Origin of the sequence: Synechococcus sp. 'PEA 65AY6A-5F PE A' (assembly GCF_047462575.1) — a bacterium.
In the GTDB taxonomy this organism is placed as follows: Bacteria; Cyanobacteriota; Cyanobacteriia; order Thermostichales; family Thermostichaceae; genus Thermostichus.
This window is the reverse complement of record NZ_JAOALE010000003.1, coordinates 1-56,893: the sequence shown is the minus strand read 5'-3', so window position 1 is coordinate 56,893 and position 56,893 is coordinate 1. Positions and strand designations below refer to the sequence as shown.

Annotated in this window: 51 protein-coding genes (1 of these 51 cut by a window edge); 26 read left to right on the top strand and 25 right to left on the bottom strand. The window is 61.0% G+C overall.

Annotation, left to right across the window (positions count from 1 at the left end):
- The 3 genes from GG26_RS01825 to GG26_RS01815 all read left to right on the top strand — a co-directional run.
- A protein-coding gene (locus GG26_RS01825; protein ID WP_011430310.1) for a hypothetical protein crosses the window boundary here: on the top strand, positions 1-1,097 show its 3' portion. It extends 421 nt beyond the left edge of the window; the window shows 1,097 of its 1,518 coding nt (coding positions 422-1,518); its start codon lies off the left edge, out of view; the stop codon is at positions 1,095-1,097.
- Positions 1,098-1,138: 41 nt separating this feature from the next.
- Entirely contained in the window at positions 1,139-3,532 is a 2,394-nt protein-coding gene (gene priA / locus GG26_RS01820) for a primosomal protein N' (protein WP_011430311.1), read from the top strand.
- Positions 3,533-3,691: 159 nt separating this feature from the next.
- Positions 3,692-4,798: an isocitrate/isopropylmalate dehydrogenase family protein gene (locus GG26_RS01815; RefSeq protein WP_099812112.1), complete on the top strand. Its 1,107-nt coding sequence runs from the start codon at positions 3,692-3,694 to the stop codon at positions 4,796-4,798.
- A 31-nt stretch (positions 4,799-4,829) separates the two neighbouring features.
- On the opposite strand, the gene GG26_RS01810 is transcribed toward GG26_RS01815, so the two are convergent.
- Complete coding sequence (locus GG26_RS01810; RefSeq protein WP_414388618.1) at positions 4,830-5,756, bottom strand: D-isomer specific 2-hydroxyacid dehydrogenase family protein; 927 nt, start codon at positions 5,754-5,756, stop codon at positions 4,830-4,832.
- 335 nt (positions 5,757-6,091) lie between these two features.
- Between GG26_RS01810 and GG26_RS01805 the strand changes: the two genes are divergently transcribed.
- The 6 genes from GG26_RS01805 (at position 6,092) to queA (ending at position 13,126) form a co-directional block, all read left to right on the top strand.
- Entirely contained in the window at positions 6,092-6,709 is a 618-nt protein-coding gene (locus GG26_RS01805) for an IS607-like element ISSoc2 family transposase (RefSeq protein ID WP_414388616.1), read from the top strand.
- Positions 6,597-7,868: an RNA-guided endonuclease InsQ/TnpB family protein gene (locus GG26_RS01800; RefSeq protein ID WP_414388701.1), complete on the top strand. Its 1,272-nt coding sequence runs from the start codon at positions 6,597-6,599 to the stop codon at positions 7,866-7,868. Before GG26_RS01805 ends, GG26_RS01800 begins: the two co-directional genes overlap by 113 nt.
- Positions 7,869-9,173: a phosphodiester glycosidase family protein gene (locus GG26_RS01795; RefSeq protein ID WP_414388614.1), complete on the top strand. Its 1,305-nt coding sequence runs from the start codon at positions 7,869-7,871 to the stop codon at positions 9,171-9,173.
- A 1,342-nt stretch (positions 9,174-10,515) separates the two neighbouring features.
- Entirely contained in the window at positions 10,516-11,166 is a 651-nt protein-coding gene (locus GG26_RS01790) for a cob(I)yrinic acid a,c-diamide adenosyltransferase (protein ID WP_099812110.1), read from the top strand.
- A gap of 84 nt (positions 11,167-11,250) precedes the next feature.
- Positions 11,251-11,844: a dCTP deaminase gene (gene dcd / locus GG26_RS01785; protein ID WP_011430319.1), complete on the top strand. Its 594-nt coding sequence runs from the start codon at positions 11,251-11,253 to the stop codon at positions 11,842-11,844.
- 91 nt (positions 11,845-11,935) lie between these two features.
- Positions 11,936-13,126 carry a tRNA preQ1(34) S-adenosylmethionine ribosyltransferase-isomerase QueA gene (queA, locus tag GG26_RS01780; RefSeq protein ID WP_099835927.1) on the top strand — a complete coding sequence of 397 codons (1,191 nt, stop codon included), beginning with the start codon at positions 11,936-11,938 and terminating at the stop codon, positions 13,124-13,126.
- Here queA and GG26_RS01775 read toward each other — a convergent pair.
- Both GG26_RS01775 and GG26_RS01770 read right to left on the bottom strand, forming a co-directional pair.
- Entirely contained in the window at positions 13,123-13,899 is a 777-nt protein-coding gene (locus GG26_RS01775) for an HAD family hydrolase (protein WP_011430321.1), read from the bottom strand. The genes queA and GG26_RS01775 overlap by 4 nt on opposite strands.
- Before the next feature lie 28 nt (positions 13,900-13,927).
- Positions 13,928-14,923 (bottom strand): aldo/keto reductase, encoded by a 996-nt coding sequence (locus tag GG26_RS01770; protein WP_099834886.1) that lies wholly within the window; start codon positions 14,921-14,923, stop codon positions 13,928-13,930.
- Positions 14,924-15,106: 183 nt separating this feature from the next.
- Between GG26_RS01770 and GG26_RS01765 the strand changes: the two genes are divergently transcribed.
- The 7 genes from GG26_RS01765 to GG26_RS01735 all read left to right on the top strand — a co-directional run bounded on the left by GG26_RS01765 (position 15,107) and on the right by GG26_RS01735 (position 21,812).
- A complete protein-coding gene (locus GG26_RS01765) occupies positions 15,107-15,619 on the top strand; it encodes a hypothetical protein (protein ID WP_414388611.1) in 513 nt (170 codons plus the stop codon).
- 51 nt (positions 15,620-15,670) lie between these two features.
- Positions 15,671-17,305 (top strand): CTP synthase, encoded by a 1,635-nt coding sequence (locus GG26_RS01760; protein ID WP_414388609.1) that lies wholly within the window; start codon positions 15,671-15,673, stop codon positions 17,303-17,305.
- Between the two features lie 41 nt (positions 17,306-17,346).
- Positions 17,347-17,514, top strand: a complete 168-nt coding sequence (locus tag GG26_RS01755; RefSeq protein ID WP_071813515.1) for a DUF2256 domain-containing protein — start codon at positions 17,347-17,349, stop codon at positions 17,512-17,514.
- A 42-nt stretch (positions 17,515-17,556) separates the two neighbouring features.
- A complete protein-coding gene (locus GG26_RS01750; protein WP_011430326.1) occupies positions 17,557-18,033 on the top strand; it encodes a phosphate-starvation-inducible PsiE family protein in 477 nt (158 codons plus the stop codon).
- A 220-nt stretch (positions 18,034-18,253) separates the two neighbouring features.
- Positions 18,254-18,733 carry a peptidylprolyl isomerase gene (locus GG26_RS01745; protein WP_011430327.1) on the top strand — a complete coding sequence of 160 codons (480 nt, stop codon included), beginning with the start codon at positions 18,254-18,256 and terminating at the stop codon, positions 18,731-18,733.
- A 110-nt stretch (positions 18,734-18,843) separates the two neighbouring features.
- The gene (gene gvpJ / locus GG26_RS01740) at positions 18,844-20,115 is read left to right on the top strand and encodes a gas vesicle protein GvpJ (RefSeq protein ID WP_228375199.1); all 1,272 of its coding nucleotides are present in this window, start codon (positions 18,844-18,846) and stop codon (positions 20,113-20,115) included.
- A 119-nt stretch (positions 20,116-20,234) separates the two neighbouring features.
- Complete coding sequence (locus GG26_RS01735; protein WP_414388606.1) at positions 20,235-21,812, top strand: NAD(P)H-quinone oxidoreductase subunit N; 1,578 nt, start codon at positions 20,235-20,237, stop codon at positions 21,810-21,812.
- 166 nt (positions 21,813-21,978) lie between these two features.
- Here the strand turns inward: GG26_RS01735 and GG26_RS01730 are convergent, their stop codons facing one another.
- The 6 genes from GG26_RS01730 to GG26_RS01705 form a co-directional block, all read right to left on the bottom strand.
- Entirely contained in the window at positions 21,979-22,548 is a 570-nt protein-coding gene (locus GG26_RS01730) for a photosystem I assembly protein Ycf4 (protein ID WP_099812104.1), read from the bottom strand.
- Positions 22,549-22,768: 220 nt separating this feature from the next.
- A complete protein-coding gene (locus tag GG26_RS01725; protein WP_099883948.1) occupies positions 22,769-23,890 on the bottom strand; it encodes an S-layer homology domain-containing protein in 1,122 nt (373 codons plus the stop codon).
- The gene (locus GG26_RS01720) at positions 23,878-24,192 is read right to left on the bottom strand and encodes a DUF3181 family protein (RefSeq protein WP_011430332.1); all 315 of its coding nucleotides are present in this window, start codon (positions 24,190-24,192) and stop codon (positions 23,878-23,880) included. The genes GG26_RS01725 and GG26_RS01720 overlap by 13 nt, the downstream gene beginning before the upstream one ends.
- A gap of 51 nt (positions 24,193-24,243) precedes the next feature.
- A complete protein-coding gene (locus GG26_RS01715) occupies positions 24,244-24,831 on the bottom strand; it encodes a hypothetical protein (RefSeq protein WP_414388603.1) in 588 nt (195 codons plus the stop codon).
- Between the two features lie 66 nt (positions 24,832-24,897).
- Entirely contained in the window at positions 24,898-25,464 is a 567-nt protein-coding gene (locus GG26_RS01710) for an anti-sigma factor family protein (RefSeq protein WP_071813516.1), read from the bottom strand.
- On the bottom strand, positions 25,461-26,123 hold the full coding sequence (locus GG26_RS01705) for a sigma-70 family RNA polymerase sigma factor (RefSeq protein WP_011430335.1): 663 nt from the start codon (positions 26,121-26,123) through the stop codon (positions 25,461-25,463). The genes GG26_RS01710 and GG26_RS01705 overlap by 4 nt, the downstream gene beginning before the upstream one ends.
- Before the next feature lie 268 nt (positions 26,124-26,391).
- Between GG26_RS01705 and GG26_RS01700 the strand changes: the two genes are divergently transcribed.
- From GG26_RS01700 to GG26_RS01685, 4 genes are all read left to right on the top strand, one after another.
- On the top strand, positions 26,392-27,117 hold the full coding sequence (locus GG26_RS01700) for a Crp/Fnr family transcriptional regulator (RefSeq protein ID WP_099812102.1): 726 nt from the start codon (positions 26,392-26,394) through the stop codon (positions 27,115-27,117).
- Between the two features lie 29 nt (positions 27,118-27,146).
- The gene (locus GG26_RS01695; RefSeq protein WP_011430337.1) at positions 27,147-27,641 is read left to right on the top strand and encodes a DUF427 domain-containing protein; all 495 of its coding nucleotides are present in this window, start codon (positions 27,147-27,149) and stop codon (positions 27,639-27,641) included.
- 65 nt (positions 27,642-27,706) lie between these two features.
- Positions 27,707-29,728 (top strand): SH3 domain-containing protein, encoded by a 2,022-nt coding sequence (locus GG26_RS01690; RefSeq protein WP_414388600.1) that lies wholly within the window; start codon positions 27,707-27,709, stop codon positions 29,726-29,728.
- 63 nt (positions 29,729-29,791) lie between these two features.
- Positions 29,792-30,754, top strand: coding sequence for an energy-coupling factor transporter transmembrane component T family protein (locus GG26_RS01685; protein WP_011430339.1), 963 nt, complete (start codon positions 29,792-29,794; stop codon positions 30,752-30,754).
- On the opposite strand, the gene GG26_RS01680 is transcribed toward GG26_RS01685, so the two are convergent.
- From GG26_RS01680 to GG26_RS01665, 4 genes are all read right to left on the bottom strand, one after another.
- Positions 30,692-33,619, bottom strand: a complete 2,928-nt coding sequence (locus GG26_RS01680) for a GAF domain-containing protein (RefSeq protein ID WP_099812101.1) — start codon at positions 33,617-33,619, stop codon at positions 30,692-30,694. The genes GG26_RS01685 and GG26_RS01680 overlap by 63 nt on opposite strands.
- Positions 33,620-33,775: 156 nt before the next feature.
- Positions 33,776-34,396 carry an NADPH-dependent FMN reductase gene (locus GG26_RS01675; RefSeq protein WP_414388598.1) on the bottom strand — a complete coding sequence of 207 codons (621 nt, stop codon included), beginning with the start codon at positions 34,394-34,396 and terminating at the stop codon, positions 33,776-33,778.
- 53 nt (positions 34,397-34,449) lie between these two features.
- Positions 34,450-36,726 (bottom strand): fused MFS/spermidine synthase, encoded by a 2,277-nt coding sequence (locus GG26_RS01670; RefSeq protein ID WP_414388596.1) that lies wholly within the window; start codon positions 36,724-36,726, stop codon positions 34,450-34,452.
- Between the two features lie 119 nt (positions 36,727-36,845).
- Complete coding sequence (locus tag GG26_RS01665; protein ID WP_228375204.1) at positions 36,846-37,403, bottom strand: hypothetical protein; 558 nt, start codon at positions 37,401-37,403, stop codon at positions 36,846-36,848.
- A 464-nt stretch (positions 37,404-37,867) separates the two neighbouring features.
- On the opposite strand from GG26_RS01665, the gene fba reads away from it, so the two are divergent.
- Positions 37,868-38,947 carry a class II fructose-bisphosphate aldolase gene (gene fba / locus GG26_RS01660; protein WP_011430345.1) on the top strand — a complete coding sequence of 360 codons (1,080 nt, stop codon included), beginning with the start codon at positions 37,868-37,870 and terminating at the stop codon, positions 38,945-38,947.
- 109 nt (positions 38,948-39,056) lie between these two features.
- Here fba and GG26_RS01655 read toward each other — a convergent pair whose 3' ends face one another.
- The 4 genes from GG26_RS01655 to cobM all read right to left on the bottom strand — a co-directional run bounded on the left by GG26_RS01655 (position 39,057) and on the right by cobM (position 41,519).
- Entirely contained in the window at positions 39,057-39,290 is a 234-nt protein-coding gene (locus GG26_RS01655) for a hypothetical protein (RefSeq protein WP_011430346.1), read from the bottom strand.
- 40 nt (positions 39,291-39,330) lie between these two features.
- Entirely contained in the window at positions 39,331-39,537 is a 207-nt protein-coding gene (locus tag GG26_RS01650; protein WP_099834884.1) for a hypothetical protein, read from the bottom strand.
- A 333-nt stretch (positions 39,538-39,870) separates the two neighbouring features.
- Positions 39,871-40,359, bottom strand: coding sequence for a Fe-S cluster assembly sulfur transfer protein SufU (gene sufU / locus GG26_RS01645; protein ID WP_011430348.1), 489 nt, complete (start codon positions 40,357-40,359; stop codon positions 39,871-39,873).
- 365 nt (positions 40,360-40,724) lie between these two features.
- Positions 40,725-41,519, bottom strand: coding sequence for a precorrin-4 C(11)-methyltransferase (cobM, locus tag GG26_RS01640; RefSeq protein ID WP_099835925.1), 795 nt, complete (start codon positions 41,517-41,519; stop codon positions 40,725-40,727).
- A gap of 163 nt (positions 41,520-41,682) precedes the next feature.
- Here cobM and GG26_RS01635 point away from each other — a divergent pair, with 163 nt between their 5' ends.
- Together GG26_RS01635 and GG26_RS01630 are read left to right on the top strand one after the other, a co-directional pair.
- Positions 41,683-42,195 (top strand): MATE family efflux transporter, encoded by a 513-nt coding sequence (locus tag GG26_RS01635; protein WP_414388592.1) that lies wholly within the window; start codon positions 41,683-41,685, stop codon positions 42,193-42,195.
- On the top strand, positions 42,174-43,103 hold the full coding sequence (locus GG26_RS01630) for an MATE family efflux transporter (protein WP_414388590.1): 930 nt from the start codon (positions 42,174-42,176) through the stop codon (positions 43,101-43,103). Before GG26_RS01635 ends, GG26_RS01630 begins: the two co-directional genes overlap by 22 nt.
- Here GG26_RS01630 and ispD read toward each other — a convergent pair.
- From ispD to GG26_RS01605, 5 genes are all read right to left on the bottom strand, one after another.
- Positions 43,100-43,807: a 2-C-methyl-D-erythritol 4-phosphate cytidylyltransferase gene (ispD, locus tag GG26_RS01625; protein ID WP_099813180.1), complete on the bottom strand. Its 708-nt coding sequence runs from the start codon at positions 43,805-43,807 to the stop codon at positions 43,100-43,102. The genes GG26_RS01630 and ispD overlap by 4 nt on opposite strands.
- A gap of 45 nt (positions 43,808-43,852) precedes the next feature.
- Positions 43,853-45,223, bottom strand: coding sequence for an ammonium transporter (locus GG26_RS01620; RefSeq protein WP_240527655.1), 1,371 nt, complete (start codon positions 45,221-45,223; stop codon positions 43,853-43,855).
- Between the two features lie 303 nt (positions 45,224-45,526).
- Positions 45,527-46,933, bottom strand: a complete 1,407-nt coding sequence (locus GG26_RS01615; RefSeq protein ID WP_414388587.1) for an ammonium transporter — start codon at positions 46,931-46,933, stop codon at positions 45,527-45,529.
- Positions 46,934-47,084: 151 nt separating this feature from the next.
- Positions 47,085-47,423: a P-II family nitrogen regulator gene (locus GG26_RS01610; RefSeq protein WP_011430352.1), complete on the bottom strand. Its 339-nt coding sequence runs from the start codon at positions 47,421-47,423 to the stop codon at positions 47,085-47,087.
- 151 nt (positions 47,424-47,574) lie between these two features.
- The gene (locus tag GG26_RS01605; protein ID WP_099883946.1) at positions 47,575-48,990 is read right to left on the bottom strand and encodes an IctB family putative bicarbonate transporter; all 1,416 of its coding nucleotides are present in this window, start codon (positions 48,988-48,990) and stop codon (positions 47,575-47,577) included.
- A gap of 640 nt (positions 48,991-49,630) precedes the next feature.
- Here GG26_RS01605 and holA point away from each other — a divergent pair.
- A complete protein-coding gene (gene holA, locus GG26_RS01600; protein WP_011430355.1) occupies positions 49,631-50,608 on the top strand; it encodes a DNA polymerase III subunit delta in 978 nt (325 codons plus the stop codon).
- Positions 50,609-50,694: 86 nt separating this feature from the next.
- Here holA and GG26_RS01595 read toward each other — a convergent pair whose 3' ends face one another.
- The 3 genes from GG26_RS01595 to GG26_RS01585 all read right to left on the bottom strand — a co-directional run bounded on the left by GG26_RS01595 (position 50,695) and on the right by GG26_RS01585 (position 54,157).
- Complete coding sequence (locus GG26_RS01595) at positions 50,695-51,306, bottom strand: heme-copper oxidase subunit III (protein ID WP_011430356.1); 612 nt, start codon at positions 51,304-51,306, stop codon at positions 50,695-50,697.
- Between the two features lie 116 nt (positions 51,307-51,422).
- Positions 51,423-53,132 (bottom strand): cytochrome c oxidase subunit I, encoded by a 1,710-nt coding sequence (gene ctaD / locus GG26_RS01590; protein WP_414388584.1) that lies wholly within the window; start codon positions 53,130-53,132, stop codon positions 51,423-51,425.
- Positions 53,129-54,157 (bottom strand): cytochrome c oxidase subunit II, encoded by a 1,029-nt coding sequence (locus GG26_RS01585; protein WP_011430358.1) that lies wholly within the window; start codon positions 54,155-54,157, stop codon positions 53,129-53,131. The genes ctaD and GG26_RS01585 overlap by 4 nt, the downstream gene beginning before the upstream one ends.
- A 483-nt stretch (positions 54,158-54,640) precedes the next feature.
- On the opposite strand from GG26_RS01585, the gene GG26_RS01580 reads away from it, so the two are divergent.
- Both GG26_RS01580 and GG26_RS01575 read left to right on the top strand, forming a co-directional pair.
- A complete protein-coding gene (locus GG26_RS01580) occupies positions 54,641-55,639 on the top strand; it encodes a COX15/CtaA family protein (RefSeq protein ID WP_049749751.1) in 999 nt (332 codons plus the stop codon).
- Between the two features lie 52 nt (positions 55,640-55,691).
- On the top strand, positions 55,692-56,687 hold the full coding sequence (locus GG26_RS01575) for a heme o synthase (RefSeq protein ID WP_414388698.1): 996 nt from the start codon (positions 55,692-55,694) through the stop codon (positions 56,685-56,687).
- The last annotated feature ends 206 nt before the right edge of the window (positions 56,688-56,893 follow it).

Below are 56,893 nucleotides of genomic sequence, written 5' to 3'. Positions count from 1 at the left end.
CTTTGGCAGAGCAAAAAGTTCAGCTCTCGGAGCAAGAAGCTCAGCTGGCGGCGCGGCAACGCCTCAACGAGCGGCAGCGCCAAGATATCGAAGCCCTACAGGAGCAGATCGAGCAGCTACGGCTGGCCCATGCTCAGGAGCGCCGTCAGTGGGAACACCGTCAGCAGGAGCTACAGGCTTCTCTGGTGGAAGCTCAAGACCTGGCGGAAAAACGGGTGGAGATGTTGCAGCGTTTCAAGGCAGAGCTTTCGTTGGCCCGCACCCAAATTGCAGAAACTCAGGCGGAGCTGAACAGCCTGCGGGCTCTGTACAACGACCAACGGGCAGCCTGGCAAGAACAGCGGGAACATCTCGAGGCGCGTCTGGCGGGCTATGCCGAGACAGAGGCGGAAGCGGAGCAGCGCTGGCAGGAACAACGGCAGGAATTGGAAGCGGCGCTGGCCGATGCCCAGGCGCAACTGGCCGCTTTGCAAGCTCAGCAAGAGCAATGGCGTCAGGACTCCCGGGAGCAGCAACAGCAGTGGCAAGCCCAGGTCGAAGCGCTGCAAGCTGCCCTCGCCCAAGCGCAGGCGGAAATTGCCCATTGGCAGCAGGAGCACCGCCGTCTGGAGGAACGGTACGCCCAGGCCCAGCAGCGCCTCGGCGATCTGGAGCAGCGGCTCCAAGCAGCTCTGGCCCAGCTTGCCGACCAACCCACCTGGCAATCGCAATTGCGCTCTGCCCAGATCGCCGTCACCCATCTGCAGGAGCAAACAGAGGCCTTGGAGGGGCAGGTGAGGGCCCTGCAGGCGGAACGCGCCGCCCTCGCCGAAGAAAACCGCTCCCTGAGAGAGAAGTACGAGCAGCAGCAGATGCACCTGCTCAGCCTGAAGACGGCTTTGGAGCGCAAGGGAATAGACATCCCGCCTCGCGCTGGTGCAGCGGCTCCCAATGCTGCCGACACGCCAACACGGTCTGAGTCTCTCGCTTCGCTCCAGGCCGCCAAGCCCAAGTCTGCCCTATGGACTCCGTCCCGCTTACGCGAACAGTCCCGGCCTTTGCTGGCTCGCCCTGATAAGCGGGCAGTGGATCTGCCGCGGTTCTTGCCCCGACCGTGAGGGATCCGGTGGCGCAGCCTGCTCCTCCCCGCTGGCTGGAGGTGTGGGTGGATCATCCCCACTTGGGGGGCTGCTTCACCTACCGCGTGCCAGAGGGATGGGAGCCAGAAGCGGGCGATCTCCTCAGCGTTCCCTTTGGCCAACAGGTGGCGGGGGCGGTGGCTCTGGGCTGGCGCTCGGAGTTGCCGACAGGAGTAGATCCCCAGTCGGTGCGAGAGATTGAAGCGGTGGTGGCCAAAGGGATCCTGCCCAAGGATTTCTGGCCTCTGCTGCAGCGGGTAGCCAACTACTACCTCACCCCCCTAGCCCAGGTGGTGCGCACCGTTTTGCCGCCGGGCTTGCTGAGCCGCTCCCAGCGGCGGATCCGCCTGGTTGGATCCCCGCCAGGGGAATGTTCGCCGGCTGCCCAGGCTTTGCTGCGGCTGCTGCGGGAGAAGGGAGGGGAGCTGTCTTGGCGTTACCTCCAGCAGCAGGTGCCTGGCGCCGAGGTCGCTCTGCGGGAGCTGCAGCGGCGGGGTTGGGTGGAAAGCTTCTGGCAGGAGCAGCAGGGGGGCAGGGTGAAAACCCAACAGGCAGCCACCTTGGTGGAGGACTCGCTGGAGGGGCTGAGCTTGCCCCAGCAGAAAGCGCTGCAGATCCTCAAGCAAAAGGGGGGGGAGCTGCTGCTGGTCGAGTGGGAGCGCCTGGCGGGGGTGAGCCGGTCAGTGCTGCAGAGCCTAGCCCGCAAAGGCCGGGTGCACCTCTACGAGCGACCCTTGCTGCGGCTGGGAGAGGCCGAGCGGCCTGTGGAGAAAGATTTGCCCAAGCCTCTGACGCCAGCCCAGGCCGAGGCAGTGGCGGCCATCCAGCAAGCCCTGGGGCGAAACCAACGCTTTCTGCTGCATGGGGTCACCGGCTCCGGCAAGACAGAGGTGTACCTGCAAGTCATTGCCCAGGTGCTGCAGCAGGGGCGGTCAGCCTTGGTGCTGGTGCCGGAGATCGGCCTTACCCCGCAACTGACGGATCGCTTTCGGGCGCGGCTGGGATCCCGCGTGTGGACCTACCACAGCGGCCTCTCAGCCGGCGAGCGCTACGACCTCTGGCGGCAGATGTTGGTTGCTGTCCCCCAGGTGGTGATCGGCACCCGCTCGGCGGTGTTTGCCCCCTTGGCCAACCTGGGCCTCATCGTTCTGGACGAGGAGCACGACGACAGCTTCAAGCAGGATCAGCCCCAGCCCTGCTACCACGCCCGTCAGGTGGCGGAGTGGCGGGCTGAGCTAGCCAACTGTCCCCTAGTTCTGGGCAGCGCCACACCGGCAGTGGAAACCTATGCGGTCCACCTGCAGGATCCGCAGCGCTGGGTTCGTCTCCCTTTGCCGCAGCGCATCCCCCAGGCGGGGATCCCGGCCACCCTGCCCCGGCTGGAGCTGGTGGACATGCGCCAGGAGCTGCAGGCGGGCAACCGCAGCATTCTCAGCCGCCGCCTGCATCAAGCTTTGCACGAGACTTTGAAGAGGGGGGAACAGGCCATCCTCTTTGTCCCCCGGCGGGGGCACAGTACCTTTGTCTTGTGCCGCAGTTGCGGCTTTGTCCTCACCTGCGCCCACTGCGACGTCTCCCTTACCTTTCACCTGGAGGGCGGGCAGGAGCTGCGCTGCCACTACTGCGGCGCCCGCCAACCCCACCCCCAGCACTGTCCTGCCTGCGGCTCGCCCTACCTCAAGCACTTCGGCACCGGCACCCAGAAGGTGGTGGAGGTGCTGCAGCAGCACTGGCCGCAGGTGGCGATTTTGCGCTACGACAGCGACGCCACCCGCCGTAAGGGATCCCACCGGGATTTGCTGGAGCAGTTTCGCAGCGGCAAGGCCCAGGTGCTGGTGGGCACCCAGATGCTCACCAAAGGGCTGGACATCCCCCAGGTGACGCTGGTGGGGGTGGTAGCCGCCGACGGGCTGCTGCACCAGCCTGACTACCGCGCTGGCGAGCGCACCTTTCAACTGCTGACCCAGGTGGCGGGCCGGGCAGGCCGCGGATCCTTGCCAGGCCAGGCCATTATCCAGACCTATTTGCCAGAGCACCCCATCTTGCAAGCGGTGCTGGCCCACAACTACGAGGGCTTTGTCCAGGCCGAGCTGCGCCAACGCCAAGAGGGGGGCTACCCTCCCTACCGGGCGTTGATTTTAATTCGCCTGAGCAGCAGCCGCCTGGAGGCGTTAGAGCGCTACTGCAGCCGCCTAGCTGAGGGCCTGCAAGGGATCCCGGCGGAGGTGTTGGGGCCAGGACCGGCCCGAGTGGAGCGGGTTGCCGGCCGCTACCGCTGGCAGATCCTCCTCAAACAGCTTCCCGATCAGCCCTGGGATCGCGCCCAGATCGATACCCACCTGCGCCGCGCCCTTGGACATATTCCCCAGGGGATTCGCGTCAGCCTCGATGTGGATCCGCTGCGGATCCTCTAGGGGCGGCAGTTTTGCCGCAGCTTGGCGTTGGATGGCCCCAACCTGTTTTATAGTCGTTTAAGCTTCGTTTAAGCTCAGGGATCCCCCACGGGCTCAAAGGCCGGCGCTAGGCGGGATCCCGTCAAGCTGCCAGCGTCAATCCTGGGAGGAGAAGGATTTGTGGCCTATCGTGTAACGTTGATCCCCGGCGATGGCATTGGCCCGGAAGTAACCAGGGCAATGACCACAGTCCTGGAGGCCACCGGGGTGGACTTGGAGTGGATCCGAGTAGAAGCAGGGGTAGAGGTGATTGAGAAATACGGCACGCCTTTGCCACCGCAGGTGTTGGAGTCCATCCGGGAAACCAGAGTGGCCATCAAAGGGCCCATCGGCACCCCTGTAGGCACGGGCTTTCGCTCAGTCAATGTAGCCATCCGCAAAGAGCTGGATCTCTACGCCAACCTGCGCCCGGCCAAGTCCCTCCCCGGCATCAAAAGCCCCTTTCAAGACATTGACCTGGTGGTGGTGCGGGAAAACACCGAGGATCTCTACGCCGGGATCGAGTTCGAGCGAGGCACCCCCGAAGCAGCCCACGCTCGCGAAGAGATGATGCGTCTTTCTGGCAAGTTCATCCGCGAGGGATCTGCCATTGGCATCAAACCCATTTCGGAGTTTGGCAGCCGTCGCATTGTCAAGTTTGCCTTCGAATACGCCCGCCAGAATGGCCGCAAAAAGGTAACGGCCGTTCACAAAGCCAACATCATGAAGTTTACCGACGGCCTGTTTTTGCAGGTGGCACGGGAGGTGGCCCAGGAGTACCCCGACATCGAGTTTGAAGATCTCATTGTCGACAACATGTGCCTGCAACTGATGCAAAAGCCCCAGCTCTACGATGTGCTGGTGCTCACCAATCTTTATGGGGATATTATCTCCGACCTGTGCGCCGGGATGATCGGCGGGCTGGGGGTGGCGCCAGGGGCCAACATCGGCGATGGCATTGCGGTTTTTGAGGCTATCCACGGCTCAGCGCCCAAGTATGCCGGCCAAAATAAGGTCAACCCCTCTGCCCTCATCCTCTCCGGGGCCATGATGTTGCGCTACCTGGGCGAGCGGGAAGCCGCCGCGAGGGTAGAAGCGGCAGTGCAGTCGGTCATTGCCGAAGGCAAATACGTCACCTATGACCTGGCGCAAGGGGAGCCTGTGGGCACCCAGGAGATGGCCGAGGCCATCGCCGCCCGCGTCCAGGAGATGGCTCCTCCCCAGGATCCTATTCCCATCGAGTCCTAGATCCCTGCTTCCCTCGGGAGAGGGTGAGGGCTCAGTAACCTAGAACCGGATCCACCACCCCCAGCAAGGGTTCTCCCAGCCGAAAGCGGCTCACATTTTCCCGCACCCGCTCGGAGAGGGCAGGGACAATCATGGCGTCGGTGATGGCCGTGTGGGGGGTAATTAGGCAATTGGGCAAGCGCCAGAGGGGATGTCCATCGGGCAGCGGTTCTGGATCCGTAACATCCAGGGCGGCACCCCGGATGATCCCCTCCTGCAAGGCGGCCACCAGGTCAGGGGTGACGATATGTTTGCCGCGCGCCACATTGACCAACCAACAGCCGGATCCCATCTGCTCCAGCTCTGGCCAGGCGATGATCCCCTCTGTCTCGGGGGTGAGGGCCAAGGCCAGGATCACCACATCCGCTCCTGCCAGCACTGCCTGCCGCTCCGCCAACGTCACCACCCGGCTGGCTCCCGGCAAGGGATCCGCCCTGCGCCGCACCACCTCAACGGAACACTGGAAGGGCTGCAACAAGCGGATCAGGGCCTGGGCAATGCCCCCCGCCCCGAAGATGACCACGCGGCTGCCCCAGAGGCTGGTGCCGGATCCCGGCTGCCAAGTCTGGGCCAGAGCGCGGTGCTTGAGATCCCGCAGGCCGGCCAAGGTGAGGGCCAGGGCATGCTCGGCCACCGCTTGGGCATAGACCCCCTTGCCGCAGGTCCACACATAGGCGGGATCCAGGATCCCTGCCTGGGCAAAAGGCTCCACGCCCGCCCAGGGCAACTGCACCCAGCGGATCCCCTTTCCTTCGGCAAGACACTGCTTGAGCTTGGGCACGTCAAAGGCATCGGCCCACACCAGAGCCTCCGCTTCCGCCAGCGGCACCAGTTCGCCACCCCCCGCCAGGACTGCCTCTTTTAACCAGGGTCGGAGGTGGCCGGGTTCGACGGCTATGCGTCTGCCTTGGATGCCCATCAGAGCTCTCGAAGATGACTTCCCCTTTGCCAGGATATCGCTGGCAGAAGGGGGTGGGAAAAGCCTCAGAACTGTTAAGGGATCCCAAAGGGAGGATGGGAAGGGATGCCGGAATCGCTAGGTTAGGAGCTGTAGCCTCTGCCTCTTCTTCTCGTCTTCAGCCCATGACCCTTTCTGAGTTTTTGACCTTGGTGCTGCTGCTTTTTCCGGGCATTCTGCTGTCTTTGATTTTGATGGCCACTTTTGCCGCCGGCGGATAGGAGCATGACTCTAGTCAATGATATGCTGGACTATACTGAAAATAATGTACAATATGTTCAGTATGGCTGCTTGGTATGGCTAGGTATGTAAAACCGAGAGAAGCGGCGGATTATTTTGGGGTGTGTCTCCACACCTTGAGGCGATGGGAACAGAAGGGCTGGATCCATGCAGTACGTACACCATCCGGTAGGGCGAGAAGGTATGACCTCGACAGCTACATTGGCCTCCGGCCCGCTGACGCGAACAGAGCACCCAAGAAGGACAAACGAGTCGTTTTGTACGCCCGAGTCAGCAGTCGAGGGCAGAAACCAGACTTGGAGAGACAGATTGCAAGACTGGTTAACCTCTATCCTGGAGCCGAAGTGGTCGGAGAGGTTGGCGGCGGTCTCAACTTCAAAAGACCAAAGTTCCTTGCCTTATTGGAACGAGTTCGTGCAGGAGATGTCGGAACAATTGTGGTCGCTCACCGGGATCGACTCTGCCGGTTTGGATTTGAGTTCGTTGAGTGGTACTGCCGTCAATACGGGTGCGAAATCTTGGTTCTCGATGACGATCACCTTTCTCCCCAACAGGAACTGGTTGAGGATATCCTCACCATCCTGCACTGCTTCAGTAGTCGGCTCTACGGACTCAGAAAATACCGGGCTGCAATCGAGAAAGATACGGATTTATCCGGAGCCAGCGCTGGCTAAAGTTTGGAAGCGGTGGCAAGCGGCGTGCCGGTACTGCTACAACCAAGCGATTGCCTATCAGCGTCAGCATGGTGCCCCAAAAACGGCCAGAAAGCTGCGGGACATCATCCTGCGCTCCGACCTGCCCGGGTGGGTGAAGGACGCCCCCTGCCACATCAAGCAGAACGCGGTCGTCGAGGCGTGGTTGGCGTTCCGCCGAAGCAAAGACGCGAGGTTTCGCAGTGTGCGGGACAGGTCGCATACGCTGCAATTCAACGCCGGCAACTTTCGCAATGGGACGTGGTATCCGAAACTCACCCGAGGTTTGGCGTTCCGTGCATCCGAGGAGATGCCCAGAGAATGGGCACGTGGAACTGAGCTAATGCGGGTGAAAGACAGATGGTATGCCATCTTTCCTGAGCCCGTGAACGAGCAGTGTTCGTTAGCAAAGGGGGTGATCGCACTTGATCCTGGAGTAAGAAGCTTCCTTACAGGGTTTGATGGGGCGGGCTTTGTAGATATCGCCAAGGGAGACTTTGGCAGGATCGTTCGGCTGTGCTACCACCTAGACGATCTGCAATCTAGGCTGAGTAAAGCACCGAGACCCAAGCGTAGGCGAATGCGGCAAGCGGCGTTTCGTCTGCGGGAGAGAATCAGGAACTTGGTGGACGAGTGCCATCGCAAGGTAGCGGCGTTCCTAACGGATACCTACCGATTGATATTCCTCCCCACTTTCGAGTCAGCCAAGATGGTTGCCAAGGCAGGGAGGAAGTTTGGTAGCAAGACAGCAAGGGCGATGCTCACCTGGGCGCACTACCGGTTCAAGCAGCTCCTGAAGTTTCAAGCCAAGAAGAAAAACGTGGTTGTCGTGGAAGTATCGGAAGCGTACACCAGCAAAACCTGTACCAAGTGCGGGCACATCCACACCAAGTTGGGTGGCGCAAAGGTGTTTAGATGCCCAAAGTGCAACCATAGGCTACCACGAGATTGGCAAGGCGCTCTGGGTGTTATGCTCAGAGCTTTGCGGGATACCGCCTTTCTGTTCGGCCTCCGGCCCGCTGACGCGAATGGACTCCGTCCCGCTAACGCGGTCGCGTCAGCATCGCGTAGTGACAACGGAAACGGACAGAATGCTATCGCTTCACCGCTGAGCAGTAATGCTCAGCAGTGTTCAGCGTAAATGTATCAGCTGCCAAGCTTGCTCAAAGCCAAAAACTTGCCCTCTTCCTGCCAGATGCAGTTTCCCAACTTGGCGCCTTGGGTGGTGCCGGCAAGGTGGGTCTCTTGGTCCAAAGCTGTGGCCTGGGCGGGGGCAGCTCTCCTCTTGCTCAGCAACCTACCTGTCCCTGCCCAGACGCTCCTCAACGGGCAGCCTGTGCGGGTAGTAGAGGGGATCCCTTTGTACCAAAGGATGGTTTGGCTGGAGGATCGACGGATCCTGGTTTCCGTCGTGGCAGTTTCCCTAGCCGCCGGCCAGTTGCGCCCCATTTGGGCCGACCCTGCCAGTCTAGTGGGCCTGGGGGAGCTGCCCGCTTTTAGCCGCGAACGGGGAGCGGTGGCTGCTATCAACGGCGGCTTCTTTAACCGCAATACCCGCCAGCCGCTGGGGGCCATTCGCCTGGAAGGCCGCTGGATCTCCAGCCCCATCTTGGGCCGAGGGGCGATTGCCTGGTTTGACGCCGCCAATTCTCCCCCTGGCTTGGAGCCGGTGCGCTTTGCCCGCCTGCGGATGCAAATAGAGCTGCGCAACGACTTGGGGGATCGGATCCCCTTGGTCGGCATCAACAGCGGCTACATCCTGCCCGGGATCGCCCAGTACACCCCTGATTGGGGATCCACCTACACCACCCAGACGGACGACGAAGTTCTCCTCATTGTGCAAGAAGACCGGCTGCAGCAGATCCTGTCGGCAGGCGTGGCCGGCAAAGTGACGGTGCCGATCCCTCCCAAAGGCTACATACTGGCAGCACGAGGGCTAGAGGGCGCTCTAGAAGCCGGCAAGCTGATCCCAGGAGATCGCCTCCGGCTGGACTGGACGGTGGATCCGCTGGAGCTGGAAGCCTACCCCCACATTCTGGGGGCAGGGCCGCTCTTGCTCTTGGACGGCCAGGTGGTCCTGGATGCCGAATTGGAGGGGTTTCAGCCTCTCTTCCGCCGGCAACAGGCTGCCCGCAGCGCCATCTGTCTGCGGCAGGGGCAACCGGACAACAGGGATCTGCTCCTGGTGGCCGCCGGCAATGCCCAGGAAAACCAAGGGCTCACCCTGTTGGAGATGGCGCAGTTGTTGCGGCAGTTGGGCTGTCGCCACGCTTTGAACCTAGATGGAAGCCGCTCTTCCACACTGGTGCTGGGGGAAGAAGCCGTCAATCTGGAGCCAGAGATCGGACTAGCCGACGGCGAGACTGATCCCAATACAACGAGATCTCGGCGGCGCCTACCCCGGGTTCACAATGGCTTGGGTTTTTTCTCCAACCTAAGTCGCTAGCGGCAAACCAAGACAACTCTTCCGGCAGCAGGATACGGTTCTTTTGATGTACGGCTCGAGCGTCGGATCCCCATCTGCTTTCTGGCTACTTTTTAATCAGCTTGACACTCCCTCTGCCTGAAGGCGCAGTCCACAAACGAACTCGTAGAGGCGTTGTCAAGCCACCCCTAGACAGCCCCTTGAGGCAGAGCCCCAAGGTTCTACTTACTTTTCTGAGACTAAAGGAGGCTTCTCAGAGAAGAAAGAGCCTTGCCCCCCTTGCGCCATAGGATCCCGGCAACATCGGTACCCAAGGATCTGGAGCGCGGAGTGACCGGCTTCAAATGGGATCCAACCCCAGCTTTTTCCGGCAACCCTGACGGGAGCCGCTACGGATCCGTTCCTTGTCTGCAGCGATCCTGCTTGCCTACAGAACCCTCATAAAGTTGGCAAAAACCCAATAGAAATTCCCATTCATTTGATCAGGAAACAGCGACGCAATCTATATAGAAATACTGAAGTTTAATTCAACAGAAAAACCATCAAACAACCAACTGTACGAAAAATTGGTCTTGCAATAAGTTTTACATTATTTTCCAATTAACCGCCGATCCTGATAGACCTTATCAAAAGACCATCTTTATGACGGCAGTAAACAATCTGCGTTTATCGACCTAAGAAAGTAGACCTTCTGGCTCTGTGGTCGCAACCTTTCTCAAATGAACTACTTTGGAATGCACACAAGTTCTTCGACTTCCAATCAAGCGGATTAGTCTATAGTCTATGCCGAGCAAGGCTCCTGGGACGCCTCAAGTCTCTTTTCTATTGAGTTGAGCAAGCCGTCGTCATTGGCCTTCTCATGTATTGAGAGTTAATCTTATCTAGAAAAAGTGATCTTTTGCTTGCATCTTTTTGGGGCACATTTTCGTGATTAAGCAAGATGGCTAGACGCTTAAGCTTTTACACCTCGGCGGAAGTTTTATTAAGATCTCATCCAAAAGCTTTTCTTCTCGCCCATCGCCTCCGCCTGGCAAAAAGCTAGGATGGGCAAGGATTATACTTTCTAACACCGTATTCGGGGCGATTTGTGTGTCGACGGGAAACAGAACTGACTCGTTGACGAATAGGCACAGGTGGTGTTTCATGGAATCCGTAGTCAATGTTTTCCACCACTTGTAAGCCTTGCGTCCCATCAGTTGCCGTTTGCCTTGGCAGGCGGTAGTTGCTTGTGGCTCTCCTTCGCGTCTCCGCAACGGTGACGGATAGGGCTTTTGTTCCTCGGCAAAGCCGCCCAGACCAAGGGCCTTGTCCCCTAGCCCCCTCACGAGATAAAACCGTGGTTCGCACTGCCTCACCCAATCCTATGCCCTCCCCCAAGGATGCCGTTCCTGTTGCCCGCATCAAACAGCCTGCAGCCCAGGCCAACCCTGCTGCCGGCGACCGCTTTTTCCAGCGGGACGGAGCCTTTTCTGCCCAGCTGATCCCCCAGGGATCCCTGCAGCTCTACACCCATCCCAGCCGGGGCATGTTCACTCCTGTGATGGCTCAGGCACTGCGCTTGGCCGGCCAGGGGACGCGGGTGTTGATCGTGCAATTTCTCAAGGGCGGGATCAACCAGGGGCCGGAAAATCGTCTTTTGCTGGGCAGCTCGCTGGAGTGGGCCCGCTGTCGTCTGCACCGCTGCATCGATACGCCTCACCTGGAGCCGGAGGAGCGGGTGGCTCTGGACGAGCTGTGGCAATTTACTCAGGAGGCGGTCAGGAGTGGCCGTTATGGCTTGGTGGTGCTAGACGAGTTGGGCCTGGCCATCAAGCTGGGCCTGATCCCGGAGGCGCAGGTGCTGGATTTGATCGATCAGCGCCCAGTCTGGATGGACATGGTGATCACCGGGCCGGAGATGCCGGATTCTCTCCTGGAGCGCGCCGATCTGATCACCCAGCTACGTCCACGGCGGGATCCAGTCCTCGTTCCTCCTTCCCCAGAGGGCGGCCCCCCGCCGAGAATGGATCCCTAGCGGGTCAGCAGCTCGTAGCCTTGCCAGCAGCGACTGCGCTCTCTTCTCCAAACTCTCTGGCCTGTCGGGCAGCCTGTTGCAGCCATGTTAAAAAACGACCGCTGGATCTACGAGCAAGCGCAACGGGGGATGATCGAGCCGTTTTGTCCTGAGCTGGTGCGCCGCGTGGAGTGGAACGGCCAGATGCGGCCCGTCTTGAGCTACGGGCTCTCGTCCTACGGCTACGACATTCGCCTGTCACCGGTGGAGTTCAAGATCTTCCGCCACGTGCCCGGCACGGTGGTGGATCCCAAGCGGTTTAACCCCAAAAACCTGGAACCTGTGGAGCTGCACCACGACGAGATGGGGGACTACTTCATCATCCCCGCCCACTCCTACGGCCTGGGCGTCTCCCTAGAACGGCTGCAAGTCCCGGATAACATCACCGTCATCTGCATTGGCAAGTCCTCCTACGCGCGGGTAGGGCTGATCGCCAACCTCACCCCAGCCGAGGCGGGGTGGCGGGGCTATCTCACCTTGGAGTTCTCCAACGCTTCCAGCGCCGACTGCCGCGTGTATGCCAATGAAGGGGTGGTGCAGCTCCTCTTCTTGGAAGGGGATCCCTGCCAGACCACCTACGCCGACCGCCAGGGCAAGTACCAGGATCAACCCCAGCGGGTGGTGGTGGCCAAGGTCTAGGTGGCACACCCTCCCCCCAATCCCTCCCGGACAAAGCCTCTGGCAACCGGCATCCGTCGGCTATGCTGGAGGCGTGCTGCTGTGTTTGTCCATGAGCCATTCTTTCCTACTGGCTGCTTCTGCTGGCCAAGCCGAACCCGGCCAGCTTCTTCCAGGGAGCGTTGGAGAGCTCAACCCGGATCTCCTAACGGCTAGCTACGACTACTCCCTGCCCCCTGAGCGGATCGCGCAAGCCCCTGTGGAGCCACGGGATCAGGCGCGAATGCTGGTGGTGTACCCAGATAGGCACGAGCACCGCCGCTTCTGCGACCTCCCCGACTACCTGCAGGCCGGGGATCTGCTGGTTCTCAACGACACCAAGGTAATCCCAGCCCGGCTATGGGGGGCTAAGGTTTTGCCGGGAAAGGACGCTTCCGGGGCACGGGTGGAGGTTTTGCTGCTGGAGCCCATCCCGGCCAACACCTCCAAGCAGGAGCAAATCTGGCGGGTCTTGGTTAGGCCAGGCAAACGGGTCAAGGTGGGGGATCAAATCCGGTTTTGGGATCGCCAGGGATCCCCGGCTGAACTGGGGGCCACAGTGCTGGCCGTGGACGCGGAGACGGGTGGCCGGGTGGTGCAGTTGACCTGGGAAGGGGCGGATACCTTTGAGCAGATCCTGGGGCGGGTGGGGCGGATCCCGCTCCCTCCCTATCTGAAAGCTGCCCACGCCCTTGATCCGACAAGCGCGGGAGTCCGACCTGAAGACTATCAAACGGTCTGGGCCAGACACCCGGGCTCGGTGGCCGCCCCCACCGCCGGGCTGCATTTTACCCCCCAGCTCTTGGAGCGGCTGGCCCAAAAGGGGATCCAAACTGCCTACATCACCCTCAACATCGGCCTGGGCACCTTCCGCCCGGTGGAGGCGGAGCGAGTAACCGACCACCGCTTGCACAGCGAGTGGCTCAAGGTGCCAGCGGAAACGGTGGCCACTATTCGCGAAACCCAGGCCCAGGGAAGGCGGGTGATTGCCGTGGGGACAACGGTGGTGCGGGCACTGGAAACGGCAGCCCTCTGCGGCACCCTGCAACCCTGGCAGGGAAAAAGCGACCTCTTTATCTACCCCGGCTACTCCTGGCGGGTGGTGCAGGGGTTGATCACCAACTTTCATCTGCCCCGCTCCAGCCTGATGATGCTGGTGGCAGCCTTGATCGGGCGAGAGCGTTTGCTGGATCTCTACCAAGAGGCCATCCGGGAGGGTTATCGGTTCTACTCCTTTGGGGACGGCATGCTGATCCTGCCCTAGGGAGAACCCTGCCCTTTGGCTAAGGGTTTGCCAGGAGGGTCGGCAGGACGGTCTTGGCCAGTGGCAAACCAAGTTTGGAGGCGCTCCCATTCCACTTGGGGGTAACCATCCACCGCCCAGTTGGCCCGCCGCTGCAACATGTGCAGCGGGAAGAAGGTGGCTAGGGCCAAGACCGGGATCCCTTGCGAGCGAGCTGCTTGAATGCCGGCGTAGGTGGCTTCAAAACTCAAGCACTCCTGAGGGGAAAGCCCCATCCGCTCTAAAAGCAGACGGTGCAACTGCCCCGGTGATAGGGCGGGATCCCCTGCCTCGCCGGTTACGCGGTAGCGAAAGTCATGAGTCAGCCGCGCCAGAGCTGGACAGGGGAAGCGCTCCAAAAAAGCCTCCACCTCAGCAGCGGCGTGGCCGCTCACTAGGCCCACCTTGAGCTGCAGCCGCTCCAGCTTCTCTAGGGCCTCTGCCAAACCGGGGACAAGAAGGGATCCCTTCTGCTCCTGCAGAGCCTGTTGATAGTAAAGGGCCTTGCGGCGCAACAACTCTTCTCGTTGCTTGGGGCTGAGCACCCGTCCCTGGGCTTGCCAAAGCGCCGGCAGGCGCTCCCAATCCGGTCGGCCCAGATAGTGCAGCCGGTAGAGCTCCTTTTGCTCCCGGGATCCCAGATCCCAGGGACGCAGGTTCTCCTCCAGCAGCACTTGGTTGATGGCGTGGAGGTGCAGCCCCTCGTCGTCGGCCACCACACCGCTCCAGCTTAGGATCACCCCTTGCAGCGCCATTGGACAGCCTTACCCCCCACTCCTTGCTCTAGGCAGCACGGGCAGGGGGGGCCATGAAGCTGGGGGGGATGGGTTCGGGGACATGCCTTTGCAGGATCGCGTCGATGGCCTGCATTGCCTCCGCCTCCAGCGACCAGCCCCACACGCCGGCTAGGTCCTCCAACTGCTGGCGCTTGCGCGCTCCCCACAGGATTGCACTTACTCCCGGCTGATCCAAGAGCCAGCGCACCGCCAACTGGGGCAGGGTTTTGCCGTAGCGCTCTCGCGCCAGCCGGCTCAGCTCTTCCGCTGCTTGCAAGTAGTGGGAGTAGCGAGGCTCCGCAAACTTGGGATCGATGCCGCCGCGCAGATCTCCAGGCGGAAACTGGGTTTGCGGCGTCAGCCGTCCCCCCAACAGCCCTCGACAGAGGGGGCTGTAGATCAGCGTGGCAATACCGTTGGCACGACAGTAGGGCAGGACATCCGCCTCGATCTGGCGCTCAAACAGGTTATAGGGCGGCTGGACGGTATGCAGGGGAGCCACCTGACGGAAACGCTCCATCTGCGGAGGAGAAAAGTTGCTCACCCCAATGGCGCGGATCTTGCCCTGCTGCAGCAAGCGGCCGAAAAAGGCAGCCGTCTCCTCCAGGGGCTCCAAGGGATCCGGCCAATGCACCTGGTAGATGTCGATCACGTCGGTTTGCAGGCGGCGAAGGGAGTTTTCCAGATCCTGAGCTAGCCAACTTAGGCTGCAGTTGCGCACCACCTTGCCGTTTATCCACTGCAGGCCGGCCTTGGTGGCGATCGCCACTCGATCCCGGCAGCCGGCATCCCGGATGGCCCGTCCCAAAAGCTCTTCCGAAAGGCCGCGGCCGTAGGCCGGAGCCGTGTCAAAGAGGGTAATCCCTAGGTCAATGGCCTTGCGGAGGGTGGCATAGGCCTCCTGGGGATCCGCCGGCCCCCACCAATCCCCGGTCATGCTCCAGGTGCCCAACCCCACGCGGCTCAGCCGGAGCCCCGTCTTGGCAAGTGTAACAAACTCCATGGCAACTTCTGCAAAGGATCCCGTTTCAGGATGCTAACAGGCGCCAGGGGAGGACAAAGCCGGTTGCGCAGACAACCCACGTGCCTAGCTGCTGGTGGAAAAAGAGTCCGGGCTTTTGCCTCTACTTTCCTAACTAGAGGCTCAGTAGAGTGGGGATTGAAAAATTCACATCGGCATGGCTCTATGAAGTCCATTTTCCGTCTCTGCCTGGGCGGCGTTGTAATCTGGGGATTCCTGCCTTCTGCCCAGGCGCAGGTGGTCACCCCCCTTTTTCCAGAAACTGCCAGAACCCCGATTCCAGTCGAGCCGCTGCCCCCTAGCCAGGATATTCCCACTCTGCCGATTGTGCCAGATCCGCGGCCTGTGCCGCCCACACCCCCCCGGCCAAGGCCGCTGCCGACGGGGACTTTTGAGGAAATCAGCCGCTACTTCCGCGATCTCAACCGGGCCAAGAACTTGGCCCGCCAAGCGGCTGAAATTGCCAACGGGGGCTTGCAGCGCTACCGCGCCGAAGCTGCCATGCACGGGGCGGCCATCGACGCGCCCTTTGAAGAGTTGGAAGATGCCTGGATCTTCACCTTCCGCGGCGGCGAGCCCGGCTTCGTCCAGCCCAGCATCGAAACCCAGGTGCGGGTGGATCGGCGCACCTTCCAGACCACCATCCTCTACAACGGCCCCATCCGCTCTCGGCCCTAAAGAAGCCCTGGGATCCCTGGCATAATCAGAAGAGGGCAAGGGATCGGGGGTATGGCCAAGTTTGTCTTCATCACCGGCGGAGTCGTCTCCAGCATTGGCAAGGGGATCGTGGCAGCCAGCTTGGGGCGTCTGCTCAAGTCCCGCAACTACACCGTGTCGATTTTGAAGCTGGATCCCTACATCAATGTGGATCCCGGCACCATGAGCCCCTACCAGCATGGGGAAGTGTTCGTCACCGACGATGGCGCCGAGACAGACTTGGACTTGGGCCACTACGAGCGCTTCACCGACACCAACATGTCCAAGCTCAACAACGTCACCACCGGCGCCATCTACCAGGCGGTGATCTACAAAGAGCGGCGGGGGGATTACCAAGGCAGCACGGTGCAGGTGATCCCCCATGTTACCCAGGAGATCAAAGAGCGCATCCGGCGGGTGGCCCGCGAGACCAACCCCGACGTGGTGCTGGTGGAGGTGGGGGGCACGGTGGGGGATATCGAGTCTCTGCCCTTTTTGGAGGCCATCCGCCAATTTCGCAAAGATGTGGGCCGGGCCAATGTGGCCTATGTGCATGTTACCCTGGTGCCTCTCATCAAGGCGGCGGGGGAAATGAAAACCAAGCCCACTCAGCACTCAGTCAAGGAGCTGCGCTCGATTGGGATTCAGCCAGATGTGTTGGTGTGCCGCTGCGAGCAGCCCTTGCCCCGCAGCATCAAGGAGAAGATCTCCGAGTTTTGCGACGTGCCGGTGGAATGTGTTATCCAGGCCCAGGATGCCCCCAGCATCTACGATGTGCCCTTGGTGCTGGAGCAGGAAGGGTTGGCGCAGCGGGTTTTGCAGATCCTCAACCTGGAGCCGCAGCAGCCGGATCTGCGCGAGTGGGAGCTCCTGGTGCAGCGGCTGCACCACCCTCAAGAGCAAGTGGAGATCGCCATTGTCGGCAAATACGTGCGCCTTACCGACGCCTACCTCTCGGTAGCGGAAGCCCTGCGCCATGCGGGCCTGGCTCTCAATGCCGGCGTTACTTTGCGCTGGATCTCTTCTGAGGAAGTCGAGGAGCGGGGGCCAGAAGCCCTGCTGGCCGATGTAGACGGCGTGGTGGTGCCGGGTGGGTTTGGCAGCCGCGGCATCGAGGGCAAGGTGGCCACCATTCGCTACGTGCGCGAGCGGGGCATTCCCTTTCTGGGGCTGTGCCTGGGCATGCAGTGTGCGGTGATCGACTGGGGATGCAACATTGCCGGCCTGGAGCGGGCCAACAGCTATGAGTTCGATCCCGACACCCCCCACCCCGTCATCAGCCTGTTGCCAGAGCAAAAAGATGTGGAACATTTGGGGGGAACCCTACGCCTGGGCCTCTACCCCTGCCGCATTCTGCCCGACACCCTGGCGGCCAAGCTCTACGGTGAGACAATTGTTTATGAGCGCCACCGCCATCGCTATGAGTTCAACAACGCCTACCGCAGCCTATTCCTCGAGTCCGGCTACGTGATTAGTGGTGTCTCGCCCGATAACCGCCTGGTGGAAATTATCGAGCTGCCCAGCCACCCCTTTTTCATCGCCACCCAATTCCATCCCGAGTTTCGCTCCCGCCCCAACCGTCCCCATCCCCTCTTTTTGGGGCTGATCGAGGCTGCTTTGCGCAGCCGTTCCCGGCCGCAAGCCCTGCAGTTGCAGAACACAGGCTAGGGCATTGGGGTTAATTCAAGAGTTGTCGTTTCTAGCGCGCTATGCCCCGCCACCGAAAAAAGTCGGATTTGCCCAGCAAAATCTGTCTCACCTGCGGCAGGCCCTTCACCTGGCGCAAGAAGTGGGCCGACTGTTGGTCAGAGGTGAAATACTGTTCTGAGCGGTGTCGCAACCGTCGCCCCAAGGGATCTCTTCCAGCTAACGGTTAGGGCAGATAATGGGATCCCGGACGCAGGGGGGAAGGGTTGTCGATGCGGTTTCTCAAGTGGCTGTTGCACAATCCTCACGAAACCGAAGAGGAGGATCCCTTTTTGCGGGCCATCACCCGCATCGAAAGCCTGATCTCGAAGCTGCTTTCCATCTTGATGATCGGCCTGATTGTGGTGGCCGTGGTGGATTTGGCCCGCTTCCTGGTGGCCGATCTGCTGCGGGAGCCAACCGGGTTTTTCTCCACTACTTTGATCGAGATTTTCGGCCTTTTTTTGAATATCCTGATCGCGCTGGAGATTCTGGAGAACATTACCGCCTACTTGCAAAAGCAGGTGGTGCAGGTGGAGCTGGTGATTGTTACCTCTTTGATCGCGGTGGCGCGCAAGATCATTATTTTTGATTTTGAGAAGCTGGGGGGTCTAGATCTCATTGGGCTGGCAGCGGCAACGCTAGCCCTCTCCGTTAGCTACTGGCTGGTGCGGCGGGCCAAACCCCCATTCCGGTCGGGGGATGAGTAAGGCCGGACGGATCCTGGTAGGATAGGGGCGGAGCTTTCTGGCAAGAAACGTGCGCGTGCCCTCTGGCATCACCCACCTGTTCAAGCTGGCTTTGCTGGCAGTGCTGCTTTGGGTGGGATCCGGCGTTGTTTCGGCTCTGGCCCGCCCGCATTCTTCTTACGATTTGCTCCTGGCACAACAGTTGGGCAAAACCGTGAAAACCTACAACAGTCCTCCCCCCATGGTGATCGACCCGGCCAAGTCCTACACGGCCACGCTGGAGACCACCGCCGGCACGATGGTTTTGGAGCTGTTCCCGCAGGAAGCTCCCCTTGCCGTCAACAATTTTGTCTTTTTGGCCCGGGATCACTTCTACGATGGCGTCATCTTTCACCGTGTCATTCGGGGCTTCATGATTCAGGGCGGGGATCCCACCGGCACGGGGCGAGGCGGGCCGGGGTACCGCTTTCCCGATGAGCCGGTGCAGCGCCCCTACACGCGAGGAACCTTGGCCATGGCCAATGCCGGCCCCAACACCAACGGCAGCCAGTTTTTTATCATGCATGCCGACTATCCCCTGCCGCCCAACTACACCATCTTTGGGCAACTAATCGAGGGGGAGGACGTGTTGGATAAAATTGCTACTGCACCCACCGGCCCGCAGGATCGTCCCCTCAAGCCGGTGGAGATCAAGTCTGTTCGCATCTCGGAATCGAACTAGGTTGGGCCAATCCGGCAAAACAGTTTGGTTAAATTAACTTGGCCTCTGGCCCCATTTTTGCAACTTGCTCTATGGGGGACTCAGGTATGGAGTTCGCTAGGCCCCGGCGAATGTCCCCCCGCATTTTGGCTCTGGATTTTGATGGTGTGCTCTGCGACGGGCGGGCGGAGTATTTTGCCTCTTCCTGTCGGGTCTGCGCCCAGGTGTGGGGCCTTGCTCCTGCCCAGTTGGAGTCGTTGCGCCCTGCCTTCGACCGCCTGCGCCCGCTGATCGAGACCGGCTGGGAGATGCCCCTGCTGCTGTGGGGGCTGCAGCAAGGGATCCCCGAAGACGCTTTGCGCCAAGACTGGCCCGGCTGGCGGCAGCGGTTGTTGCAGGGAGCGGGGATCTCCGAGCAGGCTTTAGCCCAAAGGCTGGATGAGGTGCGGGATCGCTGGATCGAAGAAGATCTGCAGGGCTGGCTGGGGCTGCACCGCTTTTATCCGGGAGTGGCGGCTTGGATGCGCCAGATCCAGGCTGCTGGCGAGCCGCGCCTAGCCATTCTCAGTACCAAAGAGGGGCGCTTTATCCAGCAGCTTTTGCTCCGCGAAGGGATCCAACTGCCGCGCCACCGTATCCTGGGCAAGGAGGTGCGCGCCCCCAAGGCCACCACCCTCCGGCGGCTGCTAGCAGCGACCCAGGTAGCGCCTGAGGAACTCTGGTTTGTCGAGGATCGCCTGCAGACGCTGCGCCAGGTGCAAAGGGTGCCGGACCTGGAGCAGGTGCTCTTGTTTTTGGCTGCCTGGGGCTACAACCTGCCCGAAGAGCGGCAAGAGGCGGCGCGGGATCCCCACCTCCATTTGCTTAGCCTGGAACAGCTCTTCCAGCCCTTTGAGCAGTGGTTGGCTGCTCCTTCCCCCCGCCTTGCTATCAGCCCGGCCAGCCCGGAAGACTTGAGCCGGGCCCGGCTCACCCCTGGCCGGAAACGCCCGGAAGCCGGTTTGGCCTCGCTGGTGCTGACCTTGGTGGAGCTGCTGCGGCAGTTGATGGAAGCGCAAGTGGTGCGACAGATGGAGGCCAACCGCCTTTCTGCCGAGCAAATCGAGCGGGCCGGCAGCAGCCTCCAGGCCCTGCGGCAGCAAATTCGGCAACTCTGCGCCCTGCTGGAGATCGACCCGGCAGAGCTCAACCTAGATCTGGGGGATCTGGGCTCTCTCTTGCCCCGCCAGGGGGACTACTACCCCGGCCAACCCCACGGCGAGGGATCCCTGCTGGAACTGTTGGATCGGCTGATCAACACCGGGATCGTCATCGACGGCGAGATCGACCTGGGCTTGGCCGACTTAAGCCTCATCCACGCTCGCCTACGATTGGTGCTCACCTCCAGCGCCAAGCTTTCTTGAAACCAGGAAGTGTCGATGGAGACAATTGGGAGAAGAAATGCCAGAAGCAAGCTAGGGAGGCCGGAAATCGCGGTATGCTGGCTTTGGATCCCGTTAATCTCTCTTCATAGTCTTCCCCTATGGATGTCTTCGCCCCAACCGGAAACCTGCATGCCGGCGCCATTTGGCCGGAGGTGGTGGTTACCCTCACGCTGTTGATCGTCCTGGTGGTGGATTTGGTGGGTGGGTCGGCGGCGCGCAAAAGTCTTCCGGCCCTCTCCCTCTTTGGTTTGCTTGGGGCCTTGGTGACCTTGGTGTTGCAATGGCAGCAGCCCCAGTTGGAGAGCTTCTTGGGCAGCTTTGCCGCGGATCCGGTGAGCATTCTCTTCCGCGGCCTGGTGGTGGCGACGGCAGCCCTGACGGTGATGATGGCGGAGCGCTACTTCCTCCAGGCAGGCGCGCCTACGGGCGAGTTCTATGTGCTGCTCCTCACGGCCACCTTGGGGGGCATGTTCCTCGCCGGGGCGACGGATCTCATCATGGTGTTCGTCTCCTTGGAAACGCTGGGCATCGCCAGCTACCTGATGGCCGGCTACACCAAGCGGGATCCGCGTTCTTCCGAGGCGGCCCTGAAGTATCTGTTGACGGGGGCCAGCAGCACCGCTATCTTCCTCTACGGCATGTCGCTGCTTTATGGCCTGTCGGGGGGGCAGACCCAGTTGGCGGCTATTGCGCCCTACCTGGCCAATGCCGGGCTGGTGGGGATCCTCGCTTTGGTGTTCTGCCTGGGCGGCATTGGCTTTAAGCTGGCGGCGGTGCCTTTCCACCAGTGGACTCCTGATGTCTATGAGGGATCCCCGACGCCGGTGGTGGCCTTCTTGTCGGTGGGATCCAAGGCGGCAGGCTTTGCCCTGGCCATTCGCTTTTTGGCCACCGTCTTTCCGGCGATGACAGAAGAGTGGCGGGCGGTGCTCTCGGTGCTGGCCATTTTGACCATGGTGCTGGGGAATGTGGTGGCGATTGCCCAAACCCGCCTCAAACGACTGCTGGCCTATTCTTCTATTGGGCAGGCGGGCTTTGTCTTGATCGGTTTGGTGGCGGGCACCGAAGCGGGCTATGCCAGCTTGATTTTTTACCTGATGGTCTATTTGGCCATGAACCTAGGGGCTTTTCTGTGTGTCACCCTCTTCAGCCTCAAGACTGGCACCGACGAAATCAACGAGTACAGCGGCCTCTATCAGAAGGATCCCTTTCTCACCCTTTGCCTGAGCATTTGTCTGCTCTCCCTGGGCGGGTTGCCGCCGCTGGCCGGCTTTTTCGGCAAGCTCTATCTCTTCTGGGCCGGCTGGCAGGCAGGAGAATACACGCTGGTGCTGGTGGGCCTGGTGACTAGCGTCATCTCCATCTACTACTACGTGCGGGTGGTGAAAACCATGGTGGTAAAAGAGCCGCAGGAGATGTCGCTTTCGGTGCAAAACTACCCCCCAACCGACTGGCAGGCCGAGGGCATGCCGGCTTTGCGGGTGGGCATGGTGGTGACGCTGGTGGCCACCATCTTCGCTGGCATCCTCTCCAATCCTCTATTTACCCTCTCCACTCAGGCGGTGGAGCAAAGCCCGTTTTTCGGGTTCCCGACAGCCCAGGCTTTTGCTCCAGGGTCGGCCAGCCCTTCTCTGGCCGTTGCAGGATCTGCAGCTTTGCCTAGCCGCGGTTCCTAGACCTTCCTCAAGGGCGCCGCAAGGCACGGCTCCCTTACCCCCAGCCCTTCTCCCTTCGGAAGGGGAAATTTACTGGGACAATTGACCCGATGTTGTTGAGACGGTTTCTGGGCTATCTCAATTCCTGGGATCCCTGACCAGCAGCCGTCCACAACCAAACAGAATCTCAAATACCTTCTAGGCTGACATTGAGAAAGCGGGCGATCTCAGCGGCTTGGTTTTCGATCTCGGCCAGGGGAGGGGGCTGGCCGACACCGGTGAGGGGGATGTCGCCGCGTCCTTTTATGCGCAAGTAGATGGCGCGGCGAGGGTTGAAGCCCTCTCGCAGCTCCACCCGCAGGCTTTGCACCTCGGCAAAGTCGTATTCTAGGCGCACCTCGCGGTTTTTGCCCGGAAAGCCCTGCCGCACCAGGGTTATCTTCTGGGTGCGGCGGTCGAACTCGTTGTAGCCGCCCCCCAGGTTCCAGTACAGGCTCAGCCATTGATACAGCCCCGCCAGGGATCCGAGCACGCCGTAGAAGAGCATGGCAATGCCCTGGGGAATGAACACCAGGCTGGCGGGATCGGAAAAGGGGAGCAAGTTGCGGTGGAAATAGCTGGAAAGACCCGCCAGGGTAAAGCCCAGCCCACCCCCTGTCAGCGCCACCGCCCAAAAGTAGACGCTGGGCCGCCGCGACCCGATTACGGTGTAGCGCAGCAGGTCTTCCGAGCGAATTTCGGGAACAGTCGCAGACACAGACGGGATCCCTGTCGATTTTCCAAGTTGGCTTCTCCCATTTTATAGGCGGGGAGGAGCTTGCCCTGTGGAGCAGCAAGAGAGTTAGCATTTTTCCGCCGCCAACAACAAGAGCAGCCAGGGGGTTGGTCCTTTTGCAATCCAGCCTCAGGGGGGCGAAGCAGGAGAGGGGGTTAAGCGCTGCGGCCCTCTCCGCTTCTACGCTGGGATCGCCCTCAATTTAGGGCTGAGGCTCGCGCGGCGTCACAATTTCCCCTGCCCCTGGGGTGACGGCTGGAGGTTTAGAGTTGCCAGTGGCGCTGGGAGAGGGGTCGCCCTCAGGGGTGGGAGGAGGGGAAGGGGTCTGGTCTGGCTCGGCAACAGGAGGAGAAGGCTCAGGGTCGGGGGGCTCGGCTGCGGGAGTTGGGGTTGGCAAGGCAGCTTCCTGAGCCGTTCGCTCCCCAAAGGCCGAAAGGGCAATCGCCGCTTCCCCGCGGCTGACCGGCTCAAAGGGGTTAAACGTGCGGATGGGGCCGAAGGTGCGCAACACCGTGGAGGCATTCTCCAGGCTGCGATCCGCCACCAGGGGGGCAACGGCCTCGTCGGGGATCTGGGCCGCATCGGTAAAGCCCCAACGCTCCTCCAGCTCTGCTCGGGATCCCTTGATCTGGCCGGGCGGCAAATCCAGAGGTGCCTTCATGCGGATCAGCTCTGCCCGCGACAGCAGGCTGTTGGGGCGGAACTCGCGGTTGGCATCGCCGACCACCAGGCCGGCAGCTCCCAGGGCCTGGATGTAGCGAAAGTTGGGATCCTCCTCCGGCACATCCAAAAACAAGGGGCGCTCGCCAGCGGATCCCAAACGGATTTGGCGGCTGGGCTGGTCGGCGTGAATGGCGTTGTTGGCCAGCACCAACCAGCGGGCAAATTCGCCGCGACGAACGCTACGCTGCGGCTGAAACTCACTGCCAACAATATCGGCAAAGACACCCAGCCGATCCAGATCAGAGACAGCACGGGCCACCAGGGATCCGGGCTCCAGATCCGTGAAACGGCTGCTGACCTGGCTGGGCGGGGGCGTGAAGGAAGCAGGGGGGGTGGCAGGAGCAGAGGGGGAGCGGGATCCCGGCAGAGGCGTGGGCGTCTCCGGTCGGTCGGCGGAGAGAGGGGGAGGCAGGCCCACCGGTCGCACCGCTCTTTGCAGCCGCTCTCCCCACTCGGTTCCCTGACAGGCCGACAACAGCCCCAGCAGCAAGGCAAAACCAGCGGCCCTGAGCCAGGTGCCGGCTGGAGGCAGCGACCGCCTAGACTGCTTGAGCCGATTGAGCTGATGCTGCAATGCTTTCTCCCCCTCTACTGAGCCCATTTGCGGCTGAACTCCTCCAGCACATCCAACAAGTTCAGCAGGCTTTGCATCGGCAACAGATCCGCCAGGGGCAATTCTTTGCGCCCACCCCCCACTTTTACCGGGATCCGTTGCAAGATCTCCGTGACCGCGTCCTCATCCACCTTGCCTGCCCTCACCTGGGGGGCCAGTTGTTCTGCCAAGAGGGTGTGCAGATGGGCATCCCGCAGGTAGAGGTGCCAGCGGGCTACATCGATGTAAACTTCCTCGCCAATGGCAGCGGCCAACTGCTCGATCTCTGGGTTGCTGGGCACTTGGGCCATCGCTCAGCTCCGTCAGTGGTTGCCCTCTGCCGATCATAACTTGGGCCCACCTCAGGGAGAGCTGGCGGCAGAGCGGGCCGGTAGAGGCAGGGCGAAGTTCTCTTGCAACTGCCGCAGCAGCAACAGGTGTTCCAGCGCCAGGCGATCCCGTTCTGTGCGCAACTGGCTCAGTTGGGCCTGAATTTGACGGATATCGGCCTCGTCAGAGTCCCAGGTTTGCAACAGGCGGTAGAGGCGCTCTTGTTGGCTGGCAATCTGCCGGTTCAGGCGGGCCAAGCGGCGGCTGAACTCCCTATCCATTTCCTCGGCCAGCTCGAGGTCGGGCAGCAGAGCCAGGCGATCCCAATGGATGCCCAGGTCGGCCAAGGTGGGGAGGGGCGGATCCAACTCCTTAAGGAGGGGGAAATCGGGAAAAGGCGATAGCTCTATCTCGGGAGAGGCCGGTTGGTTTTGGGCGGGGGTGGAAGCCTGAGAGCCGGCCAGCGGTTGGGTGAGACGGGATCTGGGTGAGGGCAGGTTGGTGGGCTCCAGGGCATGGGGATAAGGACGTGAGTCCTGCGGCGCTGCGAAATGGCTGCCACTGGGGTCAGCCTGGGCCGACAAGGATCCCAGACTAACTAGCCAAAGGCAAACTGCCAAACCGCAAGCTCCGCGAACTGCTTTTTCCACCCTCCACTCCTCAATCTTTCTCAAGCCTGCTCAGAATCATTCCCAGCTCACCTCGTCGCCGAGGTTCGGCGTTGTCTCAAACAAAATTGAGTAGGCATCTTGTTTTTGCCCCGGCTCGAACAGATAGCGCTGGGCAACCCGGGCAGAGGCAGGCACGATGGCCACCCGCACCGGCGGCTCCTCTAGCGACACCAACGGCTGGGGATGCGACCAACGCCAGCCCGCCCAGCCGGCTCCCGCCAAGGCCACCCCAGCCGCTGCCACCCGTCCCCAAGGGGTGCCCCTGCACCGCCGCCAGCTCAGATCGAGCGCCGGCCTGCGGTCCAGCTCCTCGAACACGCGGCTGATCAGCAGCTCTGTTTGGCCAGGATCCAAAGTTGGGGCCTTGAGGTTGGCCAAGCCGGCCTGCAAGGCTGCCAGTTGGCTGTACAGTTGCCGCGCTTGGGGATCGCTGGCCAGCCAGTCTTCCACCTGCCGCGCCTCTTGGGGCGACAATTCCCCATCCAGGTAGGCGCTCAACTGTTCAAAGCGCTCCTCCACCAGCGGCAGTTCTGGCTGGGAGTCCTCGCGGTCGGGGTTAAGGTTGCCGCGAACCATGGTCATTCACCATCGAGGTAGGGTTTTAGGGTGGATTGTAAGCGGGCGCGGGCGCGGGCAATGCGAGACTTAACGGTGCCCAAAGACACTCCTGTGATCTCGGCAATTTCCTCGTAGGCCATCCCCTGAATTTCCCGCAGCAGGATTGTCTGGCGAAAAACCTGAGGCAGGTCGCGGACGGCTTGGTGCAATTGCTCGTAAAACTCGCAGGTGGTGAGGTGCTCATGGGGGCTAGGGCTCTCGCTGGGCAGCTCCCATTCCACCTCACTGTCCCGCATCGAAATCGGGGCATCCAAAGAAAGGGGCTGCTGCTGCCGTTTGCGCTTGCGCAGCTCGTCATAGAACAGGTTGGTGGCAATCCGCCCCAACCAACTGCGAAACTTCGCCGGCTCCTGCAGCCGCTTTAGGTGGCGGTAGGCCCGGATCCAGACTTCCTGGGCCAGGTCGTGCCGGTCAGGCCAGTCGGGGGCCAGGTGGTAGAGCACCTTGTCCACATAGGCCTGGTGACGGCGTATCAGCTCAGCGAAGGCCTCGCGGTGGGGCCGGGATCCCTGCTGGCAGAGCAGCACCAGATCCACGTCAGCGAGCTTTTCGGGCCGCACAGGCACGTCCTTCACCCAGACCGACCAGCGCTGGCCACTGATGTCGCTGAGGGCAGCATCCATAGGTACCCATAGATTATCGAAGGACAACGACGGAGGGATCCCCTCCCAAGCAGAACCTCTGTTAGCTAGACGATAATGGCGCAGTTTGAGTTCCTCCCGCTCGGCCCCCACTCCCCAAACTCAAGGCAGCTGCAAAGGTTCCAGAGGCCGCAGCGGCTACAAGCTCTCGGATTTTGGGGCAGGGGACCCGACCTAGGGCGAACACTCTGCAGGATAGCCCTTGAGCCGGCGACTGGGCTACAGTGGGCTTGCGCTAGGGTCAACCGGCATGAATTCTGATGTCTCTGCTGCCCTCCTCTCCGAGCTCAAGGCGGTGCCGACGCTGGCCCAACTCTCAGCAGCCTCTCTGCAATGGTTGGGATCCCAGGTGAAGCTGCGGGATATTGCGGCAGGACAGGCGCTCTTGATGCAGGATGCCTGGGGCAACGTCGTTTATTTGATCCTCTCTGGCTGGGCCAAGGTGCGGCGGTCTGTGGGGATTCGCACAGCAGAAGGGACACAAGACAGCGCCCAAACCCTGGCTTTGCTCGGGCCGGGCGCTTGGGTGGGGGAAATGGCGGTGCTGGACGAAGCCCCCCGCTCGCGGGATGTGCTGGCCCTGACCCCGCTGCGGGCGGCCGGGATCCCGGCGGCCACCTTCAAGGCGCTGATGCTGCAGGAGCCGCACCTGTGTTATCGCCTGGCTTGCAGCCTCTCCCGCCGCCTGCGCCTGGCCAATTTGCAGGCCGATCTGGATCGACAAAGCCCCCCGCTGCGGGTGGTGCATGCGCTGGTACAACTGGCAGAGGCCTTTGGCGAGAAAACCGAGCAGGGCGTGCGCATTGTTTACCCTCCCCTCCAGGATTTGGCCGATATCAGCCAGGTCAGCCGGGAGGTAGCGGCGGCGGTGCTGGGCCGCCTGCAACAGCAAGGGGTGATTCAGGTGTTGCCGGAGCACCAGTCTCTGCTGCTGGTGCAGTACGCCAAACTGGTAGAGGCCACCCGCCTGCTCTAGGTGCATCCGTCCTGTTTTGGAGACTGCCCATGCGCCCCCGGCCCATCCCGCCCCGGCCCGGACAAGAATCCGTCTGGGACTACCCGCGCCCGCCCCGCCTGGAGCCAACCGCCGAGCGGGTGGAAGTTTTCTTTAATGGCGAGCTCATCGCCCACAGCTGCCGCTGCTACCGCATCCTGGAAACCAGCCACCCGCCCACCTACTACATCCCCCCCGCCGATGTGCGGCTGGAGTATCTCCGCCCCAGCGCCCGCACCTCCTTCTGCGAGTTCAAAGGATCTGCCCGCTACTGGACGGTGCAAGTTGGATCCCAGGTGGCCGTGGATGCCGCCTGGAGCTATCCGGATCCCAGCCCGGAGTTTTGGCCCATCCGCGACCACCTCGCTTTTTATGCGGGCCGCGTGCAGGAGTGCCGGGTGGATGGAGAACGAGTCCGGCCCCAGCCGGGAGATTTCTACGGCGGCTGGATTACCTCCAAGGTCGTAGGCCCCTTCAAGGGGGAGCCGGGGAGCTGGGACTGGTAGGCTCTAGGCAAGAGGGGATCCCTTTTGCCGAGGAAAAGGACTACAGTTAAGTCGATAGGGGTCAGGTGTCCAAAGACGCCTTGACGCGAGCAGGAAAGCGGACAAAAGCCATGACGGTGCGGGTGCCCCTCGACTACTACCGGGTTTTGATGCTGTCACCACGGGCGGACGAGCATCAGATCGAGCAGGCCTACCGAGAGCGGCTCGATCCCAAGCCGGGCGAGCGCTCTTGGCTGCTGGGGTTTTCGCCGCAGGCCGTGGAAGCTCGCGCTCAGCTTATTCAAGAGGCAGCCTCGGTGTTGCTTAACCCAGAGGCGCGACAAAACTACGACGAACACCTGACACCGGCGGATCCCACCCTGACGGTGGAAGAGCCCCTCTTGCCAGGAGTGCTGTGTTTGTATTGCGAAGTCGGAGAGTACCAAGCGGCCTTAGATTTGGCTCAACAGATGCTGGAGCAGGGCCACCCTGCCCGTTCTGACGCCATTTTGGCGCGGGCCATCGCCCGGTTGGAGCTGGGCCGGGAAGCCTGGCAACAGGGATCCTACGAAGAGGCGGCACGCTCTCTGCAGGCGGGCCTGGCGGAGCTGGAGGAGTATCAGGCTTTTCCGCAGCTGCAAGCAGAGCTCCGCCTTGATCTGGGCAAGCTGCGTCCCTACCGCATTTTGCAGCTCCTCAGCCTTGAGACTAGCGCCCCCGCCCAAATCGGCAAAGAGGCGCTTGCCGATCCTGTCCTGGCGCGGCAGCAAGGGCTTGCCCTCCTGAAAGCCATGCTGGACGAGCGGGGTGGCATTGAAGGAAGTGGGCAGGATGGCTCTGGCCTCAGCACAGAAGATTTCTTGCGCTTCATCCAGCGGGTGCGCCGTCACCTTACTCTCCAAGAACAGCAGGAGCTGTTTGAGCGAGAGGCCGAGCGTCCCTCGCTGGTGGCCGCCTACTTGGCCGTGCAGGTGTTGCTGGCAGCAGGCTATCTGGAAAAACGTCCGGCCTTGGTGCGGCGTGCCCGCGGCTACTTGGCCCGCCTGGCCCAGCGGCAGGATGTCCATCTGGAGCAGGCCATCTGCAGCCTGTTGCTGGGGCAGACCGAGGAGGCGCTTGACCATCTGCGCTCCAGCCAAGAAACAGAGGCCCTGCAGTTTATCGAAGAACACTCCGCCGGCTCCCCTGACCATCTGCCGGGTCTGTGCCGCTTCACAGAAAGGTGGTTTCAAGAGGAGGTGTTCCCAGAGTTTCGCGGCCTGGAAACTGCCCAAGCAACCTTGCAAGCTTACTTCGACAACCCCCAGGTTCAGGCTTACCTGGACGAGATGCCCAGTCGCGAGAGCTCGCCGGCGGGGACGCTATCTCCCCCATCTTTCCACCCCGCACCCCATTTGCCTGCTATGGTGGGTGGCCCACGCCTAACTGAGCAAACACAAGAATCGCCTCGCCCGCCCGCCCCCTTTCCGCGGGGAGGGACAGCGCCTCCTCCAGAGCCCCCGCGTATGTCCGATTTGCCCGCCTACCGGCGCGGCGAGGGGCCGGCCAAGCCCCCCTTCGAGGAAGGGATCCCACACGCCCACGAGTGGGGATCGCAGGAGGTGGAGCGTTACCGCCGCAGCCGCCTGGGATCCCGCCGTGGTCGGGGTGAGCGCCCTGCCATTCCCCTCGGCATCGGCTTGGCCGGAGTGGTCGGCGTGGGCATCCTCTCCCTGCTGGTGATCTGGCAGATGCTGAGGAGCCTGTTCACGCCGCCAGCGCCGCCGCTGGAGCAGCCCCAGGTGCAACTGGAGCAGCCGCCGGTTGCCATCGACGCTTCGGGCCAGCCAGAACCCACGCCTGAGCCTGAATTGACCGGCCCTCTGGCCGAGTGGCGGGGTGTGCGACAGGTGCGGGTGATTGCCAATGAGGGCATTAACATTCGCCAGCAGCCCAGCCTGACTGGGGCTATCGTCGGGGCCGCCCCGCGCCAAGCTTTGCTGCGGGTGGTAGAGGTGCAGGCTGGCGAAGGACAGGTGCCTGTCTGGTTGCGCGTTGAGCGAGAGGGGGCCCCAGGGGGATGGGTCGCTGCCCAATCCGGCTCAACCCGTCTGGTGGAGCGACTCTAAGCCTTTCCTGCTGCCAGCTTCCGTTCTCCTTTTGGGGGATAACCTGTCTCCCGTTTGCCTGCAGTGGATATTCTGCGCAATGCCCCGCTGGGAATCTACCTGGAAGAGCCGCGCACCTGGCTGCACCGCCTCGATCCGCGCGTGAAGCTGGCCTGGCTGCTCAGCTTTCTGCTCAGCCCAATTTTGGCTGGCAATGGCTGGCGCCTGGCCGTGGTGGCGGTTCTGTTGTTCTTGACGGTGGCAGCCCGCCTGCCGCGTCGGGTCTGGTCGGGCCAGCTCTCGCTGGTGTTAGCCCTCAGCCTGCTCACTTTTGGGATCACCAGCTTCGCTCCCGATGGGTTGGGGGTTTTCCCGCAGCCGCAGCGGCAGGACGCGCAGGTGGTGGGCTATGGGCTCATCCCCGGCTATGACGGGGGGGTGGAAGAGGGATCCCGCGCAGCAGCCAAGCGGGCCTGGCGGGAGCAAACCCGTGCCTGGCCGACTCCCTACCGCTACCGCTTGCTGCAGGTTTCCCTAGGGGAGCGAACCTTTCAGGTGTCCCGCCGTTCCCTGTCGGTGGCTTTGCGGCTGGGCACCCTCATCTTTACGCTGCTCTACGCCACCAATTTGTTTTTGCTGACCACAGCCCCAGAAGAGATCACAGAGGGGATCGGCCACCTGGTGCAGCCTCTAAAACGCTGGGGATGGCCAGTTGCGGAGGTGATCCTCACTCTCACCTTGGCGCTGCGCTTTCTGCCGCTGGTGATGGAGGAGGTGCAAAACCTGGTGCGGGCGGTGCGCACCCGCGATGTCCGCTGGGGATCCCTCAGCTTCCGGGGCGGGATCCAAACCCTGCTGGCTCTGGTGGAGCGCTTTTTTGAAAACCTGCTCCTGCGGGCAGAGCAGACAGCCATGGCCATGCAGGCGCGTGGGCTGACCGGCCCCGACCACCCCTTGCGCTGGCACCGCCTACACCTGCGGCAGCTAGATCGCGGGGCGCTGGCCCTGCTGCCCCTGTTTTGGCTGCTGAGGGCCTTGTCCCCCTGAGGCTACGGCCGGGGGACGCAGTTCCTTGCCAGCCAGCGGCAGGAGCAGCCGGGCAACGGAGCGCCCATCCCCAGAGGAATAGAAGGAGAGCTGCCCTCCCATCCGCTGCAGTAGCCGTTGGCACAGGCCAAGTTCCAGGCCGGGGCTCGCCGAGAGCGGCGATTGGAAGAGGGGATCGGCGTAGATGACCTGTTGCGGATCCCATTGCAAGGCCGTCAGCAGGTGGGGATCGAAGCTGCCCTGATCCACCACCAGCAGCTCTGCATAGCCCTCTGTGGCTTGGCTCCACAGATCCAGCCGCCCCCCCTCCGGGCTGCGCAAGGCAGCGGCCAGCAGCACTTCCCAGAGGATCATCTCCAATCGCCCGACATCGCCCTGGACGACGAGGCTGAGGTCGCCGTGGGCGCGCGGCCACAGCTTGCGTTTTTGGGTCAGGCCCTCCACTCGGCGCAGGCTTTTGCGCACCAAGGTTGCTAGGGGCACCGACAGCAACTGCGGCTGCACCTGCCACGTTTCCGTCTGCAACAGCGGCTCGGCGAAGACGGCCAGATCCCGCAGCTCCCTGCCGATTTCCACCACCTTTTGCCAGCGGGTGGCCTCATCTCCCCGGATGCCCGGCACTTGGCCAAGGCGGCGCAGGCCGTCCAGCAGGGCATTTTGCAGATCCAGCAGGCGGCGGTGCTTGTACCAATTCAACTCGCTGAGCACCTCCTGCCGCTCCTGCAAAGTTTGCACCCAAAGCAAGCGCCGCAGCGTCCAGCCACAGGTTTGGGCCATCAACGTCACAGCCGCCTGCTCCTCTGCCTCCCAGACTCTGTCCGCCTCTGCTCCCAGGATCAAAACCCCCAGGGGCTCCGGCAGCGAGGGATCCGTCTCCCCCAAGGGCACCAGCAGCCAGGATCCCAGGCCCACCGAGTTTAACCAGGCGCGGCTGGCAGCCGGGATCTGGTCTTGGGCAAGCGGGAGGGGACCCCTCGCCTGCAGCGCAGCGGCCAGCAAGGGATCCTGCCGATTGATCTCAGTGGGGCCGCTGGGGCAGAACTCGGGGGCAGCGGCAAAGGGCGGCTGCAAGCAGGCCCGGCTCTCCCCCGGCTGCCAACTGACCACCAGCGCCAAAGGGATCTGGAGGAGTTGGGCCGCCTGTTGGGCGATGGTGGCGTAGAGAGCCTCAGGGGTGGCCAGGTTTTGCAAAGTCAGACAAGTGGCGATCAGGCCGCTGAGCAAGTGCTCTTGCCGTTCCTGCCGTTGCTGAGACCGAAGTTGCCGCAGGAGCAATCCCACTTGTTGGGCAGTCCCGCGCAGCAGTTGCCGTTCTTCTCGGCTCCAAGCCCTTGGCCGCGGGTGGAGCACTAGGATCAGCCCTTCGGGGGTGGCAGTGCCGCTGGCGCCGGTATGAGTCAGCATGAGGGAGCGCACCCCCAAAGGGGCCAGTTCTTGCCGCCAGGAGAGCAGGCGCAGATCCTGGTCGTAGTTTTCCGCCGCCACCACCTCGCTGCGCAGCAGATCCTGCCAGTCTTGCTCGCTTAAGGAGCTGAACTGCGGCGGCAGAGCCTGCTTGCCCTCGCTGCGGTACTCGGAGAAGAGGCGGGGGTTCGGCCTATCGGGATCCACTGTCAGGACGGCCACCGCACTGGCTTGCAGACGCTGGCCCAGGCCGACGACGGCTTGCTGGAGAGCCTGCGGCAGCTCCGCCGGGTTGTAAAGCGAACGGCCCACCTGCTGCACAAACTCTTGCTCGTCGGCCAACTGGCGGATGCGGCGATCCAGATTTTCCAGGGGGGCGGCTAAGGCCAGCCCATTGGCGGCGGCGGCCACCAACTGGCGCTCCACAGCTTGCCAGGTGCGGGGCACATCCGATTGCACCCAAATGAACCCCAGCAGATCTTTCTCCAGCAAGATGGGGGCGGCCAAGGCCGCCTGGGCCCGCAACTGCTGCATCAGCTTGAGGGGGATCTCGGAGCGGGTCGTCCCTGTGCCGCCTACCACCACCTGGCCATCGGCGAGGGTGTAGTACATATCTCCCAACTCCCGCAGCGAAAGGCCGCCATCTCCTGGCGACGCTGCTCCTGCTTTGGCCTCTTTGGACATGGGGGCAGGAGTAGGTGGCTGGCTGGGTCTAGAGGCGCTTCCATGGGGAACAAACCGCCCCCGGCTGCGCTCGTGCCAGTACACCTGGATATGGACGGCGCCCAGGCAAGTCTGCAGCTCCTGCCTCACCAGGCTGACCCGTTCCTGCAGGGATCCCGCCTGGCATATCGCCGTTCCCAGCCTCAGGAGCGAATCCTCAAGGCGTTTTTCGCTCTGCTGCCTCCAGGCATTTTCCAGCTCCTGCAAAGAGGCGGCCAACTGGCCCAGCAAAATCCCCAGGAGCGCTTTCTCTTCCTCGCGGGTGGTAACCCCCCACATCTGGGATCCCAGCATCAGGATCCCCAGGCAGCGCCGCCGCCCTGCTGCTGAAAAGGGGTAGATGAAGCAGCCTTGGATCCCGCCCAGGCGCCTGGCTTCCCGCTGCCAAAGGCCCATGCGCGGCTCCTGGGAAAGATCGGGCACGCTGATGGGCCGCTGCTCGATCACCACCTGCTCCAAGATCTCCCCCGGCTGCAGGGGATGCACCCCTCGCAAGAGAGTTGGCTCCTCCACAAGGCTAAACCCTCCCTGACCCAGCAACTGGTGATTTTGATAGTCATAAAAGGCCAGCCAGATCAGCGGCGCCCCAAACACCGCCTTGACATACTCCAGCGTGAGCTGAATGAGGGCATTGGCATCGCTCTGCTCCCGCATCTGTTGCAAGGTTGCCTGTAGGGCAACTAGGGGAGAGATGGCCCCAGCTCCACTGGAAGAATAGGGGGAAGGAGGTTGAACCATGGCCCGACGTGGGTTATGCAGGTTTCTGCAGAGGGAAAGCGGCCGCAGCTTTCTCTTGGCCCACCTTAGCCATGCCGTTACTTGGGCGTCAGCCCCTCTCCCAGGAAAGGGGAAGCCCCTCTTGAAAATGGGGCTGCTGGGGAACCTAGGCCCTTTTCAAGGAGCTGGGAGCCGGGACCCGCGCAGTTTGGAGGTGTTGGTGACCAAGCTCTGCACAAAGCGTTGCAAGCGCTGGCGTAGGTTTTCGTCCTTGAGGTTGCCCTGCTCATCGAAGGCGCTCCAAGCCCGACCAATGGCAATCTGCTCCGGGATCGCCCAGCCATGCACCCACCGCACAATTAAACGCATCTGGTTGAGGGTATTGCTGTTGCTCTCACCGCCCAAAACGCTGATCAGCCCGAAGACCTTGCCCTCTAAGTGTTCAAAGCTCAAGAGATCGAGAGCATTCTTCAGGCTGCCGCTGATGCCGCCGTGGTACTCAGGGCTAGCCAGGATGATCCCATCGGCCCGCTTCATTGTTGCCCGCAAAACCTCCACGTCGGGATAGTCCGGGTAGGATTCCGAACCATCGGCAAAGGGCAACTTCATTTGCCGCAGGTCGAGGATGTGCAAGAGAAGCCTCAACCTCTCAAACTCGCACCGCACCACCTCTAGCGCCTGATAAGTCAAAGAATTGGGCCGCAAGCTGCCGCCGATGGCCACGAAACAAGCTCCAGAGGCTTCAGCCATGACGGCTTGCCAATCGACAGTAGGGGCTTGCAGGGTTGAAGGAGACATAAGCCAGGCTCCTGAGCAGACATTAGTTATGCTTCAAACAATCATAACTCATACTAAATCTGCATTGTAAAGATTTCTTTAGCCGTCTTGCTGAATAAGGCTGACGCATTGCCGAAGCGTCGCGCAGCGATAACAGCCGGATTCTGCTTCGGAGCTGGGATCTGGATATCTCCCAGCAGGGGAAGCTGGGGCCAGCGGATTACATGTAGCAGGTTGGAAAAATCATCTCGCCAGAGGGGATCCCCAGCTTGGGGCAAAAGGGGCTGCCAGGGATCCCAGTCTTGCCGGCCACCAGGGCTTTTGGCCATCAGCACCCAGTGGGAAGGGGCTAGCCCTGCCCGGCGCTGGGCGGCGGTGAGCTCTTCATGGGCTTGCTGCCAGGCGGGAAGCCGCAATGCTCTTGCCAAGGCGGCCAGCACTGGCGCCAAGTCCAGGTGGCGGTTGGTGATGTTAAAGAGCAGCCAGCCCTGGGGCTTGAGCTTGCGGAGGTAGAGGGTCAGGGCCTCCTGGGTAAGCAGATGCACCGGCACGGCGTCGGAGCTGAAGGCATCTATCACCATCAGGTCGTAGCTGCCATCGGGGATCCCTTGCAGGCGGAGCCGGGCATCGCCCAAGATCACCCGCACCTGCGCCCGCCGGCTGGCCCAATCGAGATAGGGGAAGTAGCGGCCCGCCCAGTCGGCCACGGTGGGATCCAACTCGAAAAACGTCCACTCATCCCCTGGCTCGGCGTAGGCGGCCAAGGTGCCGATCCCCAGCCCCAGCACCGCCACCTGGGCCGGAGAAGAGGGCGGCTGCGCCCGCCACCGCTGGAACACCTGACCCACCGGCCCCTCGCGGGAAAAATAGGTGAGCGGCTCCAGGGCCTTTTGGGGATCCAGGTTTTGGCTGCCGTGCAGGGTGGTGCCGTGGAGCAGGCTGCGGAGGGATCCGTCCTCAGCGTGGTATTCCACAATCCGGTGGAGGCCAAAGGCGCTGCGCTCCTCGGCCACCACCTGGAGCCCCGGCGGCAGCCAGGTTTGTCCTAGCAGCAACACTAGACCCATCCCTGTTCCCACCCAGCGCCTTCTGCTGCCTTCTCCTACAGACCCCAGAAGGGCCATCCCCAGAGCCAAGCCCCCAGCGGCTCCAAGGCGAAAGAGCGCCTGAGGACGAAAGCCCAACAGCAACAAAGGCAAGAGCAACCCCAGCCCTAGCGACAGGCCCAGCCGCCTTCCCCGTGCCGCTAAGGCCGCCAGCGACACCCCCAAGAGCAGGGGGTACTCCAGTAAGGTCTCAAACATCTGCGGCGCCAGCAAAGCGGAGAACAGCCCTCCCAAGCTGCCTCCCACAGCCAGCCACAGGTAAAACTGCGTCAACTGCTGGGCGGGTGGACGGGATCTGGCCAACTGACTGTGACAGGCCCAGCTCACCAGGCCAAAAGCCCCCAGATGTAGCGGCAACACCCAAAACCAAGGTCTCGCCCAGCCCAGAACCTGGGCCCCTAGCGCTCCACAGGCCAGCAGAGCCGTTGTCCCTAAAGCCAAGTCATTGGGGTAGAGGCCGCCGAAGGCCAGTATGAAGGTCATGAGGTAAAGGCTCAGGGGAACGGCCCACAGCAGGGGCACCGCCGCCACGTCGGTGGTCAAGAGGGTGGTGGCCGCCACCAACAGGCCCGCCGGCAAAAAGGCCCAGCCGGCCCAGCGCCAACGCTCCCGCCAGGAGACGGGGGGGATCTCCTCCACGGGATCTCCCCTCGGGAAAGTCACCTCCCGCCCGTTCAGCATGAGCCCCACCCCACCCAGCAGCACCAGCGCTGCGACCAGAGCGTAGGATCCCGTCCACAGGTGGGTTTGCCCCGACAGAGACAACCGCGGCTCCAAGAGCAGCGGATAGCCCAGCAGCCCCGCTAGGCTGCCGGCATTGCTGGCCACGTAGAGCCCGTAGGGATCCCTTTTCGCCTCTCCCAGCGCCCGCTGCAGCAACGGCGTCGTCCCCGACAGGAGAAGCAAGGGTACTCCCGCCCTTGCTGTCAAGTCAGCCAACAGAGCTAGGGAAGGGAAGACCCCTTCCAGTTGGCCAGGGATCCCAAACTGAAAGGGCAAAAACTTCAGCCCCGCCAGCAGGAGGATCCCGTGCAGCAGCACGCCCCAGCCGGGAGCGAGCCCTCGCCCCAGCCGGTCTGCCCACAGGTAGCCCAGCAGCAAAGCGAGCTGGAAAAAGACCAGGCAGGTATTCCAAACCAGGGGGGATCCCCCCCAGAGCGGCAGCAGCAATTTGCCCACCAACAACTGCCCCCAAAAAAGGCAAAAGGCGCTGCCGAACAACGTGAGGCCAACCAGCAAAACCACAGCCGTGCCCCCAACCCCTGGCTGTCAGTTCTAAGAAGCTTGGATGCCGGTGCTGGATTCAGGGGCGGATCCCAGCAGCCGCGAACCTCCGCCCGCCCAAGGGAAGTTGCAAACCCAGCTCAGCGGCTCATCACCTGTAGGGGAAAGCGTTCGGCCAACTCCCCTTCCACCTTGGGTAGCCATTCTTCTTGGAACACCCACACCTGGCCCTGCTGCACGCGGCCATCCGGGTTTTGTGTTAGCTCCAGCCAATAGACAAACTGATCCCCCCGCAGCACCACGCCTTGGGTGGCCAGGGCAAGACTGTAGCCGGGATTGTTGGCCAAGGCTTCAGGGGCCGGGTAGCGGATCACCTCCACCGCCCGATCCAAATCGGCGGCGATCTCCGGCCCGTAGATCTCGCGAATGGCTTGGAAAAGATCCTCTGCCGTCAGCCCTTGCGGGCGAAAGAAGGTCATGCGCTCCGAGCGAATCGTCTCCCGATCCAGCGGGTTGATGATCCGGCCCGGCGGGGCCACCGAGGCCAAAAAGGTAAATCGGGATCCATCCGGCTCCACGCGGTGAATGTTCAAGGTTTCGCCTGGGCGGGGCCGCAGCACAGGATTATTTCTCACCCAGGCCGCCGCTTGATCCGGCGATTGCCCAGGGATCCCCCATGCCGCCGATGGAAGGCCCACCACTGCCCAGCAGGCTATGGCCAAACCGATTGCGTCAGCGGGACGGAGTCCTTTCGCGTCGTCGGGACGCAGTCTTCTACCCCGGCCCGACAAAGTCCTTCCCCAGCTCGCGCCCAGGATTGGCCACGGATTACAATGCACCTTCTCAATCCTCCGGACAAACAAGACAAAATGCAAAACGAAAGGCGAAAATAATGTCCACAAAAAGCTAGAAGTTAACAGGCGGGCGTAGACAAGGCGACGTTTACCTCGGAGCGCACCCCGCTCTACCCATGTCTAGTGTATCTGGAGAGCGCAGCGGGATCGTTGCGCCTCAGCGCGAGCATTGCGGCCAATAGTGGCAAGGAGGCTTTGGCGAAATCCCCAAATCTCCGGGGTCACATCCCGCAAAACGTAAAAGATACCTTAAGATTAACGGTAAGCAAATCTCACACGCATCAGGTCAGCACCTCAGGAGGTAACCGATGGCTCTCGTTCCCATGCGGATCCTGCTGGATCATGCCGCCGAACATGACTACGGCATTCCGGCTTTCAACGTTAACAACATGGAGCAGATTCAAGCAATCATGCAAGCTGCCCATGAAACCAACAGTCCAGTCATCCTGCAAGCCTCTCGAGGGGCGCGCAAGTATGCGGGCGAGCACTTTTTGCGCCACCTGATCCTGGCGGCAGTGGAAACCTATCCCCACATTCCCGTCGCCATGCACCAAGACCACGGCAACAGCCCCGCCACCTGCTACTCCGCCATCCGCAACGGCTTCACCAGCGTCATGATGGATGGCTCCCTCAAAGAAGACGCCAAAACGCCGGCCAGCTATGAGTACAACGTGGCCGTTACTGCCGAGGTGGTGAAGGTGGCCCACGCTGTCGGCGTGAGCGTGGAAGGAGAACTGGGCTGCCTGGGATCCCTGGAGACAGGCCGCGGGGAAGCAGAAGATGGCCACGGCGCTGAAGGGGCCCTCAGCCACGACCAACTGCTCACCGATCCGGATCAAGCCGTGGACTTTGTGGAGCAAACCCAAGTGGATGCGCTGGCTGTGGCCATCGGCACCAGCCACGGCGCCTACAAGTTCTCCCGCAAGCCCACGGGCGACATTCTCGACATGGAGCGCATCGCCGAGATCCACCGCCGCCTGCCCAACACCCACCTGGTGATGCACGGTTCCTCGTCGGTGCCCAAGGAGCTCATCGACATCATCAACCAGTACGGCGGCTCCATTCCCGAAACCTACGGTGTGCCGCTGGAAGAAATTCAGCGGGGCATCAAAAACGGAGTGCGCAAAGTTAACATCGACACCGACAACCGTCTGGCCATCACGGCTGCGGTGCGCCGCGCCCTGGCCGAGAATCCGAAGGACTTTGATCCCCGCTCTTTCCTCAAGCCTTCTATCAAGGAAATGCAAAAAGTGTGCGCCGAGCGCTACATCGCCTTCGGCTGTGCCGGCCACGGCACCAAAGTCCCGGTGGTTACCCTGGACGAGATGGCGGCCAAGTATGCTTCTGGCGCTTTGGCGGCTCAGGTGAAGAAGACGGTTGCGGTCTAGCCCTCACACCCAGCCGCTGCAGCCCAAAGGTTCTAACTCAATATCGACAGGTGAGGGGATCCTTTGTGGATCCCCTTTTGCTTTGGAGGAACTTGATGCGTTTTGCCGGTCAGGCAGCTTTTGCTACAGAAGGTTTGTCCGCTTCGACTTGCTGGTTCAGCAACGCCAAAGTCAGGCGATCCAGCATTTCCAAGTCGGCCTCAGAGTAGCGCCGCTGAAAGAGCAGCTCGTTGATGAGGTTTTCTTGCTGCAAACTGAGAAAGCCGCTGCGGAAAACTTGCTCCACGATTGCTTCGATACTAAGGGCCGGAGCAACAGGGAGAGAATTCAAAGAGGCATTCATGGTCGTTTCCGTTTGAGAGGGTTCGTTCGAGAGTTCCCGATTACTTGTGCCGAGGAACGAGATAGCGCTGCTCGATCTGCTCCCTCCAGGAACGGGCGACCTCAGTCTGCAGCTTGTCTACAGCAGAAGCATCGTCCTGCCACTTGAGGGAAACCCCCAGTAGCTCCCCCATGGGAAAGTGCTCGCTCAGCAACGCCGCCAAGCGGTAAGTACGGTAATCTAGCGTTAGATCTACACCAGCTTGCATCTGTATTTCCTCCGCATTTCCAACGTTTACGTCCCCATCATAGCCCAAATATCCGTAAAAAAACGGAAAACACCGAGAATCCACGTACGCGATTTCTAGGATTTTTCTACGCCATTTGGCGGATAGCGGCGGGGATCCCACGGAGCTGTGGGGTGAGTTCAGGGATCCCAGCTCAGCAGAGCCGCGGTTGCGGCGGCCAGGGTGGCGGCGTTGAAGGGCTTGCTGGTGAGGTCATTGGCTCCCAGCCGAGCAAAGAGGCAGCCCGGGCATCCCTGATCCCAGGAGTTCTCTGGATTACAGGGATCCCCTCTATTGCCGCCCGGAGGTCGGAACCTAGTCGGCGTCTTCGTTGCTCACAAAACCTGGGTTGTCCGGGGATCCACTGGGTGCGGGCGATTCCAGGGCGTGTTTGAGGGCATGCCAGGCCAGGTTGGCGCACTTGATGCGTACCGGGAACTGGGCAACTCCCTTCATGGCATTGAGGGAGCGGTACTCCCGCGGAAACTCTTCGCCGCCGCGCATCATGGCCTGGAAGCGCTCGACCAACTGCAGCGCTTCGGGGATGGTGCGCCCGCGCACGGCATCGGCCATAAGATCGGCAGAAGCCAGGGCAATGGCGCAGCCCTCTCCCTCAAATTTGATATCGGCAATCCGCTCCTGGCCGGGATCCAATTGCAAGGTGAGGTCGATGGTGTCGCCACAGGAGGGGTTATGGCCGCGTTGGCGACGATGAACCGGATCGACCCTGCCGAAGTTGCGGGGCTTTCTGTAGCGTTCCAGGATGACTTGCTGATAAAGTCCGCGCAGGTTGTCGAGAGGCATTGTCGTTCCCGCTTGGTCGCTGCTTGGGCCAGAGCCCTATCCCCACCCTCCAGGGGCTACGGCTCCTTCCGGCCAATCTGGCTAGGCCCAAGCTAACTAACTTAATCTTAACCCTGTTCTCTGGGCTGCAACGGCGGGGCAAGGCAGGGCCTCCTCATCTCCCAGATCAAGCGGGTGGATTTCGACGGCTGCCCCGCCCAGTTCTGCCGGAACCTGCTCCCTCCACCGGCAGCAGGGTAGGTCTTGGGCGGGGGCTGGCGGCCTTTTTCGCTGACCAGCAGGGCAACACGCCCAGGTGCCCAAAGTAGCTGCGACAGGCCGGGGGCCTCCAAGGCAAGTCCTAAAAAAGCCAGTTGCAGTAGAGTCTAACGGTGCCGTTTGGGACGGAAGAGGTGGGCGTGGTCAGGGCTGTAGAGCCGCGAGCGGGCCGAGCCGGCTCCTGCCAAGCCCCGTAGGGCGGGACTGATGAGGTAGAGCACGGTGCGCTCTAGGCCGGCTTGCCGGGTGAGGGCCGCCATCTCCGCCAGGGATCCCAGCCAGATCCGCTCGTCCGGCCAGCCCAGACGGTAGCAGATGGCCACAGGGGTATCGGCGGGATAGTGGGTCATTAGATCCGCCTGGGCCTGTTCCACATGGCGGGCGCTCAGATACAGACACAAAGAGGCGCGGTGGGCCGCCAGGCTGGCCAGGGCTTCTGCTTCCGGCACGCGCGTCCGACCGCTGGCGCGGGTGAGGATGACCGTCTGCACCAGCTCCGGCACCGTTAGCTCCACCTGCAAACGGGCGGCTGCCAGTTGAAAGGCGCTCACCCCCGGCACGATCTCAAAGGGGATCCCGGCCTCCGCCAGCCGAATCAGCAACTCGTGCAGAGCGCCGTAAAGAGACGGATCCCCATCCTGCAGCCGCACCACCCGCCGCCCCGCCTTAACCCGCTCCACCATCTGGGGCAGCAGCGTTTCCAAGGTGAGGGAGCGCGTGTCGATGGCCTCCACGTCGGGGCGACAATGGGCCAGCAGCCCCTCCGGCACCAAAGAGCCGGTATAGAATACTACATCTGCTTCTGAGAGTACTCTCTGGCCGCGCAGGGTAATCAGCTCGGGATCCCCAGGGCCGGCGCCGACAATGTGCACCGGCCAGTAGGACGAAGTCGGTTGGCTCATCGGGTTTCTTCCCACCCTAGCAGCAGAGGGCTACCCCCGAGGATGGGATCCCCTGCAGGCTCTGTCCCTTGACTTGGCCTGTATTATGTGTAGTACAATAGAATACAGGCTGCCTGGGCAGAGGGTTGCGCGCTTTTGCGTGCCACGGGCGAGCAGGGAGGACATGGGAGTTGTAGCGCAGCGGCTGGATGCCCGCGGGATCCCAGGGGTGGATCATGGGGTTGTGCTGAGGTTGGCGATGCCCTTGGCGCTCAGCACTGGCATTCAGGCGCTGATGGGCATAACCGACACCTGGTTTATCGGCCAGATCTCCAGCCAAGCCTTGGCCGGGATGAACGCCGCTTGTTTGCCCACCCAAGTGGCCTTGACCCCTTTCATGAGTCTGGGGCGAGCAGTGCAAACCTTGGTGGCGCAAACCTACGCCGGCGGAGATCCGAAGGGGGCCTCTCGCTATGCCTGGTCGGGAGTTGAGCTGGGGTTGGGCCTATTGCCCCTTTGTGGCCTCTTGTCGCTGTTGGGGAGCTTGCTGTATTCAGGGCTGCCCCTGCCGGCGGGGGTGGCGGAGCAAGCGGCAGATTATTGGCAAGTTCGCGTTTGGGGGGGATCCGCTCTCTTGGGCAGCTTTGCCTTGGCGGGTTTTTTTAACGGCATTGGTTGCACCTGGATCACCCTGTGAGTGGCTGGAGCGTGCTGTTCAACGGCATCCTCAATGCCCTGTTCATTTTCGGCCTGGGCTGGGGGATTGCCGGAGCCGCCTGGGGCACGATCCTGTCGGAATACGGGGAGCTGGCCCTTTACCTGCTGCTGTTTCTCTCGGCCTGGATCCAGCGCGACTACGCTACGGGGCAAACCTGGCTTTTGGCTCACAAGTCCCTGCGGCCCTTGCTGCGGCTGGGCCTGCCGATGGGGATCTACGCTTTGGCGGACATGAGCTCTTTCACGGTGTTTCAGTTGCTGCTGGGCCAGTTGGGGGCTGTGGAGGGGGCAACGGCCCACCTGTGTCTGATGTTGTCTCGCTTTGCCTATTTGCCGGCCCTCGGCTTGGAACAGGCGGCAACCGTCCTGGTGGGCCAGGCCGTTGGCGCCGGGCAGCCGGCTTGGGCGATGCGCTTGGGGAATGCGGTGATAGCCTGGACGGTCGGCTACATGGCCGTGATCGGCGGCGGGCTGGCGCTTTTTAGAGAAGCCTTGCTCGGCCTGTTCGTGGTCGGGACAGATGCCAACGCCGCGGCGATTGTGGAGTTGGGGGGGAGGCTTTTGCAGATCATCGCGGTTTCGTTTCTCTTCGATGGCATCAACTTCTCTGCCGCGGGATCCCTGCGCGGCGCGGGAGACGTGCGGGCCCCCATGGCGATCATGCTCGGGATGAGCTGGCTCTTTTTCTTGCCTTTGGCGCAGATGCTGATCTTTTCCCACAGTTGGATCCCCTTCCTGCCGGGGTTGGGATGGGGGGCTGTGGGGGGCTGGTTGGCCATGCTGATCTATGTCGCCGGCTTGGCCGGCCTGTTGCTCAGCCGCTGGCGCAGTCGGGTGTGGCAAAAGGCGGCTCTGCGTCAGGGCCATCGCCATAGTGAGTTGAGCTAGCGCGCCAGCTCAAGGCGCTGCTGGAGAATTTGCTCGGCCAGCACCAGATCCCAGGGGGTGGTTAACTTCAGGTTAGACTCCTCCCCTTCCACGATGTAAACCGGCCAACCCAGCTTCTCGAATAGGGCTGCGTCATCGGTTACCTGCCACCCCTGGGCCAGCGCCTCCCGATGGGCTTGCCACAACAGCGACAGGCGAAACCCCTGCGGCGTTTGGGCTGCCCACAGCCGGCTGCGCTCCGGTGTCGATTGGATTTGGATCCCCTTGGGGCCGGTCTCGGTGACCTTGATCGTGTCCTTGACAGGGATCGCCGCAATCAAGCCGTCCACCTGCTCCAAGGCAGCGCTGCAGCGATCGAACAATTCAGGGGTGGCCAAGCAGCGGGCCCCATCGTGAATCAATACCCGCTCCACCGTTCCCCGCCCATAGAGATACTCCACCCCCCTGTAAACCGACTCCTGCCGCGTCGCCCCCCCTTGCAGAAGCTGCACCGGCGTGGCCAGCTCGATGGACGCCAGGATCTGCTCTATGGCCGGCCAGTCGCCGGGCTGAGAGAGAATGCCGATCCACTCGATGGAACGGGCCCGATCCGCCGCCTGCAACGTCCAAGTCAAGATAGGCTGGCCCAAAAGGGGCAGCAACAGCTTGTTGACCGCCGCCCCCATCCGCTTGCCGCTGCCAGCCGCCGGGATCAACAGGTGCATGGGATCCAAAAGCGCATCCAACCGGATCCCAGTGTACTGCTCAACTCAACCTTCCAACTCTCCCGAAGCAGTGACAAAGTCAGGGTAGGCAATGTTGCCGTGCTCGCCAATATCCAAGCCGGCCAACTCTTCTTCTGCCGACACGCGCAGACCGATGGTGCCCTTCAAAATCAAAAACAAAGCCAGACAACAGATAAAAGACCATCCTCCCAGGGCAATAACCCCCAGAATCTGTACCGGCAACACCGCCCAAGTCACCCCCGCTTCCGCATGGGCAAACCACGGGATCCCTGCAGCAATGACCCCCCAAGCGCCGCACACCCCATGTACCGACACCGCCCCCACCGGGTCATCCACCTTCAAGGTGCCCTCGATAAACAGCACCGACAACACCACCAACACCCCGGCCACCGAGCCGATAAGGATTGCCCCCAAAGGATGAACAGTGTTGCAAGGAGCAGTAATGCCCACCAGCCCCGCCAGTGTCCCATTGGCTGCAAACGTCATGTCCGGCTTGGTAAAAATGGCCCAGGAAGTACAGAGAGCGCCGATGGCTCCTGCCGCCCCGGCCAAATAGGTATTGAAAGCAATCCAGCCAATATCAGGAATCGCTGCCGTTGTAGAGCCGGCATTAAAGCCAATCCAGCCCAGCCACAGGATCAACGCCCCCAACATGCCCAAGGGTAAGCTATGCCCGGGAATAGCCCGCGGCTCCCCATTGGGACCATACTTGCCCAAGCGCGGCCCCAACACCAAAGTTCCCGCAAAAGCTGCAGCCCCACCCACCAAGTGCACCACCCCCGACCCGGCAAAGTCAATGTAGCCCAGGTTTTCCAGCCAGCCGGCTGTACCACCGTTGTAGTCGGCAAACAGGCCATTCCAGGCCCAGCCCCCGGAAATCGGGTAGATCGCCCCAGAGATGACGATGGAGTAAATCAAATAAGCCAAAAAGCGGGTGCGTTCCGCCATTGCCCCGGAGACAATGGTGGCAGCGGTGGCGGCAAACACCAGTTGGAAACAGAAGAACGTGAAAGGCCAAGCATCGTTTTGACTGCCGGCTTCAGCTCCCTGTTGCCAGTTGAAAAAAAACCAGTTGGTGCCCAAAAAACCGGCCACATGGGATCCGAACATCAGCCCAAACCCCAAAAACCAAAAAGCGCAGGCCCCGAAGCAGAAGTCCATCAGGTTCTTCAGGACAATGTTGGTAGCATTTTTAGCCCGCGTGAAGCCTGCCTCCACCATGGCAAAGCCCGCCTGCATGAAAAACACCAGCGCCCCGGCCACCGTTGTCCAGACGATGTCGGCGTGGTATTGCTGAGTTTTCAGTAAGGTTTGTAGCTCAGCCCAAGCCTCGGGTGGGAGAGCCTGTTCCAGAGCCGTGAGATCCGTCTGGGCCAGAGCAGGCGGGGCAACCAAACTTCCCAACCCCAGCAAAGCTCCAATCCCCAGCAGGACTTTCCCCCCTGTCCTCAAACCCAAAAGGATCCCCTGCCGAAGACGAGAGAAAACAGTCTCACCTATCTGACTTTTCATCTCGATTCCAAGTCCCACACCTCGATTTTGAGCTATTTCTCCCCTCCTACCCGTAACCACCTACACCAATGCCACCAAATACATCAACAAGCCACAAAAGAGAGGGCCAGACCTGACCCCCTCTCTTGATTTTCAGTCCTGTGTCGCTCAGATCCGACAGCCTCCCGTCGAACCGAGCGCAACAGCTCAAGCTCCCTCCACCTCGGTGGCAGCAGTAACGAAGTCAGGGTAGGCTATGTTGCCGTGCTCGCCCACATCCAAACCGGCAATCTCTTCCTCGGCGCTGACGCGCAAGCCAACAGTTACCTTGAGGATTAAAAACAGGATTAGACAGGTGATGAAGGGCCAGAAGAAGAGAGCGAGAGCGCCTACCACCTGCACGCCGAACTGTGCCCAGGTAACCTCTGAATTGGCGTGAGCAAACCAAGGGATCCCTGCTGCCAACACCCCCCAGATACCACAGGTGCCATGCACGGAAACCGCGCCCACTGGGTCATCAATTTTCAGCGCCGTATCCAAAATCACCGCGGAGAGCACCACGAGGATTCCGGCCACCGAGCCAATGATCAAGGCCCCCAGCGGATGAACTGTATTGCAAGGGGCAGTGATGCCCACCAAGCCCGCCAGCACCCCGTTGGCGACAAAGGTCATATCCGGCTTGCCAAAATGAACCCAAGAGGTGAACATCGCCCCAATTGCTCCAGCCGAAGCTGCCAGCAGCGTATTCATGGCAATCCAGCCAATATCGACAGAGGCTGCAGTGGTGGAACCGGCATTAAACCCGATCCAGCCCAAGGCGAGGATAAACACCCCCAACATCCCCAGCGGCAGGTTGTGGCCAGGGATCGCCCGCGGCTCTCCATTAGGGCCGTACTTGCCAATGCGAGGGCCAAGCGCGATCGCACCTGCCAAGGCCGCAGCGCCCCCTACCAAATGCACCACCCCCGATCCAGCGAAATCAATGTAGCCCAGATTTTCCAGCCAGCCGGCTGTGCCGCCGTTGTAGTCGCCGAACAGCCCGTTCCAGGCCCAACCCCCAGAGATGGGGTAGATTAGCCCAGAAATAACGATGGAGTAGATCAAGTAGGCCAAGAACTTAGTGCGCTCTGCCATCGCTCCGGAAACAATGGTGGCGGCGGTAGCGGCAAACACCATCTGGAAGACAAAGAAAGTAAAGGGCCAGCCATCTGCCTCGTAAGCCTGCTGCCAGCCAAAAGCAAACCAGTCAGTGCCGAAGAAGCCAGCACTTTTGCCGAACATGAGGCCAAACCCGATGAACCAGAAGGCGCAACAGCCCATGCAGAAGTCCATCAAGTTCTTCATCATGATGTTGGCGGCATTCTTGGCGCGGGTAAAGCCCGTCTCCACCATGGCGAACCCTGCCTGCATGAAGAACACCAAGGCCGCCGACACGATCGTCCAAACAACGTCAGCGTGTTTCTGAACTTCCTCGGCCTCTTGAGCAAAGGCAGTTCCCTGGCCGAATAGAAAGACCAGCGCAGCCATTAGAGCAGCAGTCAGACTCCACCTGGCCGGTCGCCAGAGCCACTGGGGCACCTGGCTCTTGAGCTTTTGGATCATTGTTGTACTCATGCTTTTCGACTCACCTAAAGGGACAGTACTTCTCAAAAGACGTTACCCGGAAAGTGGGGCAAGAACACCTCATCAGAGATACAGCAAAAGAGACATGCAGCAAACCCCCACAAGGCTCAGGACGGGTAGCCCAAACCCCAAAGATCCCTCCTTACAGGGCATCTTGGTTGAGTTCGCCAGTGCGGATGCGGATGGTTTTTTCGACGGGGCTGATGAAAATCTTGCCGTCCCCAATTTCGCCGGTGCGAGCCGCTGCAATCAGCTTCTCCACCACCGTATCCACCAGGTCATCTTCGACCACGATCTCCACTTTCAGCTTTTGTAGGAACTCTACCGTGTACTCGGATCCCCGGTAACGCTCGGTTTGTCCCTTTTGCCGGCCAAAACCCCGTACTTCACTTACGGTCATGCCGACAATCCCGGCATTGACCAAAGCAATTTTGACCTCATCCAACTTAAATGGCCGGATCACCGCCTCGATTTTTTTCATCTGCCTCCTGCACCCTGAACAGTTCCGCTAATTTCTAACACTACCAACACCTGTGAATTGTAAAAACGGATACATTTTTTATCTCCTACTGAAGATGCTTACCACTCTGGGTTGGCTCCCGTCAAGACTGGAAGGTCAAGCTTAAGCTACCCTAACGGGAGGAAGTCTCCGATGGGGTCTCACCAACATCCACGGGCGGCTGAGGGCTAAGAGAGGCCAAGCTGGCTGTAATGAGCGCTACCGCAAGCCACCACAGCATTTGTACCTGGGGACGATACCAGATGGTATCCACCAAGCCGTGGACCATCATGCCGGTGCAAGCAGCCAAGCCCGCTGCCACCCACAGACCCTGGGGATCCCGCAAGTTGAGCAAAGTTTTCCAGCATCTCCAGCCGTGATCCCAGAGCACCAAGAGGAACCAGGCGAAAGTTAAGGAGCCGATGAAGCCAGTCTCCACGGTGAGCTGCAGCGGCACCGAATAGGCTCCGAGGGCGCTGAAGTTGCCTCGTTGGTAGAGGGGATAGACGCGGTTAAAGGCAACATTGCCGGGGCCGATCCCCAAGATGGGAAAGTCGCGGATCATGTCCAAGACCGCCGCCCAGACATTGAGGCGAAAGTTGTTGCTGGTGTCTAGCCGCCCCCAAAAAAGGCTCTGCACCCGCAGCCGCAGGGAGCGTACCGTCAGGATCCCAAGCAACAGAGCAGCCCCCCCTCCACTCAACAGAACCGGCAAGGCCCAACGCCGCCAACGAGCCGGCAAATCGACAGAATGCCACTGTGCCAACAGCACGGCCATCAGGGTGAGCATGGCCAGCCCCCCAATCCAGGCGCCACGACTGTAGGTGAGCAACAGGCAAATCAGGTTCACCGCCGTCGTAAACCCGGCCAGGAGTTTCGCCCCCCAACTGGGCCAAATCCAAGTGGCGGCCAGCCCCAGAGGAATGACCGGGATCAAGTAGCCCCCATACAGATTTGGATTGCGCAGATAGCTGTACACCCGCGTCAGACCCGCCAAACCCGACTCCGGATCCACCCAGGTGGCCAGTTCCGCTGCCCCATATAAGTATTGCCGCAGGCCATGGATCCCCATCGCCAAGCTGACCAAAAGCAGGGATCCGACGATCCAATCCCGAAACTGCAGTTGGCGAAGCAGACGCTGCAGCAGCAGATAGCCGGCCAGGTAGAGCGTCAACTTCAGCCAGCCCTCCCGCGCTGCATAGGGAACCGGCGAAAGGATCGTGGCCAGGGTGGCAATTCCCCAAAACAGGCCTAGGGGCAGATGGACGGGCAGCCAAGTTGGGGTTTCCACCAGCCAGCCCAAGACCACAAGCGCCGCCATGGCCAGCAAAATCAGACCTAGGATGCCGGTGGAGCTTTGCGCCGAAAAGACCCAATACAGCAGCACCAGGCCCAAACCGATCCAGTCAGAGGTTTGCACCAGTAGGCTGCTTTTGCCCCAACTCCGCAGGGATCCCGACACTCGGCTTAAAAGGCTGCCCTGCCACCAGGACTCGATAGGAAAATCCCGCAGCAGCAGGCCGCGCCACAGTCGCGTTGCTCGTTCCATGGCTCCTTCCAGCGCCCTGGGCACTTGTGCTTCAGGCCTATCTTCCGAGTTTATCTCCCCAGCGAACAGGGGCAAGGGCGGGAAGGCAAGCGGGATCCCCCTTCTAGAACTCGCAGACTCATTGCTAGAGTTAGCTGCCTCGCCGACCTCGAAGCGCCCTTTAGGCAAACGAGGCTAGCGGGTGGGGCTGGGATTTCCCAACCTCTTCAGAGTTGAAAGGGGAAACCCCTGCTCCCAACTGGCCTGCATTGAAGACTTGGGGATTACAATAATGAATTTGCACACGAATAGGCCGGCCTAAACCCAGAGCAGATCCCAGGCAGCGGGCTAAAACCTGCACCTTGAACTCCAGTTCGCCAATGGTGTCCATACGCTTGCAGCCCTCCCTCCAACCCCGTCTCTAAGGCCAGCTTAGGAGAAGATTGATGATAGTTCTTCAGTGGGAATACAGAATTTGCCAAGCTAGATCATGCAAAGCTGGCGTTTTTTTAGAGAGAAAAGAAGCTGAAACTTGGCCAGGCTTTCTCCGGAAGATCCCGGATAAAGACCCGGAACCTGCCGCTGATTAACGTAAGCAAAATAACGCCTAGAGAAACTACGGAAAAAAGCTGGAGACCAAGCTGAGGGGACTTGGGGGAGTATGCCTGTCTACCTTTACTGGGGAGATGACACCTATCGGCTGATGCAGGCGGTGCACCAGTTGCGGGAGCAAGTGCTGGATCCCGACTGGGCCGCTTTTAACTACGATCGCCTGCCGCCGGAGTCCACACTGGCCGGACTTAACCTGGCCATGACCCCGCCCCTGGGATCCAACGCTCGCCTGGTTTGGCTGGAAGAGACGACGCTCACCCAGGATTGTCCGGAAGAGTGGGTAAGGGAACTGGAGCGGACGTTAGCCTCTTTACCCCCCACCACCCATTTGTTGTTGACCACCCGCAACAAGCCCGATGGACGGCTCAAATCCACCAAGCTCCTCAAGCAAGTGGCCCTTGCCCGCGAGTTTCCCCAACTGGCCCCCTGGGATGAAGAGGGTATCCTGAGGCAGGTATACAGCGAGGCCCGGCAGCGGGATCTCAAGCTCAGCCCAGAGGCAGCCCAGAAGTTGGCGGAAGCCGTGGGCAACGACTCCCGCCGCTTGGCGATGGAACTGGAAAAGCTGGCTTTGTTTACGGTCAACCAACGGGATCCCATCTCCCCTGAGCAAATCGAGGCTTTGGTGCCCGCCAGCGCCTACAACAGCTTTCAACTGGCCGCCTCCCTGCGCCAGGGCAACTTGGATCAGGCCCTGCGCATCCTGGCCCATCTTTTGGATCACAACGAGCCGGCCCTGAAGATCCTGGCGGTGTTGGTGGGGCAATTTCGCACCTGGCTGTGGGTAAAGCTATTGCTGGAGGAGGGAGAACGGGATCCCAAAGTCATCGCCCAAAAAGCAGAGATTGCCAATCCCAACCGGGTTTATTTTCTCCAAAAAGAGGTGGGATCCCTAAAAAGCTCGGCGCTGCTGCAGGTGATGCAGCAACTTTTACAACTGGAGTATCAGCTCAAGCAAGGTCAACCGGAGCGAGAAGTGTTTCAAGAGGCTCTGATCCAGATTGTGGCCATTCTCCAGAAATCCTGAGCCTTTTCGTTCAGGGACAGTTCTAGCAACGGGCAGCCTACCCACCGGGATCAGATCCTTCACCAGGGAGGATCCCTCTTCGGAACTCAGAGTAGGTAGAGCAGGATAAACAGCACAATCCAAACCCCATCCACAAAGTGCCAGTAGATCTCAGCAGCCTCGACGCCAAAGTAGTGTTGGGCGCTGTAGTGACCCGGCTTCAGGGATCGCCAAAGCACCGCCAAAATAAACAGCAGCCCCGCCGCCACATGTAGCCCGTGAAACCCGGTCAAGACATAGAAGGTGCTGGCAAACAAGTTGGTGGTAAGGCCAAACTCCAGGTGGCTGTACTCGTAGAGCTGCCCGGCCAAGAAAATCGCACCCATCAGGGCAGTGAGGGCAAACCACAGCCGTAGCCCCTTGACGTTATTGGCCTGGATGGCGGGCTTGGCCTGGTGGATAACCAAGCTGCTGGCGAGCAAAATCGCCGTGTTGATCCCAGGCAAGAGCAATTCCCGCTCCGGCGTCCCTTCCGGCGGCCAGACGGGGGCCGTGAGGCTGTAAGCCAAGTAGGCCATGAACAGGCCCAAGAATAAGCAGCCTTCCGCCACCAAGAACATCAGCAGACCAAAAATGCGATGATCTGGGTGCTCAGCGTGAGCGGTGTGGGCCTGAGTGTGGCCGGCTATCAAGGCATCAGCAGCAAGGGATCCTTGCATATTCTTCTCCACTCAAAAAATAAACCAATCGAACCTTAGAATTCCTGAGACGGTGTGGCCAGCCCAGCCGGGATCAAGACTGGAATGCCCGGTGAGTAGAAGATGGAGACCCCCTGCTAAGAAGAAGTCGTAGGCTCTGCTTCCGCCAACGCCAGCTCCCGCAAGCTCTGCAACTGGGCGGCAAAGTAATCCAAAGTCTCCTTGCTGTGCAGGCCGTAGTCGTAGGGGCCGGTCAGCAGAATGGGATCCCCGTAGAAGTTGTGGGCAGGCGGCGGGGAAGAAGTCGCCCACTCCAGGGTTAGAGCCTGCCAGGGGTTGTCGCCGGCCTTGGGCCCGGCCACCCAGGAGTAGATGGCGTTCACCAAGAAGGGCAGCGTGGAAATGGCTAGAACAAAAGCCCCCACGGAGCTAATCCAGTTGAGGTCGGCAAATTGCGGGTCGTACTGGGCCACGCGGCGGGGCATGCCCATCAGGCCCAGCTTGTGCATCGGCAAAAAGCACATGTTGAAGCCGACAAAGGTCAACACAAAATGCACCCGCCCCCAGAACTCGTTCAGCAGCCGCCCGGTCATCTTGGGGAACCAGTGGTAGAGGCCGGCATAGATGCCAAAGACGCTGCCGCCAAACAACACGTAGTGTAGGTGGGCCACCACAAAGTAGGTGTCGTGGACGTGGATATCCAACGGCACCGAAGCAAGGATGATCCCGCTCAAGCCGCCGATGACGAACATGGAGATAAAGCCCATGCCAAACAACATGGCCGAGCGGAAGTGGATCTTGCCGCCCCAGAGAGTCGCCAGCCAGCTAAACACCTTGATCCCGGTGGGAACGGCAATGGCCATGGTGGCGATCATGAAAAACACCCGCATCCAGTCGGGAGTGCCGCTGGTAAACATGTGGTGAACCCAGACAATCAAGCCCAAAAAACAGATGGCCAAGCTGGAGTAGGCAATGGCTTTGTAGGCAAAGATGGGCTTGCGGGCGTGCACCGGCAAGATCTCCGAAATCATGCCGAACACCGGCAAAACCATGATGTACACCGCCGGGTGGGAGTAAAACCAGAACATGTGCTGGTACACCACCGGATCCCCGCCGCCGCTGGGGTTGAAGAAAGCCGTGCCCGCCAACAGGTCAAAGCTGAGCAGGATCAGCGCCCCCGCCAGAACCGGCGTTGCAATGAGCGTGATGATGGAAGCGGCCAGCATCGCCCAGCAGAACAAGGGCATATCCTCCATCTTCATGCCGGGCAGGCGCATCTTGAGGATGGTGGTGATGAAGTTCACGGCCCCCAGGATCGAAGAGGTTCCGGCCAGCAAAATGCTCAAGATCCAGAGCTCTTCTCCCACCTTGCCACTGATGAGGCTCAGCGGCGGATACGAGGTCCAGCCAGCTGAGGGGGCCTCGATAAACAAGCTGGCCAGCAGCAAAAGGCCACTGGGTGGAACCAGCCAAAAGGCGACGGCGTTCAGCTTGGGAAAGGCCATGTCCCGCGCCCCGATCATCAGCGGCACCAGGTAGTTGCCAAAGCCCCCCATCAAAGCCGGCACGATCCACAAAAAGATCATGATCGTGGCGTGCAGGGTAAAGGCCCCGTTGTAGCGCTCAAAGCCGAGAAAGTCCGCCTCTGGGGTAGCCAGCTCCGCCCGTACCGCTGTGGCCAGCGCTCCCCCCACCAAGTAGAAGAAAAAGGTGGTCACCAAATACTGGATCCCAATGACCTTGTGATCGGTGGAGAAGGTAAAAAAGCGCCACCAAGGCTCGGCGGGAGGATCCAGGCTGGCTTTGGGGGCAGCGGCAAGGGTGGGATTGTCCTGTAGCTGGGTCATGGCAAGAAGCTCCTACTGGCGTCACCAGAATGTGCGTCAAGGGGGAGTTGGAGAGAGGCCAGCTCAGCCGGCGAGAGGCCCAAACGTTGCCGGTGAACTTGGACAAAGGCAGACTCCGACGGAGAAAATTCCAGACGATGCCCGTGCTGGAGAGGCAGTGACGGCGAGTCCGCCGCCAGGGCAAGGGCGCCACCCTCTCCACCGGCGGCCAAAACTTGCTCCTGCTGCCAGCGCTCGAACTCTTCCGGCGTCTCCACAATTAGTTGCCCGGCCATCACCCCATGGTAAGGGCCACACAACTCGGCGCAGACGATGGGGTAAGTTCCCAACTGCGTGGGCACAAACTCCAAGTGGGTTTCTCGGCCCGGAATGAGATCTTGCTTGAGGCGAAATTGCGGCACCCAGAAGGCGTGGTTGACATCCAGAGCCGTCATATTAAGGCGCACCCGCTTGTTAAGAGGAAGGTGCAGCTCGCCAGCCACCAAACCCGACTCCGGATAAGTGAATACCCAAGCATATTGCATGCCCTGAACTTGGACAACCAGCTCCGGCTGGCCCATCTCCTTTCCGGGCAGCAGCGCGGGAGTGTAGGCATAGTCCGGATCCCCTGCTGCTGAGTCTTGGGAGGGCTCCATCGCCATGGCCGTGTGGATGTGACCGCCCACATCGGCGCCCCCATACACCGCCTGATAGACATCGAGGCTGGCCAGGCCCAGCCAGAGGATGATCACTGCTGGCACCGCTGTCCAGACGATCTCCAGCAGCACGTTGCCGTGGTTGGGATCCCCATCCCCACGGTCGCCCCGCCGCTTGCGGTAACGGATGGCACAGTAGAGAAGCACCCCCTCCACCACCAAAAAGATCCCCGTGGCGATGGTGATCGTGCTGTTGAAGAGGCTATCGAACAGAGGAGCCGAGTTGGCCGCTGCTTCGGGAAGCAGATGGTGATTCTGGCCATACCAGAGGCTGGCCAGGGTCAGCAGAACCCCAATACCCACCAAAATGATGTTACTGAGCGCACTCACGACTGCTCTTCCCCACTGCAAATGCAAGGCACGCCCGCCCTAGACAAAATCTGTTCTGCGAACAGAGCCGAAGCGGGCCACACCCATCCTTCATATCCATTTAGGTCACGGGAGCTGGAGAGGATTGCCCAGGCTTAGGGATCTCTTCAGAATCTTCATCGCTGGGAATTGGTAGAGGGGAGCGGCTTGATTGGCAGGATCGACAGAGCTTCTGGAAGATGAACGATGCATGCAGAGGAGGCGTGGCTCAGCACAAAGAAATTCTTAAAAAGCCTTCGCCAGCCGCAAGTCTGCATTTAGGATCCGTTACAGGGGAGTCAGTCTCCTTGTCTGCCTATAGCTAGATGCTGAGCCAGTTAGACCTCAAAGACCTATTGAATTAAGTTCGCTAACTGAAATGGATAGCTTAAGTATCGATCTCGATTATTTTTTATGCAGATTATTCCGAGCTTGGATTGACTTGCAATAACTTTTTCAACGGCGATGGACTCTTCGATTTCCCAATCTCACGCTCATCCCTTGCCGTCTAGGGAGCTTTCCCTGCGCATGGGGCAAGCCTTGCTGGGTTTAGCAGCGGCCACTTGGCTGTTGATGGGACTGGGCAGTGCCACTCGAGTCATGAATGCTGGCTTATCCTGTCCAGATTGGCCCCTCTGCTATGGAGAGCTTGTCCCCACTGAGCAGATGAACCTGCAGGTGTTTCTGGAGTGGTTTCACCGCCTGGTGGCTGCTGGGGTGGGCTTGGCCACCCTGCTGCTAACGGGGTTTGCCTGGCTGAAGCGCAAGGCCTTGCCCGCTTGGCTGCCCTGGGGCCTGAGCTGGGCTTTTGTCTTGGTCGTGGCCCAAGGGATCCTGGGCGGGCTGACGGTAACGGAGCTGTTGCGCTTTGACATTGTGACGGCTCACCTGGGCACGGGCCTGCTGTTTTTTGCCACGCTGCTCACCTTGGGATTGCTGGCCCTGCCAAGCGTCGCTCCTTCGGAGGAGGGGAGAGCTTCTGTTGGCTACTTGCCCTGGCTCGGCTTGGGGGCAGTGCTGCTGGTGTACGTCCAGAGCCTTCTCGGAGCTTTGGTGGCTTCCCAATGGGCGTTGCACCAGTGCTTAGCTGCTGGCGAGCTGTGCGGGGTGATGAACGGTCACTTGCTGGGGGTGGCTCCGGCCACACTGGCGGTGTTGGTGGTGGCGGTGGCCACAAGTTGGCGACGCCGGCAGCTCCCGCGGATTCTCAAGCTGCTGGGCCATGGTTCGGTGGGCCTTTTGCTGGCGCAAGTAGGGGTTGGCGTTCTTACCTATCGCTACCGGCTGCAGGTGGAGCCCTTGACGGTAGCCCACCAGATGATTGGGGCAGCTTTGCTGGGGTGCTTGCTGGGCTTTACGGTGCTGGCCTGGCGTACGAGCAACAGCCTTGAAAGCCAGGAGGAAGGAAGCTCTCCCCGGAGCCCTCGGAGGGTAGCCGCGGCCGCAGAAATCAACGGCAAGTAGTTCCATGGCAGATATCCTTCAAACCTACCGTCCAGATCCTTGTCAGAACACGGTGACAGGGATCCCTTTTGGCCATCACCAAAGTCTTGCGCAGGTTTTGCGCAGCTATAGCCAGTTGGTGAAGCCGAAGATCATCGCCCTCTTGCTGATGACCACGGCTGGAGCCATGTGGATGGCGGGCAATACGGATCCTTTCAAGTTTGGCGTCACCCTCTTGGGGGGGGGGATGGCGGCGGCAGCAGCCAATGTCATCAACATGGTGTACGACGCCGATATTGATCGGATGATGGAGCGAACCCGCCATCGTCCTTTGCCTTCTGGCCGCATTCGGGCACGCCATGCCCTGAGGTTTGCCGGGATCCTGGCTGTGATGTCCTTTGGCTTGCTGGCCTGTTTTACCAATTTGCTGGCTGCCAGCTTGGCCATGGCGGGGATCCTGGTGTATGTAGGGGTCTATACCCACTGGCTGAAGCGTTCCAGCCCCCAGAACATCGTCATCGGCGGAGCAGCGGGGGCGATCCCCCCTTTAGTGGGCTGGGCAGCGGCTACGGGCGAGCTGAGCTGGGCTGCTTGGGTGATGTTTGCCCTCATCTTTTTGTGGACCCCGCCCCACTTCTGGGCCCTAGCGATTTTAAAGCGAGAAGACTATGCCCGCGCCGGGGTGCCGATGCTGCCGGTGGTGGCCGGAGAAAGGCCGACTGCCGCCCAGATTCTTCTCTACGCCCTGTTGCTGGTGCCGGTCAGTCTACTGCTGGTTTACCCTTTGCACGTGCTGGGATCCTTTTACTTGAGCGCGGCGACCCTGCTGGGATCCCTTCTAATTTGGAAGGCGGTGCAGTTGCTCCAGGAGCCGCACAGCCGGGAGCGGGCAGCCTCCCTCTTCACCTTTGCCAACCTCTACTTGCTGCTGTTGTGCGGTGCCATGGGGTTGGACAGGTGGTCGCTGACCCACACCCTTTGGGATCAAGCCCTTGCCTCTCTCCAGGGTGTCTATGCCAGCCTGGGGGCGCTGGCCAACCACCTTGGGGCAGTGGGATCCCTGGGTTGACGACTTAACCAATTGACATCCTCCCCGGCCTGAAGGCGGGGGATTCTTACACGGTCGTCGCAAAGGCGTTGTCAAAGCGCCTCTAGACAGTTCCTGAAGGCAAAGCCCCAAAGTTCTGCTGACTTTCTTAAGCAGGTTGGCGGCAGCATTCGCCTCAGCGTTGACCAACCACCCCTTTGCCGTTTGGTACAGGCCCCGCTTGACAC

What these genes read in the sequence shown, in the direction of transcription:
- GG26_RS01790 (WP_099812110.1), top strand. Translation starts at nt 10,516, where the DNA reads ATGCCCTCCCCCAAGGATGCCGTTCCTGTTGCCCGCATCAAACAGCCT.
- GG26_RS01765 (WP_414388611.1), top strand. Translation starts at nt 15,107, where the DNA reads ATGAAGTCCATTTTCCGTCTCTGCCTGGGCGGCGTTGTAATCTGGGGA.
- GG26_RS01700 (WP_099812102.1), top strand. Translation starts at nt 26,392, where the DNA reads ATGAATTCTGATGTCTCTGCTGCCCTCCTCTCCGAGCTCAAGGCGGTG.
- GG26_RS01710 (WP_071813516.1), bottom strand. Translation starts at nt 25,464, where the DNA reads ATGACCATGGTTCGCGGCAACCTTAACCCCGACCGCGAGGACTCCCAG.
- dcd (WP_011430319.1), top strand. Translation starts at nt 11,251, where the DNA reads ATGTTAAAAAACGACCGCTGGATCTACGAGCAAGCGCAACGGGGGATG.
- GG26_RS01635 (WP_414388592.1), top strand. Translation starts at nt 41,683, where the DNA reads ATGGGAGTTGTAGCGCAGCGGCTGGATGCCCGCGGGATCCCAGGGGTG.
- gvpJ (WP_228375199.1), top strand. Translation starts at nt 18,844, where the DNA reads ATGTCCCCCCGCATTTTGGCTCTGGATTTTGATGGTGTGCTCTGCGAC.
- GG26_RS01735 (WP_414388606.1), top strand. Translation starts at nt 20,235, where the DNA reads ATGGATGTCTTCGCCCCAACCGGAAACCTGCATGCCGGCGCCATTTGG.
- GG26_RS01725 (WP_099883948.1), bottom strand. Translation starts at nt 23,890, where the DNA reads ATGGGCTCAGTAGAGGGGGAGAAAGCATTGCAGCATCAGCTCAATCGG.
- GG26_RS01650 (WP_099834884.1), bottom strand. Translation starts at nt 39,537, where the DNA reads ATGCAAGCTGGTGTAGATCTAACGCTAGATTACCGTACTTACCGCTTG.
- GG26_RS01770 (WP_099834886.1), bottom strand. Translation starts at nt 14,923, where the DNA reads ATGGAGTTTGTTACACTTGCCAAGACGGGGCTCCGGCTGAGCCGCGTG.
- GG26_RS01750 (WP_011430326.1), top strand. Translation starts at nt 17,557, where the DNA reads ATGCGGTTTCTCAAGTGGCTGTTGCACAATCCTCACGAAACCGAAGAG.
- GG26_RS01695 (WP_011430337.1), top strand. Translation starts at nt 27,147, where the DNA reads ATGCGCCCCCGGCCCATCCCGCCCCGGCCCGGACAAGAATCCGTCTGG.
- GG26_RS01755 (WP_071813515.1), top strand. Translation starts at nt 17,347, where the DNA reads ATGCCCCGCCACCGAAAAAAGTCGGATTTGCCCAGCAAAATCTGTCTC.
- GG26_RS01680 (WP_099812101.1), bottom strand. Translation starts at nt 33,619, where the DNA reads ATGGTTCAACCTCCTTCCCCCTATTCTTCCAGTGGAGCTGGGGCCATC.
- GG26_RS01720 (WP_011430332.1), bottom strand. Translation starts at nt 24,192, where the DNA reads ATGGCCCAAGTGCCCAGCAACCCAGAGATCGAGCAGTTGGCCGCTGCC.
- fba (WP_011430345.1), top strand. Translation starts at nt 37,868, where the DNA reads ATGGCTCTCGTTCCCATGCGGATCCTGCTGGATCATGCCGCCGAACAT.
- GG26_RS01655 (WP_011430346.1), bottom strand. Translation starts at nt 39,290, where the DNA reads ATGAATGCCTCTTTGAATTCTCTCCCTGTTGCTCCGGCCCTTAGTATC.
- GG26_RS01605 (WP_099883946.1), bottom strand. Translation starts at nt 48,990, where the DNA reads ATGGAACGAGCAACGCGACTGTGGCGCGGCCTGCTGCTGCGGGATTTT.
- GG26_RS01795 (WP_414388614.1), top strand. Translation starts at nt 7,869, where the DNA reads ATGTATCAGCTGCCAAGCTTGCTCAAAGCCAAAAACTTGCCCTCTTCC.
- GG26_RS01610 (WP_011430352.1), bottom strand. Translation starts at nt 47,423, where the DNA reads ATGAAAAAAATCGAGGCGGTGATCCGGCCATTTAAGTTGGATGAGGTC.
- sufU (WP_011430348.1), bottom strand. Translation starts at nt 40,359, where the DNA reads ATGCCTCTCGACAACCTGCGCGGACTTTATCAGCAAGTCATCCTGGAA.
- GG26_RS01675 (WP_414388598.1), bottom strand. Translation starts at nt 34,396, where the DNA reads ATGTCTCCTTCAACCCTGCAAGCCCCTACTGTCGATTGGCAAGCCGTC.
- GG26_RS01705 (WP_011430335.1), bottom strand. Translation starts at nt 26,123, where the DNA reads ATGGATGCTGCCCTCAGCGACATCAGTGGCCAGCGCTGGTCGGTCTGG.
- GG26_RS01760 (WP_414388609.1), top strand. Translation starts at nt 15,671, where the DNA reads ATGGCCAAGTTTGTCTTCATCACCGGCGGAGTCGTCTCCAGCATTGGC.
- cobM (WP_099835925.1), bottom strand. Translation starts at nt 41,519, where the DNA reads ATGAGCCAACCGACTTCGTCCTACTGGCCGGTGCACATTGTCGGCGCC.
- GG26_RS01775 (WP_011430321.1), bottom strand. Translation starts at nt 13,899, where the DNA reads ATGGCGCTGCAAGGGGTGATCCTAAGCTGGAGCGGTGTGGTGGCCGAC.
- GG26_RS01810 (WP_414388618.1), bottom strand. Translation starts at nt 5,756, where the DNA reads ATGGGCATCCAAGGCAGACGCATAGCCGTCGAACCCGGCCACCTCCGA.
- GG26_RS01615 (WP_414388587.1), bottom strand. Translation starts at nt 46,933, where the DNA reads ATGAGTACAACAATGATCCAAAAGCTCAAGAGCCAGGTGCCCCAGTGG.
- ispD (WP_099813180.1), bottom strand. Translation starts at nt 43,807, where the DNA reads ATGCACCTGTTGATCCCGGCGGCTGGCAGCGGCAAGCGGATGGGGGCG.
- GG26_RS01805 (WP_414388616.1), top strand. Translation starts at nt 6,092, where the DNA reads ATGGCTAGGTATGTAAAACCGAGAGAAGCGGCGGATTATTTTGGGGTG.
- queA (WP_099835927.1), top strand. Translation starts at nt 11,936, where the DNA reads ATGAGCCATTCTTTCCTACTGGCTGCTTCTGCTGGCCAAGCCGAACCC.
- ctaD (WP_414388584.1), bottom strand. Translation starts at nt 53,132, where the DNA reads ATGACCCAGCTACAGGACAATCCCACCCTTGCCGCTGCCCCCAAAGCC.
- GG26_RS01580 (WP_049749751.1), top strand. Translation starts at nt 54,641, where the DNA reads ATGGACTCTTCGATTTCCCAATCTCACGCTCATCCCTTGCCGTCTAGG.
- GG26_RS01745 (WP_011430327.1), top strand. Translation starts at nt 18,254, where the DNA reads ATGGTGATCGACCCGGCCAAGTCCTACACGGCCACGCTGGAGACCACC.
- GG26_RS01595 (WP_011430356.1), bottom strand. Translation starts at nt 51,306, where the DNA reads ATGCAAGGATCCCTTGCTGCTGATGCCTTGATAGCCGGCCACACTCAG.
- holA (WP_011430355.1), top strand. Translation starts at nt 49,631, where the DNA reads ATGCCTGTCTACCTTTACTGGGGAGATGACACCTATCGGCTGATGCAG.